The 57,671-nt window shown below is 49.6% G+C and carries 47 protein-coding genes (1 of these 47 only partly in view); 21 read left to right on the forward strand and 26 right to left on the reverse strand.

The annotated features are described in order from the left end of the window. Nucleotides 1–18 precede the first annotated feature (18 nt). Nucleotides 19–2,217, forward strand: coding sequence for a S9 family peptidase (locus AC5FXQ_RS02020; RefSeq protein ID WP_493600831.1), 2,199 nt, complete (start codon nt 19–21; stop codon nt 2,215–2,217). Nucleotides 2,218–2,437: 220 nt separating this feature from the next. Here the strand turns inward: AC5FXQ_RS02020 and AC5FXQ_RS02025 are convergent, their stop codons facing one another. Continuing rightward, a complete protein-coding gene (locus AC5FXQ_RS02025) occupies nt 2,438–3,436 on the reverse strand; it encodes a zinc-binding dehydrogenase (protein ID WP_493600832.1) in 999 nt (332 codons plus the stop codon). A gap of 129 nt (nt 3,437–3,565) precedes the next feature. Here AC5FXQ_RS02025 and AC5FXQ_RS02030 point away from each other — a divergent pair, with 129 nt between their 5' ends. Next, nucleotides 3,566–4,069, forward strand: a complete 504-nt coding sequence (locus AC5FXQ_RS02030) for a GNAT family N-acetyltransferase (protein WP_493600833.1) — start codon at nt 3,566–3,568, stop codon at nt 4,067–4,069. A gap of 51 nt (nt 4,070–4,120) precedes the next feature. Here AC5FXQ_RS02030 and AC5FXQ_RS02035 read toward each other — a convergent pair whose 3' ends face one another. Then, complete coding sequence (locus AC5FXQ_RS02035; protein WP_493600834.1) at nt 4,121–5,347, reverse strand: S8 family peptidase; 1,227 nt, start codon at nt 5,345–5,347, stop codon at nt 4,121–4,123. A 418-nt stretch (nt 5,348–5,765) separates the two neighbouring features. Between AC5FXQ_RS02035 and AC5FXQ_RS02040 the strand changes: the two genes are divergently transcribed. Continuing rightward, nucleotides 5,766–6,533 carry a peptidylprolyl isomerase gene (locus tag AC5FXQ_RS02040; protein ID WP_493600835.1) on the forward strand — a complete coding sequence of 256 codons (768 nt, stop codon included), beginning with the start codon at nt 5,766–5,768 and terminating at the stop codon, nt 6,531–6,533. 84 nt (nt 6,534–6,617) lie between these two features. Here AC5FXQ_RS02040 and AC5FXQ_RS02045 read toward each other — a convergent pair whose 3' ends face one another. Further along, nucleotides 6,618–9,089, reverse strand: coding sequence for a S9 family peptidase (locus AC5FXQ_RS02045; RefSeq protein WP_493600836.1), 2,472 nt, complete (start codon nt 9,087–9,089; stop codon nt 6,618–6,620). Between the two features lie 281 nt (nt 9,090–9,370). Here AC5FXQ_RS02045 and AC5FXQ_RS02050 point away from each other — a divergent pair, with 281 nt between their 5' ends. Then, complete coding sequence (locus tag AC5FXQ_RS02050; protein WP_493600837.1) at nt 9,371–9,787, forward strand: STAS/SEC14 domain-containing protein; 417 nt, start codon at nt 9,371–9,373, stop codon at nt 9,785–9,787. Between the two features lie 79 nt (nt 9,788–9,866). Continuing rightward, the gene (locus tag AC5FXQ_RS02055) at nt 9,867–10,151 is read left to right on the forward strand and encodes an NAD(P)H-dependent oxidoreductase subunit E (RefSeq protein WP_493600838.1); all 285 of its coding nucleotides are present in this window, start codon (nt 9,867–9,869) and stop codon (nt 10,149–10,151) included. A gap of 69 nt (nt 10,152–10,220) precedes the next feature. Here the strand turns inward: AC5FXQ_RS02055 and AC5FXQ_RS02060 are convergent, their stop codons facing one another. Continuing rightward, nucleotides 10,221–10,757 carry a ferritin gene (locus AC5FXQ_RS02060; protein WP_196118466.1) on the reverse strand — a complete coding sequence of 179 codons (537 nt, stop codon included), beginning with the start codon at nt 10,755–10,757 and terminating at the stop codon, nt 10,221–10,223. Between the two features lie 187 nt (nt 10,758–10,944). After that, entirely contained in the window at nt 10,945–11,328 is a 384-nt protein-coding gene (locus tag AC5FXQ_RS02065; RefSeq protein ID WP_493600839.1) for a hypothetical protein, read from the reverse strand. A 111-nt stretch (nt 11,329–11,439) separates the two neighbouring features. Here AC5FXQ_RS02065 and AC5FXQ_RS02070 point away from each other — a divergent pair, with 111 nt between their 5' ends. After that, nucleotides 11,440–11,814 (forward strand): cupin domain-containing protein, encoded by a 375-nt coding sequence (locus AC5FXQ_RS02070; protein WP_493600840.1) that lies wholly within the window; start codon nt 11,440–11,442, stop codon nt 11,812–11,814. A 15-nt stretch (nt 11,815–11,829) separates the two neighbouring features. Here AC5FXQ_RS02070 and AC5FXQ_RS02075 read toward each other — a convergent pair whose 3' ends face one another. From AC5FXQ_RS02075 to AC5FXQ_RS02085, 3 genes are all read right to left on the reverse strand, one after another. After that, the gene (locus tag AC5FXQ_RS02075) at nt 11,830–12,864 is read right to left on the reverse strand and encodes a hypothetical protein (protein ID WP_493600841.1); all 1,035 of its coding nucleotides are present in this window, start codon (nt 12,862–12,864) and stop codon (nt 11,830–11,832) included. Between the two features lie 227 nt (nt 12,865–13,091). Beyond that, nucleotides 13,092–13,829 carry a LytR/AlgR family response regulator transcription factor gene (locus AC5FXQ_RS02080; protein WP_493600842.1) on the reverse strand — a complete coding sequence of 246 codons (738 nt, stop codon included), beginning with the start codon at nt 13,827–13,829 and terminating at the stop codon, nt 13,092–13,094. A 72-nt stretch (nt 13,830–13,901) separates the two neighbouring features. Then, entirely contained in the window at nt 13,902–15,011 is a 1,110-nt protein-coding gene (locus tag AC5FXQ_RS02085) for a sensor histidine kinase (protein ID WP_493600843.1), read from the reverse strand. Between the two features lie 494 nt (nt 15,012–15,505). On the opposite strand from AC5FXQ_RS02085, the gene AC5FXQ_RS02090 reads away from it, so the two are divergent. The 4 genes from AC5FXQ_RS02090 (at nt 15,506) to AC5FXQ_RS02105 (ending at nt 18,554) form a co-directional block, all read left to right on the forward strand. Then, on the forward strand, nt 15,506–16,363 hold the full coding sequence (locus AC5FXQ_RS02090; RefSeq protein ID WP_493600844.1) for a DUF5694 domain-containing protein: 858 nt from the start codon (nt 15,506–15,508) through the stop codon (nt 16,361–16,363). Between the two features lie 93 nt (nt 16,364–16,456). After that, a complete protein-coding gene (locus AC5FXQ_RS02095; RefSeq protein ID WP_493600845.1) occupies nt 16,457–17,524 on the forward strand; it encodes a DUF5700 domain-containing putative Zn-dependent protease in 1,068 nt (355 codons plus the stop codon). An 8-nt stretch (nt 17,525–17,532) separates the two neighbouring features. Continuing rightward, a complete protein-coding gene (locus tag AC5FXQ_RS02100) occupies nt 17,533–17,967 on the forward strand; it encodes a hypothetical protein (RefSeq protein WP_493600846.1) in 435 nt (144 codons plus the stop codon). Between the two features lie 17 nt (nt 17,968–17,984). Further along, entirely contained in the window at nt 17,985–18,554 is a 570-nt protein-coding gene (locus AC5FXQ_RS02105; protein ID WP_493600847.1) for a glycosyl-4,4'-diaponeurosporenoate acyltransferase CrtO family protein, read from the forward strand. A 48-nt stretch (nt 18,555–18,602) separates the two neighbouring features. Here the strand turns inward: AC5FXQ_RS02105 and AC5FXQ_RS02110 are convergent, their stop codons facing one another. Beyond that, nucleotides 18,603–18,938: an MGMT family protein gene (locus AC5FXQ_RS02110; RefSeq protein ID WP_493600848.1), complete on the reverse strand. Its 336-nt coding sequence runs from the start codon at nt 18,936–18,938 to the stop codon at nt 18,603–18,605. Nucleotides 18,939–19,152: 214 nt separating this feature from the next. On the opposite strand from AC5FXQ_RS02110, the gene AC5FXQ_RS02115 reads away from it, so the two are divergent. The 4 genes from AC5FXQ_RS02115 to AC5FXQ_RS02130 all read left to right on the forward strand — a co-directional run bounded on the left by AC5FXQ_RS02115 (nt 19,153) and on the right by AC5FXQ_RS02130 (nt 26,200). Continuing rightward, on the forward strand, nt 19,153–20,241 hold the full coding sequence (locus AC5FXQ_RS02115; RefSeq protein WP_493600849.1) for an efflux RND transporter periplasmic adaptor subunit: 1,089 nt from the start codon (nt 19,153–19,155) through the stop codon (nt 20,239–20,241). A gap of 79 nt (nt 20,242–20,320) precedes the next feature. Further along, nucleotides 20,321–23,437 carry an efflux RND transporter permease subunit gene (locus AC5FXQ_RS02120; RefSeq protein ID WP_493600850.1) on the forward strand — a complete coding sequence of 1,039 codons (3,117 nt, stop codon included), beginning with the start codon at nt 20,321–20,323 and terminating at the stop codon, nt 23,435–23,437. 53 nt (nt 23,438–23,490) lie between these two features. Next, nucleotides 23,491–24,825 (forward strand): TolC family protein, encoded by a 1,335-nt coding sequence (locus AC5FXQ_RS02125; protein WP_493600851.1) that lies wholly within the window; start codon nt 23,491–23,493, stop codon nt 24,823–24,825. A 115-nt stretch (nt 24,826–24,940) separates the two neighbouring features. After that, nucleotides 24,941–26,200: an MgtC/SapB family protein gene (locus AC5FXQ_RS02130; protein ID WP_493600852.1), complete on the forward strand. Its 1,260-nt coding sequence runs from the start codon at nt 24,941–24,943 to the stop codon at nt 26,198–26,200. Here the strand turns inward: AC5FXQ_RS02130 and AC5FXQ_RS02135 are convergent. Continuing rightward, nucleotides 26,112–27,257 carry a bifunctional 3-deoxy-7-phosphoheptulonate synthase/chorismate mutase type II gene (locus AC5FXQ_RS02135; protein WP_493600853.1) on the reverse strand — a complete coding sequence of 382 codons (1,146 nt, stop codon included), beginning with the start codon at nt 27,255–27,257 and terminating at the stop codon, nt 26,112–26,114. The genes AC5FXQ_RS02130 and AC5FXQ_RS02135 overlap by 89 nt on opposite strands. Before the next feature lie 94 nt (nt 27,258–27,351). Beyond that, a complete protein-coding gene (locus AC5FXQ_RS02140; RefSeq protein ID WP_493600854.1) occupies nt 27,352–28,170 on the reverse strand; it encodes a prephenate dehydratase in 819 nt (272 codons plus the stop codon). A gap of 588 nt (nt 28,171–28,758) precedes the next feature. Between AC5FXQ_RS02140 and AC5FXQ_RS02145 the strand changes: the two genes are divergently transcribed. The 5 genes from AC5FXQ_RS02145 (at nt 28,759) to AC5FXQ_RS02165 (ending at nt 31,683) form a co-directional block, all read left to right on the forward strand. Continuing rightward, a complete protein-coding gene (locus AC5FXQ_RS02145) occupies nt 28,759–28,950 on the forward strand; it encodes a cold-shock protein (RefSeq protein ID WP_007653373.1) in 192 nt (63 codons plus the stop codon). Nucleotides 28,951–29,086: 136 nt separating this feature from the next. Beyond that, nucleotides 29,087–29,314, forward strand: coding sequence for a hypothetical protein (locus tag AC5FXQ_RS02150; protein ID WP_007653367.1), 228 nt, complete (start codon nt 29,087–29,089; stop codon nt 29,312–29,314). A gap of 51 nt (nt 29,315–29,365) precedes the next feature. Next, a complete protein-coding gene (locus AC5FXQ_RS02155; protein ID WP_493600855.1) occupies nt 29,366–29,821 on the forward strand; it encodes a cold-shock protein in 456 nt (151 codons plus the stop codon). 195 nt (nt 29,822–30,016) lie between these two features. Further along, entirely contained in the window at nt 30,017–30,628 is a 612-nt protein-coding gene (locus AC5FXQ_RS02160; protein ID WP_493600856.1) for a TetR/AcrR family transcriptional regulator, read from the forward strand. 146 nt (nt 30,629–30,774) lie between these two features. Beyond that, nucleotides 30,775–31,683: a hypothetical protein gene (locus AC5FXQ_RS02165; protein ID WP_493600857.1), complete on the forward strand. Its 909-nt coding sequence runs from the start codon at nt 30,775–30,777 to the stop codon at nt 31,681–31,683. A 370-nt stretch (nt 31,684–32,053) separates the two neighbouring features. On the opposite strand, the gene AC5FXQ_RS02170 is transcribed toward AC5FXQ_RS02165, so the two are convergent. The 11 genes from AC5FXQ_RS02170 to AC5FXQ_RS02220 form a co-directional block, all read right to left on the reverse strand. Further along, complete coding sequence (locus AC5FXQ_RS02170; protein WP_493600858.1) at nt 32,054–32,650, reverse strand: mobile mystery protein B; 597 nt, start codon at nt 32,648–32,650, stop codon at nt 32,054–32,056. Continuing rightward, a complete protein-coding gene (locus AC5FXQ_RS02175; protein WP_493600859.1) occupies nt 32,641–33,108 on the reverse strand; it encodes a mobile mystery protein A in 468 nt (155 codons plus the stop codon). The genes AC5FXQ_RS02170 and AC5FXQ_RS02175 overlap by 10 nt, the downstream gene beginning before the upstream one ends. Before the next feature lie 387 nt (nt 33,109–33,495). Then, entirely contained in the window at nt 33,496–33,654 is a 159-nt protein-coding gene (locus AC5FXQ_RS02180) for a hypothetical protein (RefSeq protein ID WP_493600860.1), read from the reverse strand. Nucleotides 33,655–33,689: 35 nt separating this feature from the next. Then, nucleotides 33,690–34,112: a hypothetical protein gene (locus tag AC5FXQ_RS02185; protein WP_493600861.1), complete on the reverse strand. Its 423-nt coding sequence runs from the start codon at nt 34,110–34,112 to the stop codon at nt 33,690–33,692. Between the two features lie 560 nt (nt 34,113–34,672). Continuing rightward, complete coding sequence (locus AC5FXQ_RS02190) at nt 34,673–35,896, reverse strand: OmpA family protein (protein ID WP_493600862.1); 1,224 nt, start codon at nt 35,894–35,896, stop codon at nt 34,673–34,675. A 12-nt stretch (nt 35,897–35,908) separates the two neighbouring features. Beyond that, nucleotides 35,909–36,904 (reverse strand): PorP/SprF family type IX secretion system membrane protein, encoded by a 996-nt coding sequence (locus AC5FXQ_RS02195; protein ID WP_493600863.1) that lies wholly within the window; start codon nt 36,902–36,904, stop codon nt 35,909–35,911. Nucleotides 36,905–36,931: 27 nt separating this feature from the next. Next, entirely contained in the window at nt 36,932–44,836 is a 7,905-nt protein-coding gene (locus AC5FXQ_RS02200; protein WP_493600864.1) for an HYR domain-containing protein, read from the reverse strand. Nucleotides 44,837–44,933: 97 nt separating this feature from the next. Next, nucleotides 44,934–46,412 (reverse strand): apolipoprotein N-acyltransferase, encoded by a 1,479-nt coding sequence (gene lnt / locus AC5FXQ_RS02205; RefSeq protein WP_493600865.1) that lies wholly within the window; start codon nt 46,410–46,412, stop codon nt 44,934–44,936. Between the two features lie 945 nt (nt 46,413–47,357). Beyond that, nucleotides 47,358–48,335, reverse strand: coding sequence for a helix-turn-helix domain-containing protein (locus AC5FXQ_RS02210; RefSeq protein WP_493600866.1), 978 nt, complete (start codon nt 48,333–48,335; stop codon nt 47,358–47,360). A gap of 119 nt (nt 48,336–48,454) precedes the next feature. Further along, on the reverse strand, nt 48,455–48,667 hold the full coding sequence (locus AC5FXQ_RS02215) for a hypothetical protein (RefSeq protein ID WP_493600867.1): 213 nt from the start codon (nt 48,665–48,667) through the stop codon (nt 48,455–48,457). Between the two features lie 117 nt (nt 48,668–48,784). Continuing rightward, nucleotides 48,785–49,057, reverse strand: a complete 273-nt coding sequence (locus tag AC5FXQ_RS02220; protein WP_493600868.1) for a hypothetical protein — start codon at nt 49,055–49,057, stop codon at nt 48,785–48,787. Nucleotides 49,058–49,609: 552 nt separating this feature from the next. On the opposite strand from AC5FXQ_RS02220, the gene AC5FXQ_RS02225 reads away from it, so the two are divergent. After that, a complete protein-coding gene (locus AC5FXQ_RS02225; RefSeq protein WP_493600869.1) occupies nt 49,610–52,018 on the forward strand; it encodes an SGBP N-terminal domain-containing protein in 2,409 nt (802 codons plus the stop codon). Then, nucleotides 51,975–53,600: a Kelch repeat-containing protein gene (locus tag AC5FXQ_RS02230; protein ID WP_493600870.1), complete on the forward strand. Its 1,626-nt coding sequence runs from the start codon at nt 51,975–51,977 to the stop codon at nt 53,598–53,600. The genes AC5FXQ_RS02225 and AC5FXQ_RS02230 overlap by 44 nt, the downstream gene beginning before the upstream one ends. 556 nt (nt 53,601–54,156) lie before the next feature. Here the strand turns inward: AC5FXQ_RS02230 and AC5FXQ_RS02235 are convergent. The 4 genes in view from AC5FXQ_RS02235 to pafA are tightly spaced (at most 59 nt apart) and all read right to left on the reverse strand, a layout consistent with a single transcriptional unit that may run on beyond the window. Next, nucleotides 54,157–54,849 (reverse strand): GDSL-type esterase/lipase family protein, encoded by a 693-nt coding sequence (locus tag AC5FXQ_RS02235; RefSeq protein ID WP_493600871.1) that lies wholly within the window; start codon nt 54,847–54,849, stop codon nt 54,157–54,159. Nucleotides 54,850–54,908: 59 nt separating this feature from the next. Then, complete coding sequence (locus AC5FXQ_RS02240) at nt 54,909–56,171, reverse strand: sugar MFS transporter (RefSeq protein ID WP_493600872.1); 1,263 nt, start codon at nt 56,169–56,171, stop codon at nt 54,909–54,911. Nucleotides 56,172–56,174: 3 nt separating this feature from the next. After that, entirely contained in the window at nt 56,175–57,362 is a 1,188-nt protein-coding gene (locus AC5FXQ_RS02245; protein ID WP_493600873.1) for a n-acyl-d-glucosamine 2-epimerase, read from the reverse strand. Between the two features lies 1 nt (nt 57,363). Continuing rightward, nucleotides 57,364–57,671, reverse strand: the end of a protein-coding gene (pafA, locus tag AC5FXQ_RS02250) for an alkaline phosphatase PafA (RefSeq protein ID WP_493600874.1). 1,321 nt of this gene lie beyond the right edge of the window; only the last 308 of its 1,629 coding nucleotides appear in the window; the start codon falls outside the window, past its right edge; it ends in the stop codon at nt 57,364–57,366.

Raw genomic sequence — 57,671 nt, forward strand, 5'->3', positions numbered from 1 at the left:
GTACAACAGATACTCACTATGAAAAAAGCACAGCACAACACAGCAGCTCCGGCCCTCCTGCTATCGGCCTGTCTGCTGGCGGGCACTGCCTGCAGCACGACACAACAAAGCACTGCGACAGAGACAGCTACGACCGAGCAAACGACTGAGAGCACGGTAAACGCCAATCAGCCGCAACCGCCTGTCGCTGCCAAAAAGCCGAAAGAGCTCACAGCACATGGCCACACCCGCATCGACAATTACTACTGGCTGAACGAGCGCGAAAACCCGGAAGTGATCGCCTACCTGAACGCCGAAAATGAATACACCAAACAGATGATGGCCGACACGGAGGAGTTGCAAGAAAAACTCTTCAATGAGATTGTGGGGCGAATCAAGCAAACTGACGAGTCGGTGCCTTACAAAAAGAACGGCTACTTCTACTATACCCGCTTCGAGGCAGGCAAAGAATACCCGATCTATGCTCGAAAGAAGGGCACACTCGACGCCAAAGAGGAGATCATGGTGAACGCCAACGAGCGTGCCGAAGGTAAGAGTTACTATGCAGCGGCCGGCATGAACGTGAGCCCCGACAATCGCCTGCTGGCTTTTGGCGAGGACACTGTGAGTCGCCGCCAGTATACCATCCGCTTCAAAGATTTGCAGACAGGCGAGATACTGCCCGACCGTATACCTAATACAACCGGCGGCGCTGTATGGGCCAACGATAACAAGACCGTGTTCTATACCATGAAAGATCCGGCGCTCCGTTCTTTCAAAATCTTCCGCCATACCCTGGGCACACCTACCTCGCAGGACAAAGAGGTATACCACGAAGCCGACGAGACCTTCAGCACCTTTGTGTATAAAACCAAATCCGAGAAATACATCATCATCGGCTCGGGCAGCACCCTCTCGCAGGAGTACCGTTTTGTGGACGCCGCCAACCCAACTGCCAGTTTCAAGATCATTCAGCCACGGGAGCGCGGACTCGAGTACAGCGTAGACCACTTCGGCGACAGCTTCTACATCCGCACTAACAAGGATGGCGCAACCAACTTTAAACTGATGAAGACACCAGTTGGCAAAACGACCAAGCAGAACTGGACAGAGGTGATCCCGCATCGCGCTGACACATACCTGGAAGGCACCGAGATCTTCAAGGACTACCTGGTGCTGCAGGAGCGCAAGAATGGCCTGACCCAACTGCGCATCAAGAAATGGAATGACCCCAAAACAGACTACTATGTGGACTTCGGGGAAGAAGCCTATACTGCTGGTATCAGCATCAACCCTGATTTCGACAGCAAGGTACTGCGCTACGGCTATAGCTCCCTCACCACGCCAAGCTCTACCTTCGATTACAACATGGAGACGAAGCAGAAGACACTGCTGAAAGAACAGGAAGTGGTGGGTGATTTTGATAAGAACAACTACGAGGCCAAGCGCATCTACGCCACTGCTAAAGACGGCACTAAAATCCCTGTCTCGCTGGTGTACCGCAAGGGCCTGCAACTCGACGGCAACAACCCAACTCTGCAGTACGCTTACGGCTCCTATGGCATCAGCATGAACCCCGGTTTTAGCTCCGTGCGCCTCAGCCTGCTTGACCGTGGCTTTGTATATGCCATTGCGCACATACGGGGTGGTCAGGAAATGGGCCGCCAGTGGTATGAAGACGGCAAGCTGATGAAAAAGAAAAACACTTTCACAGACTTTATTGATGTGTCAGAATACCTGATCGAACAAGGCTATACCAACCCGGATAAGCTGTTTGCGCAAGGTGGTAGTGCCGGTGGTCTGCTGATGGGTGCTGTCGTGAACATGCGTCCGGATCTGTACAAAGGTGTGCACGCAGCTGTACCTTTTGTGGATGTAGTTACCACCATGCTCGACACCAGCATCCCGCTCACTACCGGTGAGTTTGACGAATGGGGAAATCCCGCCAATAAAGATGCCTATGACTACATGCTCTCTTACTCGCCTTATGACAATGTGGAGGCGAAGGAGTATCCGAACATGCTTGTAACTACTGGTCTCCACGACTCTCAGGTACAGTACTTTGAGCCGGCCAAGTGGGTTGCCAAGCTCCGCGAAATGAAGACAGATGATAACCTGCTGCTGCTCCAGACAAATATGGAGGCTGGCCACGGCGGCGCATCCGGTCGCTTCCAGCCATATCGCGAAACAGCCCTGCAATACGCTTTCTTCCTGAAGCTGGCGGGGATTAATGAGTAATGAATAGTGAGGAATGATTAATGAGAAATAAGTAAAGAATTCAAATTTAAATAGAAAAGCCCGTTGCATTTAGTCTTGCAGCGGGCTTCTTGTTTTGTAGCTGTTATTTCGAACCTAAGTGAGAAATCTGAATCTGAAACAGCACGTCAGATCTCTCCTATCGTCGAGATGACAAAATAAAAAATCGATATGACTGGGGGGGTTCTCTTACGTGATCAATTTAACTCACCTTCACCACGATCTTGCCGAACTGCTTGCCGGCTTCCATGTAGCGCATGGCCTGTTCGGTTTCTTCCAGCGGGAACACGATATCCACTATTGGCTTTACTCTCGTTTCCTCTACAAAGGCGATCATTTCAGCGAAGTCCTGGTTGGTGCCCATGGTACTGCCGTGTATGGCGAGCTGCTTCCAGAATATCTCAGCCGGGTTGATCTGCCCGATCATACCGGTCGTGCCGCCATAAATCCCGATGCGCCCACCTGGCTTGGCCAGCTTCACAAGCTGCACAAAGCCCTCGCCTGCAGCCCCGTCGATGCTCACATCAAACCCGCCTACTTCGGCTTTCAGCTCTTTGCCCCAGTTTTCTTTTTTGTAGTTGATGCCGCCAGTCGCACCCAGCTCTTTGGCCTTTTCTATTTTCTCGTCTGATCCGGATGTCACCCATACCTCTGCTCCCGCCGCTACAGCAAACTGCACGGCAAACAGCGCCACACCGCCACCCGCACCTGTGATCAGTACCCGCTCACCGGCTTTGAGTCCGCACTTGGTAAACATCGCACGATAGGCCGTTACACCTGCCAGTGGCAGCGCTGCCGCTTCCTCAAAACTCAAATGTGCTGGCTTGCGGTGCAGGTTTGAAGCTTTCACTTTCACGTAATCAGCAAAAGTGCCATCCTGTGGCATACCCAGCACCTTGTACTCCTTGCTGTGGGCATGCGGGTTGTCACCCCAGTCTGTTGAAGGATCGATCACAACCTCCTGCCCTATCCAGCTTTGGTCCACACCCTCCCCTACTTCCGTCACGATACCAGCACCGTCCGACCCTAAGATGGCCGGGTAGTCTTTGGTGAAATAACGGCCGTACTGTATCCAGACGTCGCGGTGGTTCAGGGCGGCGGTTTTCACCCGCACGATGGCTTCACCGGGACCGGCAGTAGGTGTTTCTTTCTCTATCAGCACAAATGGACTGTTGATAGCTTCGAGGTAGATGGCTCTCATAGTATTTGGTTTAAGGTATATGTACAAAGTTAAAACTTCTGCTTTAAGCTGAAAACCTGCCGGGGCAGGCATTGGCTTTTTATACGGGAGCGCCTATCTTCGTTGCCCATACAAGCAACATCACAGTATATGAAAAGCCAGTTTAGCATACAGGAAGCAACCACTGCCGACATACCTACCATTCACTGTTTAGCCGAATCCATTTGGGAGCCCACTTACCGGTCTATACTTTCGCGGGAGCAGATTGACTATATGTTTGAGGTGATCTACACCAATGAAGCCCTCGAACGACAAATGGAGGAGAACCAGACCTTTATTTTACTGTATGACGGAGCTGAACCCATAGGCTTTGCGGCCTATTCTCTTAAGGAGCCGGACGGACCGGTTTACAAGCTCAACAAGATATACCTGCTTCCGTCCCGGCAGGGTGAGGGACTGGGTAAGCAATTGCTTGATGCAGTGGAAGAACGTGTCAGTAAGGCCGGTGCCCGCTACCTGGACCTGAATGTGAACAAATACAACAAGGCGAAAGCTTTTTACGAGCGTTGCGGCTACCGGGTACACCTCGAAGAAGACATTCCGATCGGTCCTTACTGGATGAACGATTATGTGATGCGTAAACAGTTGACATAAAAAAAGGGCAGCCTTTCGGCTGCCCTGATTCTCTATCCTTATTGAGCTAGGTTATTTGATCGCAATTGGATCCGGGTTGCCATCCGGATCGTTTTTCACAGTGCCACTTGTCTTAAGTGGGCCATGCAGCAACAGACCAGCTACGTGTGGAGACGCCATAGACGTACCGCTGATCGTGTTATAGCCACCACCTTTCCAGGTAGAGTTGATGCTCACACCAGGTGCGCAAACATCTACTGGCGGGTTGCCATAGTTAGAGAAGCTAGCCCATGAGTCAGAAGAGTTCATGGCAGACACGGTGTAGATGTTGGCATGGTTAGCACGTGCTGGAGACGAGTTGTTGGCATGCGTAGACTCGTTACCGGCAGCCAGGGCAAACTTAATGCCTTTGCTAGCAGCAGCGATCACAGCATCATCCAGCGCCTGAGAAACCGGACCTCCCAAGCTCATGTTCGCTACGTCGCCAGACTGAGCTGCTGAAGCTACGTAGTCAACACCGGCTATTACACCAGAGTAAGATCCACTACCGCGTGAGTCAAGTACTTTTACGGCAACTACTGTAGCGTCATGGGCTACACCAATTACACCTACTGAGTTATTTTTAGCAGCAATAGTACCTGCTACGTGAGTGCCGTGGCCATTGCCATCGTTTGCATCATTGGCATCTCTACCTGAAGTAAAGAAAGTTCTGCTGCGGTTTACATCCACATTGAGGTCCGGGTGCGTTAGGTCGATACCGGAGTCGATTACCCAAGCAGTTTTACCAGTACCGTCACCATAGCCAACGCGGGCAATGCCGTATGGTACAGTCTGGCCTGTAGAGCCGCCACCGCCTGGCTTACCACCGCCTGGCGCCAACATCACAACTCTGTCTGGCTCGATGTAAGCCACACGGCTATCGCGACGAAGCGCATCCACTTGGCCATCCGTTAGTTTTGCTGCCACACCCAAAATAGCCTGGCCATAAGCCTGCTCGATCGTAGCGTTGGCAATGCCATTGGAAGCAAGTAGCTCCTGGCCCATTTCGCGCACCGCGCCTACCCGCTCAGCATAGGTAGCAGTACCATCCAGGCGCAGGTTGGCATCTTTCTTAAATACAACAATATACTGCCCCTTGATAATAGCTCCATTCTGGGTAGAGGTCTGTAAATTCTCTGCTACTTCAGTGGCTTCCGGAGCCTCAGAGTCGCAAGAAGTGAATGAAACTGCGGCAGTAGAGAGAGCTGCCCCAAATAGTACAGAACGCAGTACGTTCTTAACGCGTAAGGTGTTTTTCATACGTGTAAAATAGTTAGGTTAGTTAAAGTTTTAAGGTTTATTATAAGGATAGTGAAAGCCAAACTATTAAATAGGATTTTTATATCCAAATAAAAGTATAATTTTTTTTAATGTTTTTTTATAAAATGCACTTGACACTATCTCCAGGCTGCACGTTGTTGCAACATCCAAATTGCACTGAAATCAGGGGATAATTTCCTGTATAGACAGCAATTTGAACGCTTTTCAACAGATATAAGCGATTTGCTATTTTTGGAGGCGGCTTTATACGCAACTCTAAATACAAGGTTTACATTCACAAAGCACTATCTTTAAAAAGTTTAATTTTAATAGATTTTTAACAACAATACAGTACAATTTTATTTGCACTTTATAACAGCATTTCGCTATATTAACAGAAGCACTAACCCTATCCCTTATGAAATACTCAGAAAAAGCATTCATCTCTTCACCTCTCCTGTGGGTGATCGCATTTTTTATGGGAATGGCAGCTTGCCAACCCAAAACAGAAGAGCAGGCTACTGCTGAAGAACGTGAAACCACCACAGAGTCTAAGCTCGAACCGCTCACATCAGAAAATGTGGTGGAGGTACTGACAGCTTATGAAAAAGAGCACCCTGACAGCCTGATTCTCATCAGCACCCGCCACGGTGATATTAAGCTGCGCCTCTACCCTGAGACGCCGCTGCACCGCGCCAACTTTGTGCGCCTCACAAAAGCGGGCTTCTATGACCAGGGAGAGTTCTACCGTGTCGTAAAAGGCTTTGCTGTGCAGGGTGGCGACTCCGATAACCGCACCATGAAACAGGGCGCCTACAAGATTCCGCAGGAGTTTAACCCGAAGTACATCCACAAGCGTGGCGCCTTAGCCATGGCACGTTATGGCGACGAACGCAACCCGGATAAGGAGTCTTCCTCACACAACTTTTATATCACATTGGGAGAGCCCAGAACGCTACAGGAGTTACGAGCCTATGAAGCACAGCATAATATGAAGTATACACCGCAGCAGGTGGAACTCTACACCACCATCGGCGGTGAGCCGGCGCTGGACCAGGAGTATACAGTGTTCGGAGAAGTGATAGAGGGTATGGATGTGATTGACAAAATAGCCGAAGAGCCGGTAGACGGACAAAAGTGGCCGCTTACCATTGTTCCACATAAGATCAAGACAATAAACCAATAGGCTATACCTGCCCCAGGTATAAAGAAAATGCCCCGACCTGTATGGCCGGGGCATTTTCTTTTATAATACAGGTATGGCTATACCTTACTGTATCTGACGGTTCTTCACGTAAGTATTCAGCCAGGTATTCATTTCCCACAGCATGTGCAGGATAGACTCGCGGGCTGCGTAACCATGGCTTTCGTGCGGAAGGAACACCAGACGGGTCGTGGCACCATGTCCTTTGAGGGCATTGTAGAAACGCTCACTCTGGATCGGGAAGGTACCAGAGTTGTTGTCAGCCTCCCCGTGGATCAGCAGGATAGGCGTTTTTACTTTGTGCGCGGCGGAGAATGGCGACATACGGTTGTATACCTCCGGGGCCTGCCAGTAAGTACGTTCTTCCTGCTGGAAACCAAACGGTGTCAGCGTACGGTTGTAGGCGCCGCTTCGGGCTATACCTGCAGCAAACAGATCAGAGTGCGCTAGCAGGTTGCCGGTCATGAAGGCACCGTACGAGTGACCACCTACGGCAATGCGCTTCGGATCGGCCACACCCATGCTCACGGTTTTATCGATAGCGGCTTTGGCGCTGGCTATCAGCTGCTCCACGTAAGTGTCGTTAGGCTGGGCATCTCCTTCGCCTACTATCGGGAAGTCCGTACGGTCGAGTACGGCGTAGCCTTGCGTTACCCAGAACAGTGGCGAACCGGAGCTGATACGGGTAAATTCGTAAGGCGAGCTTTTCACCTGACCGGCAGCCGCTGCGTTCTTAAACTCACGCGGGTAAGCCCACATCAGCATCGGCAGTGGGCCGCTTCCTTTCTTGTAATCCTTCGGCAGGTATAGCACGGCTGTCAGTTTCACGCCGTCGTTGCGCTCGTACTGCAGCAATTCTTTCTGCACACCTTCCAGCTGCGGGTATGGGTGCGGGAATTTGGTCACCTGCGTCAGCTGCTTCTTGTTCAGGTCACGCACAAAGTAGTTCGGCACTTCCTGCTCCGACTCACGACGGGTGATGATGCGCTTGCTGTTCAGGTCGATGATGTCCACCGGACGCTCATAATAAGGAGCCTCGGAGCGGAACAGAATCTTAGCCTTCTTCGACTTCAGGTTAAATTCGCTCAGGAACGGACGGTTGCCCTCAGGTGAGCCGCCTTCGCTGATCATGTAGATGTTGTCGCCTTTCTTGTCAGTCAGCAGCACGCTCCGGCCATACTGGTTTTTGGTATACACCGGGCTGCCTGGGTCGCTGTAGCCATCTTCGTATGAACGCTCGATCAGCACGGTGCCAGCCTGTGCAGGCTTGGCAGGATTCACGCGCACGACACGCTCGGTACGGGTCTTCCACAGACGCTCGTTCACCAGGGCCAGGTCATTGTTGCCCCACTGCACACCACGGTAGCGGTATTTCGTACCGGCCAGTTTAGCAGGCTTCCTAGAGAAAGGTGCATCCAGCATAAACACGATGTCACGCTCTGCCACTTCCTTAGTAGCATCGCCACCGTCCTGCGCTTCTACCCAGTATAAAGTAGCTGCCTTATCAGGGCGCCAGTTGTAGCTGCGCGGGCCTTTGGCTACGTTATCAAAACCAATCGGAATGTCTTCGGCCAGTGGCAGCTGGGCAAGTTGCTTCACCACCTTGCCGTCGCGGCCCCATACTTCCACATGGTAAGGGAAGTAGTAGTGCGGCACCAGGTATGAGTAAGGCTTCTGGATGGTTTCCACGAGCAGGTACTGCCCGTCTGGCGACACATCGGCGCTCTTGATGATGCCCGACTGTCCCACGTTTTGCTGCTTGCCGTCAAGTGACACCAGCTTCAGTTGGGTCTGCATGTAGTAGTCGAACAGCTGCTCGTCGTACTTATTTTTGAGCAGATCCTGGTAGGTACGCGAAGGATTCGCCTTGCCAATATTCTCCTGGATGTTCGGTCCGCTTGGCACCAGGTTGGCTTTCGGCATTTCGCCACGCTTCTCGTCCACAAACTTCACGAGCAACGACTTGCTATCCGGCATCCACGAAAACGGACGGCCACTGTACGCATCGTTCAAAGTCGCCTCAGTCAGTTTGCGGGCCTGCCGGTCAGCTATACCTGCCACCCACAGCTCGATGCCGTTGGCCTTGGTAATAGTGAAGGCAATCTGCTTTTCGTCCGGCGACCAGGTCACGTAGGAGATCTGCGCGTTTTGCGGAATACCTGCCAATTCAAACTCCTGCCCGCCATTTACCTGCTTTAGCTTGATGTTGTTGATGAACGAGGCGCGGCTCTGGCCGTTTGTTGCAGGATTTATGCGGAGACCAGCCAGTCGGCTTTCGGGCTGTGCCAGTTCTTCGATGCTAGGGTAGCCGGCCCGCTCGAGCAGCAGCATCCAGTCGCCTTTTGAGTTTATACTCACACCCGGCGTGGATGGTGCGTCGATGATAGAGGCGATGGCCTCAGGTGGTCGCTGATAGCCGGTGGTGGCCTGGTTGCCGCCCTGCGCCAAAGCGACAGGAGCCGGGGAGCCCGCCAATAGCAACAGGCTCAGCAGCGAAGCAGCCAGTCGCTTCGAGGTTCTCAGAGTCTTGATGTGCATGTTTCTTTTAAGGTTAAGATAGGTTAGATGTGCGATTAGACAATAAGTGTATCCGAAGGTTTAACTTACTACTGTTATCAGTAAAACACTACTGTTTGATTCTTTTTTTGCTCACGCTCAAAAACATACTTTTCCTTCATCCATATCATAGCCCGAAGTATTGCCGTATGAAAATAACTGCCATTCTGTATGATTTCGCGATTTCATACTCCAGGAAAACTGCTCCTTGAGTTGTATTGGTTATATTGCATCTGGCTATACCTGGACAAAGCTAACTACCCATGAAATTACAGGAGCTTAAATCTTCTACGGGCAAGACTTATCTGACCATCCACTACGATGAGCAGAACAAGTGGGTCTACAATGACTGGAGCGGCTATGTGACTCCTGAAAACGTGAAGCAGGGCAGTCTCGCCGTACTGGAAGCTATTGAGCAGCATAGCGCCACCTGCGGACTGAATGATAACCGGAGCCTGGTAGGTCGCTGGGATGAATCTGTAGAATGGATCGAGCAGGAGTGGATACCTGCCGCCGCGGAAGCAGGACTGCAGTACTATGCGCACGTGGCGAATGAAGATGCTTTTGCAGCCGCCTCTTCGTCGGATATGCTGAGCCGGGTGCGGGGCCGGTTTGAGATGCGTATATTTGAGGATATTAACGAGGCACGCGATTGGCTTACAGCCTGTCAGCAAAAATGAACGGAAGGTATACAGCTTCACGTACATGAACTATTTCACAGCTATTCCTCTTTAAGAGGAAGACAATTCACACGTATACATGAGCAAAGGATTCAACGTACCAGACAAGGTGATTTACGTCTGCACGGGTAGTAAATGCAAGAAAAAGGGCGGCAAAGATATAGGCAAGACGCTCCGCACCATGATCAAGGAGATGGGGCTGAAAGGCCAGGTGGAAGTGGTAAAGACCGAATGCACTGACCGCTGCGACTTTGCCCCTGTCATGAGCTTTCAGCCTGACAACGTGTGGCTGCACCACACCACGGAAGAGCAGGCTATTCATACGTTCAAGGAGCATACTCTGAAGTCAGATAAACAGGTATAAACACCTACAACCCATAAAAAAAGCCTTTGGAGCGAATCCAAAGGCTTTTACTTTTTATAGCGGGGTTAATTAATCCTCATAAGTGTCTTCGTACGTGATCTTGGGCACACGCTTGTCGATTTCGTACTGGCCTGTTCCTTCCTCGCCTATCACATCGAAAAGCTCGAGCGCACGACGGGCCACATACTCTTCCTCGATCTGCTCTTTCAGGAACCACTGCAGGAACGTGAAAGTCACAAAGTCCTTTGATTTCATGCACTTATCAGCCATGCGATTGAATGACTGCGTCACGGCGATCTCCTGCTGCAGGGCCTGCTCAAACACACTTCTGAAAGAATCGAACTCGATCTGTATACCGGAAATGTCCGGAGACACGGCACGACCGCCCATATCAGACACATACTTGAAGAGGCGCAGCATATGCTCACGCTCTTCGTCAGACTGCTTCTTGAAATAGCCAGCACTGAAATCGAAGCCGTTGCGGTCGCACCAGGCCGACATGGCCAGGTACATGGACGAAGCCTCAGCCTCCATTTTGATCTGTTCATTGAGTACTCTCTCTATTTCTTCGGTCAGCGAAGTTCTTAGCCTTAGTAAATCCTTCATAGGTATAGGGGTGTTTTTCGTTCTAAATCCGGGGCAAACTCTATACAGAGCATGCGTCCTTTATTTCTACCATTAAGGTAAGTATAATGTTCTGAAAATGGGTGCACGGAATGAAATATGGAAGAAGTCTAAATAAAAAAAGCACAGCTTAGGGGCTGTGCTTGCAGGTATAGCTCATGTTGTATGGCTAAGCTTCGAGCGGCGTAAGGCACTCGTGCAGCATACGGTTCAGCTCCAGGCTAAACTTGGCGCCTTCCAGCAGGTCGCGCAGGGCATACAGCTCGGTCAGCGACAGGATAAAGCAGCGCTCACAGCCACACACCGCTACGATCTCGTAATCTGAGGAGCGGGATGGATTGGCGGCCATCTGCTCCAGGTCAATGCTGGCAACAGCTTGCTTCAAACGCAGAAAAGTGTCTACTTTGAGCACGTTTAGCGAACCGGCGAAGTACAGCATCAGGCGGTTTCTGCGATCGCACTGGAATACGGCTCCGGCTTCGTTTGCATAGATTTCGACCATTTCAGTGGCTGCTGTCATCATCTCCCCGGGCTTTGCTGTAGCTGCTATCATGGTGGTGGCGCTTGTTGTCTTATTTTGAATGACACAAAGGTAAGCTCTATTTAGAATCAGTCCAAATAAATTTAAATGATATTCATCACCTCTATCTAAAACAGGTATAGCATGAACCAGAAAATAGAAAAAGTAAACCTGGCAGAGAAGTTCGCCCTGATATCCGACCATTGGAATCCGCGCATTGCCGGAGAGCTAAACGGACAGCAGGTGAAACTGGCCAAATTTAAAGGAGCTTTCGACTGGCACCACCACGAGCACGAAGACGAGCTGTTTCTGGTCGTGAAAGGAAGTTTCGACATGGAGTTCCGGGACAGGACGATCACGGTGCAGCCCGGCGAGTTTCTGATCGTGCCCCGGGGTGTGGAACACCGGCCGGTCGCGCATGAAGAGGCCGAGGTACTGCTGTTTGAGCCGGCCTCCACTGTCAACACCGGTAACCTGACTGACAGCGAGCGCACCCGCACCAACCTGGAGCGACTGTAGCGCCAGGTATAGGCGCTACCTGATCTTCGCCTTCTTCATGATGGTTTTGAGGTTGAGCCGCACCAGGTCGCCCATGCCCTCGCATTTGAGAAACTCGTCTGAATTATGATGCTGGGCCAGCTCCTGCTTTAGCTGTGCTATCTTTTCGGGGTTAGAGATGGTGTCGCCGCGCATGCAGTCGATCAGGTCTTTGAGGCGGTAGCGGGCTGTGCGCAGACGCCGGAAAATAAGCGTACGTTCTTCGTTCTGGTATTGCTTGATCACATCCGGTTTCAGCAGCGTCAGCACAAGGTCCACGATTACATTATTGTCTTTAAAGAACTGTGGCAGGTACATCGACTTGCGCCCCTCGTAGGATTGCTGGTCAAAGTCGATGGGGCGCACGCGGTACTGCTCGTCCTCAAAGTCAGGCGTGATATCCACGACATAGTTATAAGAGCGCATATCGCCGAGCAGACGCACGAAGCAGCGTTCGTTAAACTTTACAAATTCCTTGGCGATACGCACCTTATTTGTGCCCGGCCTGTTGAGGTACTCCTTTATAAAAAGGTCGCCCGGTATACCTGCAATGTGCTCTTCAATCAGCGTGTCACCATCCACGAGGTAGTTGATGCGGTTAGGTGACAGAATATACTCCAGCTCCAGGCCATAAATGCGGGAGGCATCGGCACGCTTCACATAAAAGTAGTCGTAGTTGTCGTTGAGTTGGTTCATGATCTGCACCCGAAAGGGATTAGAGTTGCCAAAGGTGCAGTAATCGACCCGCGACACGTACAGGTGCTCCATCACCGACATATCGCCATCGGTTTTGAGCAGGGCGTAGATCTGTGTGAGCCCCTTGCTTAACTCCACCTGCTCCTGCTGGTCAAACATGATCGTCTCCCAGAGCGTATCGTGCCCCTTCTTGTCATAGTAAGGGAAAGAGTCGGTATAGTGGATCAGATCTTCGTAACGCACCGGCAGCTTGGTCTCCCGGTCGTACGCATGCAGGTAGTTGCGCAGGCAAGCAGCAATCGGGTAAAACTGCTTCTTTTTGGAAATGGAGTTCAAGGAGTTTAGGAGTTAGAGAGTTTAAGACTTAACTTTTGGGAGTTAATAGCATAGCCCCTGCCGAGCCTTTACGGGAAAGAATGAAAATATGCTACGGGTTAAGGTATAGAAGTTTTATAACATTCGCTATACCTGGCTTTGCGGTACAGGCAGTAAAATGGAATAAACAGACTCCTCTTCTGTCAATCTTACTCCTTCCTTCTTAAACTCCCAAACTCTCTAACTTTTCAACTCTCCAACAGGTTGTTCTGCCCGAGCACTTGCAGCACTTCGTTTTTGTAGAGGCGGCCGATCGGGATTTCGGCTTTACCGACGTCGACGGCGGTGGCGGAGAAGGCCTGTACCTTGTCGAGAGAGATGATGAAGGAGCGGTGGATGCGCAGGAACTTGTCAGTCGGCAGTTTCTCTTCCAGAAAGGAAATTTTCTGGTAAGAGATGATCTCTTTCGTATCAGTCTTCACCCGGATGTAGTCTTTCAGGCTCTCGATATAGAGAATATCCGCCAGCATCACCTTCACCATCTTCTTGTCGGCCTTTAGATAGATAAAAACTTCCCTGAAATCCGGCTCTGCATGATTTGCCGCTGCGGGCGGGCCTGCTATACCTTTGGGCTCCGCGGGCGTTACCTTGGCCACGGCTTTCAGGAAGCGATCGAAGGCAATTGGTTTGAGCAGGTAGTCCACAGCGTTGAGTTCGTAGCTGTCGAGGGCGTAGTCGCGGTAGGCGGTCGTAAAGATCACCTTGGGCGGGTTAGGTATAGACTTCAGGAAATCTATACCTGTGAGTTTCGGCATCTGGATATCAAGGAATATCAGGTCGATGTGCTCGGTCTGCAGGCAGTTGTATGCCTCCACGGCATTGCTGCAGCGGCACACCAGCTCCAGGTTGTCGAGGCGTTCCACAAAAGTCTCCAGCACATCCAGCGCCAGGGGCTCGTCGTCTACTATCAGGCAGCGTAGTTTCATGTTCGTTTTATTTGCGAATCAGGTATAAACGATACGCTATACCTGGTAATTGCATCAACTTATGCAATACTGTTATTCCTGTCTCAGGTCCAGTTCGAGGCGCACGGCGTAGCTCTCCGGCTCGTCCTCCACTTCCAGGCTATACCTGTTCTCGTAAAGCAGCTCCAGGCGGCGGCGCACGTTTTTCAGGCCGATGCCTGACGCAAAGTCACGGTGACTGTCGCTGGCTTTCTCACCGCATTTGCAGTTCTCGACCAGTACAGCCAGTGTACTACCCTGCACCTTCACATCTATCCGTATCCAGGCGTTTTCGGTTTCGGTGCTCACGCCATGCTTAAAGGCATTCTCCACAAAGGGCAACAGCATCATAGGTGCAATCTGCTTGCCTGCAATACCTCCCGATTCGGTATAGGCGATATCCACACGGTCGCCGTAACGGATGCGCTCCAGGGCAATGTAGTTCTGTATGTAGCTCAGTTCCTTCTCCAACGGCACCTTGGCAGCTGCGGCGTCATAGAGCATGTAGTCCATCAAGCCTGACAGCTTCAGCACCACCTCCGGTGCGTTATCGGATTTGCGGAGCGTGAGCGAGTACAGACTATTGAGGGTGTTGAACAGGAAGTGTGGGTGGATCTGCCCCTTCAGGAATTTAAGTTCGGCCTCGAGCTTGTCCTGCGCCAGCGTCTGCGTAGCCTGCTGGTCGCGGTACCAGTTTTTGAGCAGGTAGATCGTCGCTGTAATCGACACCAGGTAGCCCAGGTTCACGATGTTGCGCACAAAGCGATAGAGCGTCAGGTTGTCGTTGGTGCAGGTGGTGGGGCAGATGAGGGGGTGAATGAGCAGCGGCATCAGCACAAACTGCATCAGGATGCCAATGGCCCCCATCATCAGGAGCAGGTATACGGCAAACTCCATGTAGCGCTGCTGCAACAGGTATTGTGGCATCAGGAAGTACATGTTGAAGTAAACCAGCAGCATCTTGAACGGCAGCTCAATGAGCTCGATCATGAAAGCATTATAGTAGTCATCGATGTAGCTGCCGTATAGCAAGCCGAAAAAACAGACGTATACCGCCCAGAAAAGCAGGTGCAGCAGCAGCCTGTTCTGGGTAATGTTGCGCACATCCGGCAGACTCCACCCCTTTACCTCCAGTTCACGTGCTGCGTTCAATTTTACTTCCATGCTGCAAAGTTACGTTTTCTGCGCATCAAGTCCCTAACCGACAGGTGCTTTTAGACGAGCGGCTATACCTACCATCCGAAGTGCAGCCAAGATGCCGTGTACAGCCTGCGGGGTGCTATACCTGCTGTAAGGGTATCCGAAACGGTCGCTTGTCTAAAATTCAATTTTGCTGCTGGTGTGGTGCTTATACTTGCATCACTATCGGGGAAGACAGAGCCCTGAAGTGCTGCATAGAGATTTCTGTAGGCTATGAAAATAGCCGCTGTCGGGAAGGTAGTTTCCCAGCCTCCACCGGCAGCAATTTTTGTTAGAGTGGTAAAAGGCGCTGCCGTTAGGTGGTGCCTTTTTCTTTTTCAGGGCATAAGCTATGTCAAAATTATCCATATATTAGTGCAATAATATACTATCTGGACCGGTAACGCTGTAAATTTCTCTGAAATACACCACACATAGTGCAGATAGTTATGCGCAATTCCAATAAATAAGTAGAAAAGATGAAACTTAGACTTAAGCTTACATTATTCATAGTGGGATTGTGCTTCAATGCGGTAGCTCAGGGCAATAAAACTGAGATATTGATAATAGGCTCTGACCATTTGAGTCAGGTTTACAAGAAAGATAACCCTAATACGGATGTCCTGACTCCCAAAAGGCAGAAGGAAGTAGAAGAATTCACTTCTCTTATACATAAGTATAAGCCTGACATGGTAATGGTTGAAAAGCTGCCTGAGCAACAGGCAGAAATTGATAGCTTATATTTCCTCTACTCGCAGGGTAAGCTGAATCTGGAGAAAGTGGACTACGGGAGAAGTGAAGTTTTCCAATTGGCTTTTCGAATAGGAAAGCAGCTTGGCTTGCCTAAGGTTTATTGTGTAAACGCACCAGGCGGCACTTCGCAGAGCATTCTGGATAATGGAGAGAACATAGAGCTTTACAAGAACGAAACCCTTGAGCTGAGAAAGGTTGTAGGCGAGAAGTATACAGCATTGCAAAATGGCACTCTCTCATTCAAAGACTATCTGATTTTCCTCAATCAGCCTGGAAGCTTCAACATGATTTACCATTTGAAATACATTACACCTGCCAGAGTCACAAACGGAACTTTCAAAAACCCAGATGAAATGGTGGACACCGCCTTTGTCAATCCCCAATATATAGGAGCTGAACTTATCTCAGTCTTCAAAAACAGGGACTATAAGATTTACTCCAACATCGTCACTAATCAGATGCGGGAACAGCCAAAAAGAATTCTGTTAATAATTGGAGTGGCGCATGTTGGGTCGCTTAAGAACATACTCAATGATGACCCTGCTTATGCGGTCATTAATGCCAACAAATACCTGAAAAATTAAAGCACATAACCAAGTTCAGCCTTTATGCTCGGCTTTGCCTCACTCATCGGCTGCACCAATCCGTTACCTAATATATTCACCTAACCCTTTCACATGAAAACACTCTTTACCCTACTAATCTTACTCGCCTGCAGCTATTGCCTAAAGGCCCAGAAGATAGACGCCGTAGCGGCAACCCGCTATTTCGAACTGACCGATAGCCTCCGTCAGGGCAGAGCTGTAAGCGATGAGCTTTGGAAAAACTTCCTCAGTTTAGAGGGGAATAACCAGTACATCCGCAACCAGGGCTACAACGAGAAGTACCTCAACCGCTTCCGCAAGGACATGGAGGTGGTGTACATGCCGCAGCACGACAGTCTGTTGCATGAGCGACTGAAAGATCCGCAGCAACACTACAACACGTACCTGATTCATTTTAACAAAGCCAACGAGCCGCAGTTGCGCGAGTTTCTGCAAAAGATTCTCAATGACCAGGAGGCGTACCTTGCTTCGCTTTATGCAGAGACCTATTCTATGCTGCCAAAACGCATGCACCACACAAAACCAGAGCTTACGTTATACTTTAACGCCCTGGGCAACGATGCAGTGGCCAATCATGGGAACGTAGTCCTGACCCTGTGGGGAACCTATGTGTATGATCGGGAGAAATACGGTATTCTGGGCGGCCATGAACTCCACCACGCAGTCAGAAGTCAGAAGAAATATGTAGTGGCGGAGAAAGACGAAAGCCTGCTCCTGATGCTGCAATTGCTGCTGAACGAAGGCGCGCCCGACCTGATTGACAAGCACTTTACCAAGTCTGATAACATGCCAGAAGACATGAGATGGGGCAATTATCTGTTGCAGCTCGGCGAGAAACAACTGCCAAAAGTAGACGAAGCGATTCGTGAGATGGCAGCAGGCAGCAAAGCCTATACCAGCCAGCAAATAAAACAACAGGTGATCGGCATGAGCGGCCATATACCTGGCTTCTACATGGCTGATATCATTGAACGAAACGGCCTGAAGAAAAAACTGATCGCCAACATCGACAATCCTTTCCAGTTCGTTTACCTGTACAACAAGGCTGCTAAAAAAGACAAGGCAAAGCCCATGCTGTTCTCAAAAGAGGCAATTGCGTATCTGAAGCAAGTGGAATCAAGCGCAAAACAGCTTAACTAACGCTATCTATGAAACAGCTTAACCTTTTTCTCATCCTGCTCCTCCTCCCCTTCCTATTTGCCTGTAAAGATGAATGCGAAGGGATAGACTGCCAGTCTGAAGACGCTTTTGCCTTCACAATCAAGTCTGAAGAAAGTGGAGAGGATCTGCTGTTTGGCAGCAACGCACAGCTAGACCAGGATGACGTGGAAGTGTACTACATGCAGAACGGCGGCAGGCAAGCTGCTCAGTTTAAATTTGAGGCTAACTACGTAGTAATTGCGTTGACTCCGGAAGTGACAGCCTATTATATTACCGCTTTAGACCAAACAGACACGATCAGGCTTGCCGTTTCCAGCACTGGCCCTACCGAGTGCTGCCCACGAACACAAAAAGTAGAGGACATCACCGTAAACAACCAGCCCCCTAATGAAGACAGTTGGGTAATCTCGCTGTTAAGGTAAGTTCTCCAATTACACTCATGTCTAACTACCTGAGCACTTTTTTCATCTCCCTGTTTTCGTTCGGTATGATACTAGCCGTAGCTTATCTGCTGGGCGTTACTTCCTTTTCATTTGCATGGGCCCTTAACTTTATGCTGATGATGAGCGTGTCATCGCTTATGCAAACGCTCAAACCAAAGCTGACAGCTACTTATTTTGATAGCAGAAACTGGGAAAGGAATGGCAAGGTATACCGTTGGTTAGGCGTCAACGCCTTTCGGAAGGTGCTGGTATGGGTCGGTTGGGAAAAGCTTCACAAGGCCGCCAGCCCCGTCAAAAAGGACCTGCAGGCATTAAAGAAGCTCGAATACAATACCCGACAATCCGAATACGGGCACCTGATCATCTTCCTCGTCGTCCTGGGGTGCTCTGTTTGGGTAGCTTTCTACTACGGATTAAAGCAGTCGCTCTGGTTGATTTGCCTGAATGTGGTGCTGAACGTATACCCCATCCTGGTGCAGCGCTACAACCGCCCCCGACTGCATGGGGCAATTAGAGTACATAAAGATCGATTGAGAGCCTCTTCAAATGCGGATGTCACGCAATAGCTTGAACCGACGAAACTTCTCTCCTGGCAAAGTTTAAATCCTAAACTCTCAAAGCAGCTCCTTCGCCGGATCCCAGAACAGCTTCTCGAACTCCACTACCTGGTCATTCTCCACCTTTACCCCCTCCTGCTCCAGGCGCTCCTGCATGGCATTGGAAGCTTCGAAGTGCTGCTTACCCGTAAGCATACCTACCCGGTTGACTACCCTGTGCGCAGGTATGGCGGTAAAGGGTTGCGAGGCGATCAGCGCCCAGCCGACCATGCGGGCCGATCCTTTGGAGCCCAGGTAGCTGGCAATGGCTCCATATGACGTCACCCGACCCTTGGGAATCAGCTTAACTACCTCATAGACATCCTCAAAAAAGTTTTTCTTGCTGTCGCTCATACCTTTGTACAATTTCTTTTGTTCGTTTTTAAACCTCTGAAGCTGCCGTTTGTCTTACAATAGTGTCTGTTGGTAGAGTTCATCCGCCACATGCTTTATTATACCATGATAAGCATGTAAATTTAGTCGTTTTTCGTTATTGTCTATACGTTAAATACAAACCGTAATTTTATACCTTTGAGGTAAGATCACCTTAATCGAAGTTTAAACTTAAATGAACAAAACTGTCAAAACAATCCTACTCCTGGTAGTTGCCGCTGTTGTTGGTTACCTGCTGTACAATAAAGTGTTTTCTGGTAACGAAGCAGCAACAGCAAGCGGGCCTACGGGTGGTCCTATGGCCCAAAAAGTGGCCGTGGACGTATTCGTCGTGTCGCATACCGCTTTCCAGAACAAGATTACCTCTACCGGCTCCGTTATACCTAACGAGGATGTGGAGCTGCGCAGCGAAATATCTGGCCGGGTAACCAATATTAACTTCAAAGAGGGCAGCCAGGTAAAAAAAGGACAGTTGCTTATGACAGTGAACGATGCAGACCTGCGTGCTCAATTGGCCAAGCTACAGTCTAACCAGAAGCTGTACCAGGACATGGAAGAGCGCCAGCGCACCCTGCTCGAAAAAGAATATATCAGCCGCCAGGAGTACGACCAGGTAAGCAACCAGTTAGCTACTGCCACAGCCGATATTCAGGCACTGAAGGCAACACTGGACAAAGCCTATGTACGCGCTCCCTTTGATGGTGTGATCGGCCTGCGCCAGGTTAGTGAGGGCAGCTATGTGACCCCAACCTCCCCTGTTGCCCGCATTGTGGATATCAGCCCTGTTAAAATCGACTTTTCTATACCTGGCCGCTACAGCCAGTCTGTAAAAGTAGGCGATAAAATCACTTTCACCTCCGAAGGCAGTGCAGAACAGTACGAGGCCAGCATTTATGCCATACAACCTAATATCGATCCGGCTACACGCACTCTGCAACTGCGCGCCCTCTACGAAAACAAGAACCAGGAAATCAAGCCTGGTGCTTTCGTGAAGGTGAGCCTTAGTCTTGAAGATATGGACGAGGCCATCCTTATCCCAACAGAGTCTATCATACCGGAGGCAACGGGCCACAAGATATTCCTGGCTAAAAACGGGAAGGCACAGCCTAAAATGGTAAAGATTGGCCAACGCTCCGAAACGCTGATTCAGATCATCGAAGGAGTAGAGCCCGGCGACACCATCATCAGCTCGGGTATATTGCAGACACGCCCCGGTTCTGATTTGAATATCAGAAGAGTAGTAACATCTGGAGATGCACAATAACGCCTTTCGCAGCGTTAGCATGAGTGAGGAGCGCATGAACCTTTGTTCTGTCTCCCGGTCTGTTTAGTAAAAGAAATTTATGGCAAGTTTATCAAATATAAGTATTAAGCGCCCGGTGCTCGCCATCGTGATGAGCATCACGATCATCGTATTCGGTATCATCGGTATTACGTACCTGGGTGTGCGCGAGTATCCAAGCGTAGACCCGCCGATCGTGAACGTATCGACCAGTTATGCCGGAGCCAATGCCGAGACAATTGAGTCGGAGATCACGGAGCCGCTCGAGGAGTCTATCAACGGTATTGCAGGTATACGCACGCTTACATCATCGAGCAGCGAGGGCAACAGTAACATTACCGTAGAGTTTGATCTGGGAGTTGACCTGGAGGCCGCCGCCAATGACGTGCGCGACCGCGTATCGAGAGCGCAGCGCCGTCTACCGGAGGATGCTGAGCCGCCGACCGTGTCTAAAGCCGACGCGGATGCCAACCCGATCATCTTCCTGGGTATACGCAGCGAAACCCGCTCCCTGCTGGACCTGTCTGACATAGGTCAGAACGTATTTAAAGAGCAGTTGCAGACAATACCGGGTGTGAGTGCCATCAACATCTGGGGTGACAAGCGCTACTCCATGCGTCTGTGGATGGACCCTGATAAGCTTTCTGCCCTGCAGGTTACCCCGCTGGAAGTACGCGATGCACTGGCCCGCCAGAACGTGGAATTGCCATCGGGCAGCATCGAGGGTGCTACCACGGAGCTCTCTGTGAGAACCATGGGCCGTATTTCTACGCCGGAAGAGTTTAACAACCTGGTGGTACGCGAAGACGCCAACCGCCTGATCCGCTTCCGCGACATCGGCTACGCACAGCTATCCCCTGAAAACGAAAAAACAGTATTGCGCTACAACGGCGTACCGATGATCGGTGTGGTGATCATTCCTCAGCCGGGTACAAACCAGGTAGAGATCGCTGATGAGTTTTACCGCCGACTGGAGTTCATCAAAAAAGACATTCCGGAAGACCTGGAACTGACCATTGGCTTTGACAACTCGAAATATGTAAGAGCTTCCATTGCGGAGGTGAAGGAGACCATCTTCATCGCCTTCGGTCTGGTAGTAGTCATCATCTTCCTGTTCCTGCGTGACTGGCGTTCTACCATCATTCCGGTGGTGGCTATACCTGTTTCGCTCATAGGTGCCTTCTTCATCATGTACCTGATGAACTTCTCCATCAACGTGCTCACCCTGCTGGGTATCGTACTGGCCATTGGTCTGGTGGTGGATGATGCCATCGTAATGCTCGAGAACATCTACTCCCGTATAGAGGACGGGCAGGAACCGATGAAGGCCGCCAAGAAAGGGGCTGGGGAGATTTACTTTGCCATTATCTCTACTACCATTGCGCTGGCGGCGGTATTTATGCCGGTGGCCTTCCTCGAAGACACAACTGGTCGCCTCTTCCGCGAGTTTGGTATTGTGGTGGCAGGTTCTGTTATCATCTCTTCCTTCGTCTCACTCACGCTCACGCCGATGATGTCATCGCGCATGCTGAAGCGCCGCGATAAGCCGAACTGGTTCTACCGCAAAACGGAGCCTTTCTTTGCAGGTTTGACTAACGCCTACAGAAGCAGCCTGAACAGCTTCCTATCTTACCGCTGGGTAGCCTTTGTGCTGGTTATCTTATCGGCTGGCATTATCTGGTGGCAGTTCTCAACTATGCGTTCTGAATTGACGCCGGATGAAGACAGAAGTGGTCTCCGTATTCAAACCACTGGTCCTGAAGGAGCTTCCTTTGAATTCATGGACAGGTATATGAACGAGCTTTCGGCTTTGGTGAACGACTCGGTGCAGGGCATCAGCAGCATGACCACCATGACGCGTAACTCCAACTCCGGCTTCATACGCCTCCGCCTGGTAGACCCGCAAGACCGTGAGAAATCGCAGCAGCAGATCGTGGAGGAGCTTCCTGCCCTGCTCAACCAGATACCGGGTGCCCGTGCTTTCGCCGCCGGTGATAAAGGCCTGGGTGGCGGACGTGGTGCTGGCCAGCCAGTATCTTATGTAGTGCAGGCACAGAGCATGGCCAAGCTACGCGAGATCATCCCACCGTTCCTCGAGGCAGCTCGCCAGAGTCCTGAGTTCAACTTCGTGGACGTAAACCTGAAGTTCAACAAGCCGGAACTACGCGTGGAGATCGACCGCGAGAAAGCCCTGTCGATGGGTGTGAGTGTACGTGACGTTGCCCAGACCATGCAGCTTGGCCTGAGTGGACAGCGCTTCGGCTACTTTGTGCGTGGCGGCAAGCAGTACCAGATTCTGGGACAGGTAGCCCGTGAGAATCGCAGTGAGCCGCTTGACCTGCGCAGCTTGTATGTGAAAAACAATGCAGGTGAACTGATACAGCTTGACAACCTGATCGAGCTGAAAGAAGAAAGCTCTTCGCCTCAGATCTACCGCTTCAACCGTTTTGCCGCAGCTACTTTCAGTGCTACGCTTAATAAGGGCTATACCATCGGTGATGGCATCGAGGCCATGGACGTCATCGCAAAAGATGTGCTGGACGAAACATTCCAGACCTCCCTGACCGGTCAGTCCAGAGACTTCCAGGAGAGCTCAGGCAGTTTGATGTTTGCCTTCTTGTTGGCACTCGGCCTGATATACCTGGCCCTGGCAGCACAGTTCGAAAGCTTCCGCGACCCGATTATCATCATGTTCACGGTGCCGCTTGCGCTGGCAGGTGCCTTGCTGAGCTTGTGGTACTTCGATCAGACGCTCAACATCTTCAGCCAGATTGGTATGATCATGCTGGTGGGTCTGGTAACTAAAAACGGTATCCTGCTGGTGGAATTTGCCAACCAGAAAAAAGAACAGGGACTGACCAAGCTGGAAGCAGCCAGAGAAGCCGCCGTATCACGCTTCCGCCCTATCCTGATGACGAGTTTGTCCACGATCCTGGGTACTTTGCCAATTGCACTGGCCCTGGGTGCCGGTTCTGAAAGCCGTGTATCGATGGGTATAGCCGTGGTGGGTGGTCTTATCTTCGCCACTGGTCTGACGCTGTACATCATTCCTGCTATCTACTCGTTCTTCTCGTCTGCTGAGGCAAACCTTGCCCTGATGTCAGACAAAGACGAGGAGGAGGAACTGGAGCGCAGAAGAGAGCGCAAGCAGGAAAGAGAGCCTGTACTGAGCAAATAATATCTGAAATCTAATCTTTGACGCTAAGATTTAAACTTTTGCATTCTAATATAATGTCCCCACTTAGAGTTGCAGCACTGTTCCTACTTGGAGTAGTGCTGCTCTTCCCTAACAAACTTGCCGCGCAGGAGCAGCTTTCGCTGCAGGATGCCATTCGCATTGGGCTTCAAAACAACTACGACATCCAGATTGCCACCCGTCAGGAGGCCATTGCCGAAAACAACGTAACCCGTGGCAATGCTGGCTTTCTTCCGAATGTGGATGCTCGTGGAGGCCGTACTTTTAGTGAGAACAACTCCCGCCAGACCTTTCAGACAGGACCGGACCGTACCCGTAACGGTGCCAGCTCCAACAACATCAACGGAAGCATCAACCTGAACTGGACCATATTCGATGGCATGGGCATGTTCATCAACTACGAGCGGCTGAAAGCACTGGAGAAATCCGGCATCTTATTTACCCGCGAGACAGTTCAAAACACGCTTGCCGCTATTTTTGACAACTATTTTGAGGTGGTGCGCCAGTCACAGAAGATGCAGGCCATTGAAGATGCTATTGCTATCTCGCAGGCACGGGTGGACATAGCCCAGGCGCAGTACGAGGTGGGCGTGAGCGCCAAGGTAGAGATTTTGCGTGCGCAGGTAGACTTTAACACAGACCGCTCAGAACTGCTTGTACAGCAGGAAGCGCTGCAGAATGCAAAGATCAACCTGAACCAGCTGCTCAGCCGCGACCCGGACATCGACTTTGTGGTGACAGACTCGATCGTAGTGGACCCTAACCTGAGCTATAAAAATACGGACGCAGGCATGCTGGCCAATAACCCGCTTCTGGAGCGCCTGAAAATTAACCGGGAGATTGCCAACCTGGACATCAAGGCCGTTCGCGCAAGTCGCTTCCCTGTGATCGGTGTGGTAGGTGCTTATAACTTCAACCGCTCAGAGAACGAGCCGCTGAATGAATTCTCGCCTCTGTTTAACCAGAACCGTGGCTATAACTATGGTCTGAGTGTGAGCCTGCCTATCTTCAACGGGCTTAACATTAACCGGATGGCACAGAACGCCCGCATCAACCTGGAGTCCGCCAACCTGGAGTATCAGCGTCAGCAAAACCTGCTGGATGCCTCATTGGCCAGAGCGTATAGCCAGTACAGCAACAGACTACAGCTGCTGCAACTGGAAGAAACTAACCTGACACTGGCACAGGAGAATGCCGCCATTGCCCTGGAGCGCTATCGTCTGGGCCTTTTAACGGCTATTGAGCTACGGGAAGCGCAGCGTAACCAGCTTGTAGCAGAAAACCGACTGATCGATATCCAGTTCCAGGCAAAGGCAGCTGAAACAGAACTGAAACGCATTAGCAGCACACTACTGCAGGAGAGTAATTAACAATCATACCTTTAGGTAAATATTGTGAACATCAGATAAAAGTATAGCCCAGGCTATACTTTTATCATTTAGGGCAGTATCTTAGCACTACACCCATCGTCACCACACCACCTGTATGGAACAGGAACTCTTCCAAGTACTTGCCATTTCACTGGGATTAGGCCTGTTGGTAGGCCTTCAACGCCAGCATGATAACGCACAGATTGCCGGTATACGCACCTTCCCCCTCATCACGCTTTTTGGTAGCCTTACAGCCTTGATGGCCCAGGAACTTGGGGGCTGGATCGTGGGGGCCGGACTATTGGCAACTGCGGCCATTGTGGTGGCGGCTAATCTGCTGAAAAAACGAGAGCCTGTACCTGATATTGGCCAGACAACAGAGGCCGCCCTTTTGCTGATGTATGTGGTAGGCGCATACCTGGTGTTCGGCAGCAAAACAGTAGCCGTGGCCCTGGGTGCCACCGTGGCGGTATTACTACACCTGAAAGCCACCCTGCACGGAATCGTGGCCCGCATCGGCCAGCAGGACCTGACAGCCATCATGCAGTTTGTCGTGATCTCCCTTGTCATCCTGCCGATACTCCCAAATACAGAATATGGACCTTACCAGGTACTGAACCCGCACAACATCTGGCTGATGGTAGTACTGATTGTTGGCATCGGTCTGCTGGGCTATTTTGTCTATAAGATATTCGGTAACAGAGCAGGCACCTTTCTGGGTGGTGTGCTCGGTGGACTTATTTCCAGCACAGCTACCACTGTGAGCTACGCCCGCCGAACCAAAAATGCGAAGGGCAGTGGGCAAATGGCTGCGATCGTTATTTTCATTGCCTCTACAGTTTCCTTCATTCGTATTCTGACGGAGATAGTCATTGTAGCGCCCACTACCCTGCCTGCGGTAGCTCCCCCCCTGCTGGCGGTGATTGCGCTTATGGTCGTCACTGGTCTGGTAGCTTACTTTGCTAACAAGGAGGAAAGTGACCAGATGCCTGAGCAGGAAAATCCTGCTCAGCTCAAGGCGGCCCTGGTCTTCGGCGCTATCTACGGGCTCGTGATCCTGGCAACTGCGGCTGCAAAAGACTACCTGGGCGACAGCGGTCTATATATTGTCGCCATCATTTCGGGCCTGACCGATGTGGATGCCATCACCCTCTCCACATCCCGACTGATGAACCTGGGTAATCTCTCACCTGAAAATGGCTGGCGCGTGATCCTGGTGGCCGGACTGTCCAACGTTGCCTTCAAAGGTGCTCTGGTCGGCTTTTTAGGAAACAAAGGATTGCTCGCTAAAATATCGCTCTTGTTTGGCATTGTGCTGCTGGGCGGACTTCTGGTGCTGTGGTGGTGGCCTGAAGGCTATACCCTGCAGGTATAAGCGGCAACACCCCATGCTGCCTCCTTACAGATTCCTGGTGGATCCTGTCAAACAGCTGCGTCACGAATTCCTCGTTGAGATTCTTGCGCGAGGCAAGGCTGGCGTGCTTTTCCAGGAGCTCTGCCCACCTTTCTTCCTGGATCACAGCCAGGCCATGCTGCATTTTATACTGGCCTATTTCAGCAGCAACCTGCATGCGGTAGCTCAACAGGTCAATCAGTTGCTCATCAATGTAATCGATGGAGTGGCGCATGTTGCTAAGATCAGCAGCCGACTTTGTGTCGGTGGCCAATGGACGGCCGCTCAGCTTCGCCAGTAGCTCTTTGAGTGCCTGCGGCGTTATCTGCTGAGCGGCATCACTCCAGGCAGCTTCCGGCTGTATGTGCGTTTCAATCATCAGGCCGTCCATGTGCAGTGCCAGTGCCGTTTCGGCTATACCTGCCAGCAGATGACGGTTACCGGCAATGTGGCTCGGATCGTTGATCAGCATCAGGTCGGGGCGCAGCTCCTTCAGGGTCATGGGCATGCTCCATTCTGGGTTGTTGCGGTACACCGACTTCCCCAGCGGCGAGATGCCCCGGTGTATGGCACCTGTCTGACTTATACCTGCTTTCTCCAATCGTTCTATGGCTCCCAGCCACAGTTGCACATCAGGGTTAACAGGATTTTTGACCAGCACTGGTATATCGACCCCTTTCAGGGCATCTGCAATTTCCTGGACGGCGAATGGATTGGCCGTAGTGCGTGCACCGATCCACAGCACATCAATGCCATGCTGCAGACACTGCTCTACATGCACGGTATTGGCAACTTCTGTTGCTACACGCAAACCCGTTTCCTGTTGCACCCGCTGCAGCCAGGCAAGCCCCGGCTGGCCCACCCCCTCGAAAGAGCCCGGACGTGTTCTTGGTTTCCAGATGCCAGCCCTGAAAATACTTACCCCCGCGTCCTTTAGCTGGTGGGCCGTAGTCAGCACCTGCTCTTCTGTTTCAGCGCTGCAAGGTCCCGCTATGATGAGCGGCTGTTCGTGGGTGTTTAGATTACTTACAGATTTCATATTCATATTAGTTTGAGCGATTGTGATTTTATTTTTTATAGTTATCCTCTCGGAGCTTTGGGTGCGTGATGAAGAATTGTTCATAATGATTAGATTATAATATATGCGTAGTGTATTTCCCCAGCAGTTGAATGGATGCAGCAAGTGCTTCCATATCAGATAGCAGTTCATCCAGTTGCCCTTCTGCTTCGAAGCGCAGGTCCAGATAGTAGCGATAATGCCATGGCTGACCGGGTATAGTCACCGACTCGATTTTGGACAGTTGCACATGCCGCCTGTACAGTAGCCCCATGGCCTGTGTAAAAGCCTCCGGATCTGATTTCAATACCAGACAGATAGAAGCCTTATTGCAGGCAGTGGCCGGCTGTGGCAGCCTGTCGAGCAGCAGAAAGCGGGTATAGTTTTGCTTGCTCGACTCGATCTCCTTGCCGAGCACGATCAGGCCGTTTTGGGCGATGGCCAGCGCGCTGCCGATGGCGGCCATTTCCGTAGAGCCTGCTATGGCCACCTCCCGGATGCTGAGCGCCGTGTCTTCCGACTCAATCAGTTCTACATCGGGGTAAGCCTCAAAGAAGGGCCGGCATTGGTTTAGGGCCATGTAGTGGGAGTATACCTTGCGGATGCTCTGAAGCGACGATCCGGGCACACCGCCCAAATGCTGGCGAATGCGCATGATCACCTCGCCGCTTATCCACAGTTGCTGCTCCCTGATCAGTTCCAGGTTAGGTTGTATGGTGCCTGAGATGGTATTCTCTATTGCCATGATGCCTTTGTCAGCCAACCCGGAGGCAACTGCTACTGCCAGTTCCCTGAACGTGAGGCACGGCACTATCTCAATGTGGTCGTCGCTGAACCGGAGCCTGGCAGCCTCTTCATGAAATGCTCCCGCTATACCTTGAATTGCAATTTTCATATGGATCAAAAAAAAGCGCCCCGAAGAAAGACTCCGGGGCGCTGGTGATAACTTATTCATAAAGTATAATCAATACAGCCCCGGGCGTTTACCAAAAAAGTAAAAGCTAAAACCAAAGCCGCTATAGAAATTTTGTTTTGTAAGATGCATCTCTCGTGCTAGTTTAAAATAAAAAAGGCCCCGCTTGCTGCGGGGCCTCTATATGGTGACATATACCTTTTCCCGCTTTAGTCCTTTGGAGGAAAAAAGTAAAAAAAGAAGGTATAAGATTTCTGTTGCTTGTTCATTTCAACCGCCAATATAGAGACTTTTCATAGAACGCCAACTTAATTTCGCTTTTTTCTGGCGAACGTAGCTCTTGTTAAGTAATTATATTTCAGAATATTTCTTCAGCCATCGCTTCATATATCTGCTTTTAAAGCTCGCAGACGCACTTTATTCGACTCACAGGGATCAGCAGTGTCTACAGACCCGGTGACAAAACGGTCATGGCCTCGCAATTGTAAGATTTTTATCGTACATTGTAAAAAAATAAATGAACCTATATGCCTTCCACTATGTAGTAGGTATATAATTAAACAACACAGAATGAATAACGGAACAGTAAAATTCTTTAATGACCTGAAAGGTTTTGGTTTTATTAAGGAAGACAACACAGATCAGGAGTACTTTGTACACGTGACTGGCCTGGTACATGAAATCCAGGAAAACGACAAAGTGACTTTTGACCTGCAAGAAGGAAGAAAAGGACTAAACGCGATTAACGTTAAGCGTGCTTAGTTTTCAGATATAAGTCATTTCGAAAAAAGCCTTACCTGCGGGTGAGGCTTTTTTTCATTTCGATGTGCATGTTTTGCACCACTCCCCCGTTATTATAATGCCGCCCTGGCAATGTTTCACCTAACCCCTCCTTACGATGAATAGAAGATACCTGGTAGACACTACCACTCGCGAGTACATCTGCGTAGCCCTCCAAAAAGGACAGGACTGGACCCCAAACAATCAGGATTCCCTCCCAAAGTTCATGAACTCTCGTACAAACAAAGACCAACCCGACTTCGAGCTTGTAACCGGCGAATATAACGACAATTCATTTTTTGAAAAGTGGATTCGCAACGGCACAAACTTCCTGTTCAGGTACTAAAAAGCCTGCATACCAGCATACCATCATTTTATAGATCATTTAACAGCATATATGGGTAGATCACAAGAAACCTTCAGTAAAAAAGAAAAAGAGAAGAAGAGACTTAAGAAAAGACAAGACAAAGAGCAGAAGCGCGAGGAGCGCAAGGCCAATTCTGACAAGGGCAAAGACGTAGAGGAAATGTTCGCCTACGTGGATGAGTTCGGTAATATCACTGATACGCCTCCAGACCCGACAAAGAAGAAAAAAGACTTCAAGCAGGAAGACATCCAGATCGGTGTGGCCAAGCAGGCCGAGATCGACCCGGCTGACCTGATCCGTAAAGGCACGGTTTCTTTTTTCAACGAGTCGAAAGGCTACGGCTTTATACAGGACCACGTTACGCAAGAGCGTGTCTTTGTGCACCAAAATGGATTGGTGAATACGATCAAGGAAAATGATCGTGTAACTTTTGAGGTTGAGAAAGGCCCGAAAGGATTAAATGCTGTTAACGTTAAACTGGCGTAATCCCCTCTGGCTCAAAAGCTTCTAAACATAGCTTAGGCCATCCGGTTTAACTTAGGTGATTATAATCTGAAAATCTCCTGCTATTGTCAGCCATTATGCTGACTGCAGGAGATTTTTTTGTCGTATACAGTTTCCCGGCCTCTGCTGTTTATACCTTTGCAGCAAGACCGGCGAAAATAAAGCACACCCTACTAAATGGATACGATTAACACCCCGAAGGCCTTAATTTTGCATGAGGCTCAGCAACAGTTTTTCAACCAAGGTTACAGTAAAGTATTGATGGCTGACCTGGCAAAACAGCTAGGCATGAGCAAGAAAACGCTTTACCAATATTTCAGAGGAAAAGAAGAGTTGCTCCATGCCGTCATCAAAAACTTTTTGGAAGAACTGCAGCGTGATGTAGAAAACCTGCTTCAACAGGAAGCTTCCAACTTTGTCAGTAAGGCTGAGCAGGTGTTTCGCACGGTCGGGCAGCGCTTCGCCCGTATCAACGGACAGTTACTCACCGACATCCGGAAGCACACCCCAAAAACCTGGCAACTACTGCAGCAGTACCGCGCCGAAGCAGCTTTTAAAAGATTCAAAACTTTGCTGGATGAGGGCAACCAAAAAGGCTTTATCCGGAAGGACGCAAACATTTCACTAGCCGTGCTGCTCTATGCCAGTGCACTGGAGAAAATCCTGGACCCTGAGTTTATCAGCCAGGTGCCGCCAGATCTGATGCAGGATATCAACTACACACCTTCTGCCGTGTACGAGGGATTAGCAAACCTCATTTTCCATGGTTTACTGGAGAAAAACCAATGATAGTTTACACTTGTCAATAGCAGTTGTACTTACAGCTATACCTAAACAGATTGCTAACCGACTAAAAAACAGCCTGTTCCCTTGCCATTAATTAAAATATAATTATATTTAGTAAAGTTTTTTTCATTTCTCTAAAACTGCAAATTATGAGAATTAAAGCTTTACTCCTGCTCCCCCTCCTGGCCATGCTGGCCTCCTGCTCCAATGGCGAGGAAGAAATCAAAACGTTATACCCGCAAAAAGTGGTGATCGGCAGCACGACCCACGACTTCTACTATGACCAGGGTAGGGTCTACAGCGTTACGACTAATCGTCCTAACTTTTACGAGGAGGTGACCTATACTTATTACGATGAATATTTCAAGAAACCGGACCATCGTTTTAAAGACGAGATAGTGCAGGTTACTACTCTGCCTGATGTTGGCCCCATTGGCTGGGACAGAAGTGATTCCATTGTAAGGAGGCAAGAGTCAATCTGGACCAGGTCAGAGGATGGCCTCATACCTAGAGAAGGACAGCATGTATACCTCCGTGGGCGTGTGTTGAGGGATCATATTAAGCATCAGTACAACTCAGAAAAGAAGTTGACTTCCTCAATTTACCACTACAACAGTACGAATTTAGATCATACCTCTATTGTTGGTGATGACCCAAAGTATAGCCATAAAAAAATAGACTATACCTATAATAAGCAGGGCAAGCTCCAAAAAGCGGCTTTCTTCGCACCAAGTTCGGAGACTCCCTATCTGACTATTGAACTAGAGTTTGATGACAATCCAGGCTATCTGCAAAGCTTGCCCCTCGAAGCCAGGTTTATGCCGCTAGAGCTGCCTTACCGCAGCCACAACATCACCAGGTATACTGTAAAAGACCGGGAGGGCAACATCCGGAAAGACCTCTCCTATACCTGTAGCTATAAATATAATCGGGACGGCTACCCTACTAAGCTCAAAAGAACAATGCTGGATGGGCAGGAGTTGGAAGGATATATTGTGTACAAGGCTTCCGCAGGAAAATCAGAAATAGCAGAAGCCGCTTTGAACGCAGAGAAATAAACGTACCTCAAGCAAAACATCCTGAAGCAAGTTAAAAGTCTTGAACAGGACCTAAAACAAAAAGCCCATCAATCGATGATTGATGGGCTTTGCTCTTTGGTATCGCTACCAGCAGAGAGTGAGGGATTCGAACCCACTCTGCAATACGTTTATTATCAATTACTTATCACCCTAAAATATAGCGGTCACCCGAATTTACCTCCTCCTGAGGATTCTAGTGTTTTCTTTAATCAAATCTACTGCTTTATTTCACAAACATCAAGCCGAGAAAGTAAAAGTTAATTATCTTACTTCCGGTATACAATCTTAGGGAAGAAAGAACCTATGCCCAGTTACTATTTCCTGCTTCCAATACTTTCCAGCATAAGGCTCAGCTTTTCGCAAACTGAAGTAGCGGCGCTATATCGCCTTTATCGCCAGCTCGAATGGCGGCAATGTAAGCCTTGCGCGTAGCATCCGCCTTCACCATGTTGGATCTGTTCCATGTGAAGGCGTCTTTCCCAAAGATGGACTCCATGATGATGTCTGCCATGATGCGTGAATGCCGCCCGTTCCCGTTTGGGAAACAGTGGATGTTGACCAGCCGGTGCTTGAAGCGGATCGCTATCTCATCAGGCGGATAGGTGCCATGCTCTACCCAGAAAGCCGTGTCATCCAGCAGGTACTTGAGCTCCATGCCGATTCTGACCCAAGCCACCCCAATGTTTTTCTCGGATCTCCTGAACTCACCTGCCCACTTCCAGACCTCGCCAAACATACGCTTGTGCAGCGTTTTGATAAACTTCTCCGTCAGTATGGCATCCTTCTTAAACCTGGTGTTCATGGTCCAGGCGATTGCCTTTTCAATGTTTAGCTGTTCGAACTCGTCCAGTTCCCCGTGTGAGGTGATCGTTTTGAGTAGCAGCCCTTCTTTCTCTTCTTCATCCAAAGGAGTCTGGCCATCCAGGTAGGCATATTCTAATCCCATAGCGTGCCCTTCATTTCACGTTTAAGTTCTTCAGCTAGCTCTTCGATTGCCTGCCGGATCCGGTCATCGCTATTTCCCTGGTTCTCCAGCTTCATGTGCTGACTTGTTCTTAAGACGATCTTTCTAGCTAGCTGCTGTGCTCGTTGATCGACCAACTTCTCCATTGACCCTTGCTTCGGCACAAAGCCGTACACGAGCTGCATGTCAAGCGCCTCAGCTACCTGCTTCAACACGTTTAGGGAGACGGTACCTGTAGCTTCTCTTTCCTCTGTCTTTTTGATGCCTTGCTTTGTCTTGCCCAGCTTATTACCTAACTGCTCTAAAGTCATGTTAAGTGCGACCCGAATAGCGTGGATCCAACCTTTTTCCGGGACTGGAGTCTTAGCCAAAACCTTTAAAGGAGCAATTTTCCGGTCCAATTGCTCCAGCAGTAGTTTCTTTTTATTTCGCATAAACATCTTAATTAATCAACATATTTGTTTACTACTACTTGATAAAGGTAAATATATTAGTTTACTTTTATCGAATAAAGTAAATATATTAGTTAACAAGCGTATTGTTATAGTAAACATAAAAGTATACTATAATTTTTAATAAGTAAACATATTAGTTGATTTATTGACTATTTCAGTCAACCTACACGTTGATTATACAGAATAACGCTGCGAGATTGTGTGCAAATAAATATCAAGCATACGTGAAGACATATAGAGCTTGAGATTACTGCATGGTTAATGGTATAACATTATGAAAATTCCGCTTCTCACGGCTTAGAATTAAAAAAGTCAGGCATTTTCAATAATAGAGGGCTGCATCAAAGCCTATCCCGTTGTCTGAGAATGAGACTACATGACTTCCATCTGTACCCAGCCAGTGTCGGATCTCAATGTTAAGGGGCTTTCAGGGGAGCGAAACTTAATGGCGTTGGTCAGCAGGTTATAGAAGACACTGAACAGGTATGCCCTGCTGGCGTTCAGGATACGCTGTCGTAGCAAGTATGGCATCCTGTAGTAGTTCCTTGTTGCTGTGTAAGATCAAGTTAATATAAATCCCATTTCGGTGCAGTTGGCAAAATTACTTCTTTGATTCCGAGTTTATAGAAGGTAAGCGGGTTCAGGTTATTTTTCAAAATCTCGGCGCTGTTCCTTTCCCCGGAAAACTCAAGTATAGCACCCAGCCTTGGCGGATATTGTAGCGCACACCTGACTGTCCCTGAGCGTCCACTATCCGTAAGCTTGCTGACTTCATTCTTTAGTAAAATGACAGCCGATTTTTTGTCCAGATCAGGTATAGTTTGAAAATCCTTGAGTGCATCTGATATTTCAAACAGGTAGTAGTTCCCGTTGGTAACATACACATAACTTTTGACCGGCTTTACCCGAATTTTTCCAATTTTGGTTGTTACCCGTTTTACTTTGCCGGCCACCTTGCTGGTTTGGGGAACCTGCGTGGTCAGCCCCATACGATTGTATAATGAATGTAGGCAATGCGTTTCTCACCCTGGAATAGGTATGGTTTCAGTAATTCTTCCTCTCTTGGTCTCAGCAAAAAAACAGATTGCTTAAGCTTGTAGAACACTCCGGTAGAGAGTCTCTTGATACCCCCTTTCTTGATACACCTCTCGATGGCTTTGGCAGCGGCACTCTATATTGCCCGGTCAATACTCTGCTGCTGGTACTTAAATGTTGTACCTTCCTGTATCCTATTGATCTTGTATCCTGCTTTCGCTGTTACATTCACTGATTACTAATACAGCCCAGCCATTTGTCAAGTATTTTGCGCAAGATACTTGACATTACCACTTTTACAGAATCTTCCATAGGGAGGTGTGCTGTGCTTTTCTGACTGCCGGCCGTATTTAAAAGTTGAACCGACAAACGATCCATACGCGCATATTCTGCCTTACCCAAAGGCTAATCAGATGCTGCCTCTGCCGCAACAAATGCGGGTCTGGTTCCCCACAACGCACACGAGCCACTCCTGGCGAAGTGGCTCGTGTCATTGGCTGAGGATCTTCCGTTGCTATTGTACCAGGTACAGTTCAGTTTTGCGGTGCGCCTTGCCTTTGTCAGGCAGCACCTCGCTCTCTACCTCCACTTTGAAACTTTTGGCGCCAAAGTAACGCTGGATGTAGGCCTTCACGCTCTGAGCGCGCTGCTCACTCACCCGCCGCTTTGCCGCGGGCTCCCCGTAGCCGTCTGAATAGCCTTTGATCACAAAGGTCGTTCCGTCTGGCTGCTGGCGCAGGAAGCGTGACAAGCCGGCGAGTTCATTCAGGTTCAGGTGTACCCGGTTAAACTCGTTGAACAGCACCAGGGATGGGGAAACAGCCCGCTTAGGTGCTGTTTCCACTGGGCTGGTGTCGGCAACCTCATTCAGCCCGATTTGCTCCGGCGCCTTCTCCGCTACAGGTGGTTCTGAAACAGCACCGGCAAGTGGCGCAGCGGCAGCTGGTTCAGGTAATCGCCCTAGCATGTAGGCGATATAGCGCGGCTGCTCTTGCGAGGTGCCGCTCACCCACACCGTCCGGTCGCTGCTCTTTCTGAAATAGGCATTGTAAGCCTCTTTCTTGTTCACCACACTTTGAAGCCGCACGGCTTCCCCCATCTCTCCGTTTTTCAGGGATGCCCCATAAATGTAGGCTGTCACTCCCTGCTGACGCGAGAAAAACAGGGAATCGTTGCTGACAAAAGGGGCAAACTCAGCACCTTTGGAATTTACCTGCTTGCCCAGGTTTCGCGGCCTTGACCAGCTCTTGCCATTCCACTCGCTCCGATACAGGTCATCATAGCCTTCAGAGCCTGCCAGCTCAGCGGCGATGAACAGCTGCCGCTTGTCCTCCGTCAGGAACATGCCCAGGTTATGGGAATGGTTGCGCATGCGCGGCACAGGCAGCTCCTCCCCCTTCACAAACTCCCCGTTCGTCCACTTGTAGATGCTGATCTTCCCTGTTCTTCTGCCCGACTTATGGTAGACAAACACTTCGCCCGCCGCCAGGTTGCCACCGACGATGGCGTTGATCTGCCCCGCGTTCAGGGTAACGGCCCTCGCTGCCGCTTCCGGCTCGTCAAGGCTGGCAGTATACAGGTACTGGCCGCCTTCTGCTTTTTTGGTGATGAGCAGCATGTCCTCCCCCACCAGGGCCACACCGGCCATTTCATCATTGGTCTCCAGGAGTTTCGTCTGGGCCTCGCCTACTGTCAGGGCCCCTAGCATCAATCCGATGGTGTATACGATCTTCTTCATTGTCTCTTCGCTTTACCAGATGGTCACTTGTTTTCCGTACTTGGGATACTTCACCGGGATCAGGTTATAGGTGAGGGAGATCTCGTTGGTGCTCCGGCTCACGTGTCTGGCGTTCTGCACCGGGATCTCATAGGCATAGCCGATGCGGAACTGATCGAGGCGGATGCCGGCGGTCGCGCTCCAGGCCAGGTCCTGGCGGTAGCTGCCCCCCAGCCAGAGCATGTTCTGGTACACCGCTTTGAGCTGCACTTCGGTGCTCTCTTTCAGCTGATCGTCATACTGCAGCATGCCGTTTGCCACCAGCCCGAACTCTTCGGTCAGGGCGGTGCGGTAGCCCGCCTGCACCAGGTGCTTACGGGTATAGAGGTCCTGCAGAAACTCGTCTCCGCCCGACACGATGCCGCCCTTGGTCACGTCCTGCATGGCATAGCCGATATAGAACTGATCGGCGGTCAGCGTCCAGCCCAGGTTCAGGTCCAGCTTGCCCTGGCGCAGGCGCTGGCCCAGCACCCCCTGGAACTCGGGATCGCTCTCATTGTCCACCGTGAGCCTGTTGCCGTCCAGGCGCTGGGCGCTGTACGTAAGCGCTCCGCCCCAACGCAGGCTCAGGCTTTCCGATAACCGCACCCGGGAGGCGTAGCCAAAGTGCACCTGGCTTTCAGAGAAAGGACCGAATGCATCCTGCAGCACCGTCAATCCAAAGGCATGGCGGGCACCGGCCTGGCGGTCAAAGAAATCGTGCTGCTTGGTGCGCAGCACATCATGCTGCTGCCAGGCCGACAGGTCTGCCAGATCCAGCTCCGCCGAGGCGAAGTAGGTACGGGGAGCCCCCTCAAAGCCAGTCCACTGGTTGCGGTGGAAGCCCTTGAGCATGGAGCCCTCGTAGCCTGTGAGGGATGGGTTGTAGTATTGCTGAAACAGCTGAAAGTTGGCGATGTGTTTCCTGTTCTGGGCCTTTGCGCCCAGAACAGCACCAACTAGTAATATGGATAGGATTAACTTTTTCATTTTAAAGATTTTCTAAGCGTTGCCGACTTATTTCCCCAGGATGGTGACCACCCCGCGCTTCACCCAGTTGATGTCCTTCACCTCCACGGTGAAAAGGAAAGGGCCTTTTAGGATTTGTCCATTCGGGCCGCGTCCGTCCCAGCCCTTCTCCGGGTCCGTCGTCTCAAAGACGCGCACGCCGGAGCGGTCGAACACCTGAATGTAGACCTCGTTGTAGAACCTTAGCTCAGGGATGGTCCAGTTGTCGTTGACACCGTCGCCGTTCGGAGAGAAGGCGTTGACGATCTTGAGCTGGTCCACCGTGCGGTCATAGGCCTGCTTGGTGAGCGTAAAGGTGCGCTCGATGCTGTTCAGGTACGGATCCGTGCTGCGCACGCGGATCGTGAAGCTGGTCATGCCCGACAGGCCGTTGTTCGACTTCAGGTATACCTTATCGCCGCGGATCTCAAAGAGCGCATTATGCGCGTCGCCCTCGCCGCTTGCCAGGGTATAGACAAACTCGGTGTCATCCGGATCGGTGGTGGTCAGCGTTCCGATCACCTCCTCTGCTGTGGCTTCTGGCTTGAAGCTCGTGGCGCTGAAGGCAAGGGCAGTTGGCGCAATGTTCGGCTCTACCTCCACGATCACCTGGGCGGTCAGGCCTCTCAGGTTTGTGGTACCGTCAGCAAGTGTTAACTGGCCGGTTAATGGATAGATGCCTGCGATAAGGCCGTTGTAGGTCCCCTGCGCCCAAACCACACCGATCGCCTCGGTTGCACCGTCCGAGTAGGTGACCATGACGGTACCCGGAAGCGGTACGCCTGGGTAGGTAGTTCGGATCGGCACGTTGATCTGAGCCGGGCTTGCCACTGACACGATATCGCGTCTCACGGTTACCGTCTGGGTGGCAGTCGTTGAGTTGCCCGATCCGTCCGTCACTGTCCAGGTCACAGTAGTGGTGCCGGTTGGGAATTCGACTGGCGCATCGTTGGTAACAGAAGCTACCGTACAGTTGTCCGAAGTCGTGGGCTCACCCAGCGCCACGTTGGAGGCGCTCGTCTTGCCTGCGTCTACGTTCACGACAACAGCTGCGGGAGCCGTGATCATCGGTGCTACTTTGTCTTCCACTGTCACCGTGACTACTGCAGTGGCTTGGTTGCCGCTGGCGTCCGTCACCGTCAGGGTCACCGTGTTCTCTCCCAGGTCTTCACAGCTGAAATTGCTCTTGTCAAGCGACAGAGATACGATGCCGCAGTTGTCCGCAGAGCCGTTGTCCAGCTCAGCCGCTGTGATCGTGGCGCTGCCTGCAGCGTCCAGCTGCACCGTGATGCCTTTTACTAATACAATAGGAGCGGATTTATCTTCTACCGTCACGATGGCTGTGCCTGTAGCGACATTGCCGCTATCGTCAGTTACTGTCAGTACCACCTCGTTGGTACCCAGGTCGCTGCAATCGAACGCAGTCCTGGACAGGGACATGGAGGCAATGCCGCAGTTGTCACTGGAGCCCTTGTTGATGTCAGCTGCCGTAATGGTTGCTGCACCCGAGGCATCCAGTTGGATGGTGATGTGCTGCACAATGACCACCGGCGCTACTTTATCTTCTATTGTCACGGTAGCGGTTGCCGTTGACTGGTTGCCGCTCTTGTCCGTCACGGTCAAGGTCACCGTATTCTCTCCCAGGTCCTCACAGCTGAAGCTGGACTTATCCAGGCTTAGTGTTTCAATGCCGCAGTTATCAGACGAGCCATCGTTGAGCTGAGCCGCCGTGATGCCGGCCCTGCCGCTCGCATCCAGCTGCACGACCAGGTTACGGGCCATGGCTATTGGGGCAGTAGTGTCCTCAACTGTTATAGTTGCAGTGGCACTTGCCTTGTTTCCGCTCTTGTCCGTCACAGTCAGGGTTACTGTGTTCTCACCCAGGTTCTGGCAACCAAAGTCCGTTTTAGACAGCGCTATTGCAGCGATACCACAGTTGTCGGAAGAGCCCTTGTTGATCTGGTCGGCTGTGACAGTAGCTTTGCCATCGGCATCCAGGGCAACGGTGATGTTGCGTGTCAGCACTGTCGGAGCAATGTTTTCCAGTACCGTGACAGTGGCAGGGGCGGAAGCCGAGTTACCATACTTGTCGGTTACAGTCAGGGTCACCGTGTTGGCTCCCGTCTGGCTGCAGTCAAAAGCAGTTTTATCGAGTGCAACCGTTGCGATACCGCAATTGTCAGAGGAGTTGTTGTTGATCTGCGCAGCAGTGATTGTCGCCTTTCCTTCGGCATCGAGCTGCACGGAGATATCACGGGTACGCACTACTGGCGCCAGATTATCCAGCACGGTCACCGTAGCCGTCGCGGTGGACTGGTTGCCACTGGCATCCGTCACAGTCAGTGTAACTGTATTCTCCCCGATGCTGGTGCAGTCAAACGTCGCTTTGTCCAGAGCCAGTGTAACCTCGCCGCATACATCCTGGCTACCACCGTCTATGTCTGCCGCCGTGATAGAGGCAGCGCCTGAAGCGTTCAGGTATACGGTGATGTTCTTGGCTACAGCGTTTGGTTTAACCTTGTCTTCCACCGTTACTTGAGCCGTCGCGGTAGCTGCGTTGCCGTTCACGTCTGTCACGGTCAGCACCACTTCGTTAGTACCTACATGGCTGCAGTCGAACGTTGTGTTCGAAAGCGTCATAAAGGCAATGCCGCAGTTATCGGTAGAGCCGTTGTTGATATCAGCTGGTACAATCTCAGCGTTACCATTGGCGTCCAGTTGAACCGTAATGTTTTTAGTCACCACGACAGGCGCCGCATTGTCTACTACGGTCACGACCGCTGTTGCTGTCGACACATTGTCGTTCACATCCGTCACGGTGAGCGTAACAGTGTTTTCGCCAACGTTAGAGCAGTCAAAGCTTGTCTTGTCAAGCGACAGTGATTTGATGCCACAGGTACCCGTGCTGCCGTTGCTTACGTCTGCTGCCGAAATGGTAGCCTTGCCAGCAGCATCCAGCGTCACGGTAATGTTTTGTGCGATGGCTACTGGCGCCACATTACCCACCACGGTCACAACTGCTGTTGCAGTGGAGCTGTTGCCGCTTGCGTCGGTTACGGTCAGGGTCACTGCATTTTCTCCCACATTGGAGCAACTGAATTCTGCTATGTCTACTTTATAGGAAGCAACGCCGCAGTTATCCGTAGAACCATCGTTTACATCAGATGCTACTATACTTGCTTTACCGTTTGCATCTAACTCAACGGTGATATTCCTGGTCCTGACAACGGGTGCGGTGTCATCTTTTACGATCACCTGCTGGGTCTGCGAACTAGTGTTTCCCGCCGCATCCGTATAGGTCCAGGTAATGGTATAAGTGCCCTGTTCTGTATAAGAAAGGAGATCAGTGGTTTTGCCCGGAACAGTACCTGACATATTATCATAAGCGCTTGGCACTGCTGTAACAGTTGCCGCACACTGGCCGGTTATAATTGGCAGCATGGCTACAGTTGGCACCGGCGCTTCTTTATCTGCCACCGTTATCACCTGCGTTGCAGTGGCTGTATTACCCGCCGCATCTGTCACTGTCCAGGTGACAGTGGTGTTCCCCATTGGGAAAACTGCCGGTGCATTGTTTGATAAGGCAAGTCCACTACAGTTGTCGGCTGTTGCTGGTGTACCCAACACTACGCCTGAAGCTGTATTTTTACCAGGGTCCGTATTTACCGTAACAGCTGCCGGCGCGGTGATGGTAGGCCTGATCGGGTCAACGACTGTTACCGTGGCTGTTGCGGTTTCACTGTTGCCTTTCGCATCGGTCACCGTAAGTGTTACGGTATTAACACCAAGGTCGGCACATGTAAATTCAGTCTGGCTTAAGCTATAACCATCAGCCGGAATGGAGCAGTTGTCAGTAGACCCGTCATCGATCATAGCTGGTGTTATCCTTGCTTTACCGGTAGCATCCAACTCCACCGTAATGTTTTGCGTGATCACCTGTGGTTTTTGTGTGTCTGTTACAACAACCTGCTGCGTCGAAGTGGAAATATTGCCATTCCCATCATCAAAGCTCCATCTAATGGAGTAGGTACCAAGTTCAGTATAGGACAGTGGATCAGTGGTTGTTCCAGCTATAGTTCCGCCACAGTTATCATTTGCTACAGGAATAGTAGTAACCGTAACCGAGCATTCCCCGGTTATGGCTGGTAATGTGGCAGCATGCGTTTTAACTTCGTAATGGATATTTAAAGTGCCGCCCTCAAAATTAGCTTCCCAACCTGGCCACGTATCGAAGTCCACCTGCATAAAGTTATTCCCACCATATACATAACCGGGAACATCACCGGTAAAATTGATGGTGAAATTCTGACTGTAGGCCAAGAATTGGTTAGAACCTATATGTGTATCAGATACAATTATTCTGGCCGAAGCTCCGGTTCCTCCCCAGCCCTGGTCCCTGCCGGAATAAGTAAGCGTTATACCTGTCACAACGGCACCAGCCGGCAGTGGATCTGTAAAATTAAACCTGTACATGTTCCAGTTAGCTGACTGACCTGCAGGTATGGCAATCGTCTTCGAGGCAATAGTTCCCACTCCCGGTGCCGTCACATCATCTACAACCACCTGCTGTGTTTGGGTAGAGCTGTTACCGTTGCCATCGGTATAGGTCCAGGTAATGGTATAGGTGCCCTGCTCGGTGTAAGTAGTCGGATCTGTCGTGGAGCCTGTAACAGGGCCTGCCACGTTATCGGTTGCTGTTGGTGCAGATACAGTAGCTGAACACTCGCCGGTTACGGTTGGCAGCATGGCTATAGCTGGAACAGGCGCTTCTTTGTCCTCAACTTTTACCACTTGTGTAGCCGTTGCTGTATTTCCTGCCGCATCTGTTACTGTCCAAATGACAGTGGTATTACCGAGCGGGAAAAGGGTCGGTGCATTATTTGATACGCCGACACCCGAACAGTTATCGGCTATGGTTGGTGCTCCCAGGGCTACATTCGATGCCGTGTTCTTGCCTGCATCCGTATTCACTGTCACAGCTGCCGGAGCGGCGATAGTAGGTTTAGTCGCGTCAACAACAGTTACTGTAGCCGTTGCACTCTCGCTATTGCCGTTCCCATCAGTTACGGTAAGCGTGACGGTGTTAGGGCCAACATCCTCACAAGTAAAGTTGGTAAGGTCTACACTGTACCCATCAGCCGGAATGGAGCAGTTGTCTGTTGACCCATTGTTCACTTGGCTTGGGGCTATAGTTGCTTTACCGGAAGCATCTAACTCCACAGTAATGTTTTTGGTAAGTAGAGTTGGCTTCTGCGTATCTGAAATTGTTACATCAAAACTGATAGTCGACGTATTGCCAGCCGCATCTGTAGCTGTAAAAGTATTCGTAGTTTTACCCACCGGGAACAATACACCTGAAGGAAGGCCGGCTGTCTGCGTGATGGTAAGTCTACCATTACTCTGACTGAAATTTACGGCATTTATATAAAGCTCCTGGGCATTTGCGTCTGAAAGGATTGCTGAGCCTCCATAGTTTCCCGTATGTTGGAAGCCAACAGCCTTGCCCCCATTTGGGAACTCCCTCACCGCCACGGCGGCACCATAGGGCGAAGTCATCAACACGATCGGCTGATTGGAATTGTAAGTTCTCACACCTCCAGAATTAGCGGCTCCGGGAGGAAGGGTAAACGTAGCCGGCATATTTTTTAAAATTGGATGTGCGGCTTGAGCGGCCACTACAGAGTAAGCAACCTGCTCACTACTGCCTGTTGCTGATTTCCTCTCAAGAACAACAATGTCTGCCATGGCAGCCATCGTCTTTGAGGCATCTACTTCATAAGCTGACCACTCGTTCGTAATGTAAGTTCCGCCCTTGTCCACCACAAAATCAACCAAGGCATTTTGACCGGCAGCAGGCATTGCTGTTGAATATGTTGATCCATTCAGGTGTATAACTGCATCAAAACCGGTTAGTAATGGATTTGTACCATCATATCTTGTTTCGCTGGTAGCACTTAAAACAACATCAAGACCTGCAGCTGTCAAAGCATTTTTAAGATTAGTCGTATTCGTATTTATTTCATCCCAAATCAACAATACTTTCTTGCCTTCACTACTACAATTATCAGTAGCCGCTGGCATCGGATAGGTCACCACTGCACCGCATTTATCCGGGTCGTTGTTCTTAGCGATTGATGCAACAGCTGCAAATACAGGCTTTGTAGTATCTTTTATAATCACCTGCTGCGTCTGTGTGGAAGTCAGGCCCTCGCTATCGCTGTAGGTCCAGGTGACGGTATGAGAGCCTTGGGTGGTATAGTGTACAGGATCTGTCGTAACGCCCGTAATCACACCGTCGTTATCATCTTGGGCTGTCGGAGCAGTTACCGTAACAGCGCATTCCGCAGTGATAGTTGGCAATTCAGCTACTGCTGGGACCGGTGCTTTGTTAACGGCCACGATCGTTACATTGACAGTAGCGGTGTTGGAGACGTCGGTTCCGTTGCTTACCCTGTAGGAGAACACATCTGTGCCAACTACATCAGCCGCAGGGGTATAGGTAAAGTTACCATTGGAATTGAGAACGATCGTACCTGTAGCCGGCGCGGTAACCAGGCTATAGCTTAAAGGCTTACCATCAGGGTCGCTACCAGCCAGTTTGCCAGAATACGCAACATTCTCGTATGTCTTTACATCGCCGGCTGTTGACGGAACCCTGGCAGTTGCCAGGTCCATATTCTTGAGCGTACCATGGTTTGCATGGCTTGTGGCGTCATAGGCGATTGTGCCGGTCGTTTCATCAAAGCGCCAATAACCTGCCAAACCGGCTTCTTTGCCATTCAGAGTTGTAGCTCCAAGGGTTTTGATTTCTGCTGCGGTTAGGGCTCTTTTCCAGAGCGACACATTATCAATCTGACCATTGGCAAAACCACCATCCGCACCCATATAGGTACCAATGCGAATAGGGGCGTTTGAGGCCGAAGAATTAAAATTCACAGTGCCAGATCCAACCAAAACCCCATCTGCATAGATTTCCATCTTGCGCTGGCCATTTACATTGCGCCGTACAGTGGTCACCTGTACCCACTCTCCTACTTTGTAGGCTTCTGGTGTACCAACCCAGGTCCAGCCATAACCATGTTTGTCAATTCCGTAAGTAAATTTTCCGTCTTCAGCCGTTAGCCAGAACTGCATATCCCCGCCACCTGAAGGCCGGTTGAAAAGACCGGCAATTGCCATACTATTTGCCTTAAACCACAACGAGACAGTAAACTCCGTTTCAGAATTGAACTGGTTCGAAGGCTGGGACGGAATTTCTACATAATCGTTTACGCCATCGAACTGCAGCCCATTCAGGTATCCTGCTATTGGTTTATTTTGCGGTGAAGTAGTGTAAAGCACAGAAGGCAACGTGCTTGGCTGCCCGATGGATTCATCACTTAGCTTAAAAAAATATCTTCCTTCCTGAGCAGATGCTGTCGGCTGAAGCACCCACTCAAATTCCTTCATAATGGATTCATTCTGGAAGACTAATGCACCCTGTGGAGTAGAACTAGCTAGCACCTGTCCGGTCCTGAAGTTCCCGCCAGCGCCTGGCGTTAGTTGTTCGGTTGTTGCTTCCCCTCCCTGCACATGACCACTTGAAGCTAGTACAAAATGCTCGGCGTGATCGTTTGTAGCCAGTATCCTGGTAAAAGGGCCGTCAGCACTTCTGGAATACCCGATTTGATTCTCTATCTGACTAGTATAAGTGTAGTCAAAGCCACTTGCTTGTGAGGCGATCTTGATTCGTAGCCGGAGCATTTCATCCGAAGAGGTGATTTTAACCTCTTGGTTCTCTGCCCCCTTCCAGGTGGCGTTGGTTTCGGAACCATCATCGTTCCTCCAACGCCAGTTGCCATGGCTTAACGAGGGCCCGGCAACTGCTTCGAAGAACAGGCAACTGAAGAAAAAAAACAGTAAAAGTTTTTTCATACTAACGTGAATTATATTGGTTGGAATTATAACCCCTCGCATACAGCATTTTACAGATCAATCCTGTAGATACGTTTGCTCCGGTTTGATTTAAAACTTAAGCTGAAAGGATCTCTGTCCTCCTGTAAAACCTGACAAGAAGCAGCAGTACCGTTGCTGAAAAAATGGTGTATAAAAAATAGTGATAATCAATCGGGTCGATCTGGTTAGGATAAATATCTACCCGCTGCACACTGCTCCGTTCAGCGTGATACCGGGCTCCAATATCACCACTTGCCCGTATCAATCCGGATACTCCCCTGTTGTTGTTAATTACCAGGTCTTTTCTTGCTTCTATTGCTCTGAGTCTGCCGTTGTAAAAATGCTGCTTTGTAATAAAGAAGTCTGAAAACCAACCATCATTGCCCAGATTGATAAGGAAGGAAACCTGATCAGAAGCTAGCCTGTTTGTTAAAGCAGGTACAGCCGATTCGTTACAGAGCAATACACCAGCCTGACCCCATGGCGTTTTTATAGCCTGCAGCCTGGCCCCTTGCTGCACCACCAGCCCGTTGCCTGATAAGAAAGGAAGGATGATATTTCCATTATCGTTAAAAAGTGGCCTTTCGATAAGCGTGAGCAGTTCCTGCTTATCATGTCGGTCCAGTACCTCGCCTGTCGGGTTGAAGAAATAAGCGGAATTGAAGACTGCATTACTATTCTGAGCGACAGCTGTGCTCATCCCAAGCAAAAAATGAGCATTTTTGCCAGAAGTGGCTTTGGAGACTTCCTTTAGAAAGTCATCGTCCGCACTAAAAGTCCAGGGGATGACGGTTTCAGACCATAGGATAAGGTCTGGGTTATCCACCACAGCCTCCCTGTTGAGCGAGAGCAGACGCTCTACCAATGCATTCCCATTACGGGCATTCCACACAGTTTCTGGTGGCAAAGAAGCCAGGACTAGCGCTGTACTTATTTTAGGATGGCCAGTCGTATCCGCCTGTTGTGAGATATTATAATAAAGCCATACGCCGGCTATAAACTGAGTCACCAGTATTAAGACTGGCAACAGTAGCCACCTCCACGCTTCGGCATGAATGGCGTGACTGAAAGTATAGTTTACCAGAACCAGCAGAAAGGAGAGCATGTAAACACTACCTGCAGCTGCAGACTGCGCCATGAATAAGCTCCCGGCCTGAGAGATGCCGATACTATAGCTCAACCACGGCATACCGGCGAAGAGTGCAGCACGCATCCACTCAAAAATTACCCAAACAGCAGCCATTAAAAAGGCATTGCAGCATACAGCAACGAAAGAAGTGTTTGCAAACCTGGCTTTGGCAAATGCGGCAAACTGCAAAGCATACAAGCTACTGATAACTAACACCGAAAGCAGCCAGCAACCTATACCTAGTGTTAAGCTGCTTTGCGCATACCGGGCAATGGCAGGTATCATCCAGTAGTTTAGTATACCTGCGGACACAGCACCAAAAATAGCCCCTATATAAACTGCCTGGCGAACCTGAACTACGTTGCATAGTGACAGAAATAGAAAGATGAGTGCAAACCAGGCAATGACATAGTTTACAAGTATCAAAGAGATGCTTGTCAGAATTGCAGAAATAATTACAGCGGTGTAACTATAATTAACAGAAAAGATGCGCAGCTGTTGTATGAGCATTGGCTTATATTGAAGAGCACAACATGCAGGAGCCCTGCCTCACATTTCTAACAAGGAGTAAGCTCCATAGGGGCATTGCTTCTGCAGGCAGCTTGTTCGTGTATTCCGCTTTGGAACCTGGTCTTATCAGGCAAAATGAATTAATATCCATAAATGCCAGAGACTGAACTAGTAGATGCTCCCCAGCAAAAAATGCAGCAAATCGTTTCACAAAATGGGTGTAAAGGTTCGGCTATAAGTTCTGTTTCTAGAAAATGTAGTTGAGTAAGTATAATTAGTTTTCTATAGCCAAGCAGGTGGTACCAGGTCGTAAATTCAGGTAACTACAGGTGGCATCGTTCTAACCGTGCTTCACTGTGCTCTCCTTCCGCATTGCATCACTTAGCTAAAATCCCTTAAAGATCGGCTTAGCAAATGAATAGCAGAGGCTTATAATTTGGTGCAAAAATACAAGCTGTTATAACAACGATTCAACTATGCTGCCTACTCATTTGTCCTGTATTAAAAACGGAGACAAAATAGACAGTAATGTCCCTTAATTGAAACATCGCTATTCTAACTCAAATCATGGTATAGTTTTATCCTGTATTCGACCTGAGCTACAGAAGACAATTTGGTCGTCAAAAAATCAAAAACTACCCATAAAGCAGCTGTCTATTATTATTTAAGTATTCCAGAGACGTTGAAGAAGGGGACTAACCGATAGTATGCAGGATGAAAGGCGTATCTATGCCTTGTTATGTTGCACAGTGTTTGCAAGTGAGAAGTGCAAAACTAATAGTGGGATGCAATCAAAATAATACATGCTTCTTTATACTATAGCGAATATAAATGCAGCATTTAAGGGATTCCTATTTGACACTAAACACCTTTGAAAGCGGCTAAATAGGCCTTCGGACTAAGGCCTTCCATTTTATTAAATGCTTTATAGAACGCACTCCTGGAGGCAAATCCTGCATTAAAAGCCAAAGATTCTATGGTGAAATTCTGCAGGGATTCCTCCTTCTCTAATTGAGTCTTCAGGTAAGTAATGCGGTAATGATTTAAAAATTCTGTAAAGCTTTTCTTATGATACATGTTTAATGCCATAGAAAGCTTGTAGGAGGGAATACCTAAACGTTTGGCCAGGCCCTGCACTTTCAATGTCTTTTCCCGAAAGCATTCCGTTTCCAGTAGAAACTGCTCTAATCTCTCCAGAATGCCTGCTGCCTCCTGCACCTGCATTTGTTTATTAGTCTGCTTGATAACGCGGGATAATGTTTCCGGCTTTATATCCAGAAAGGAGGCTACAATTTCGAGCGGAAGGCGGTCGATGTAGCCGGGCTTTGATTTGATGAAATGCAGGTAACGCTCTTCTGCGTTGCCAATACGAACGACATGTGACCGTTCCTGGGCTTCTCGGTAATAGTTTTCATATACCTGGCGAATGATAAAGTTCATCTCAAAATAGCGGGCATACCAGCCTTGGAGAATATCCGTGTGCACGCCCACCAGCAGGGTCGGCCCCACGGCCACAATGGCTTCCCGGGAGGGTTCTTGACCATAAAGCCCGGATAAAGAGCTGACAAACTCGTTTTCAACAGAAATATAGGTGGTTATTTTCTTATGCTTGTGCTTAGAATAAGCCATCAGGGCGCCTTCCCGGATGAAATACATGTGAAGGCATCTCTCCCCCTGGTAAAGCAGATGTTCCCCCTCTTGAAGCCGCAAGGTGACGGTGTGCTTGTAAAACTCTTCCCGCAGGTTGTCGGAAATCGGATGCGAGGCCTCGAGCAGCTTCAGAACATGGGCAATGTCATCGGCTTTGGCGGGCAGGTATTCAGTGTAACTTTGACTCATAGGGTGACACCTCTGAATAGACTTTGGGAAAACATAAACAGTAAATGTACTGTCAAAAGTTATTTCCGGTCAGTAAAGTTAGCCTAAATTCCCACTTGCTATATAGAAAATTTGCACTATTAATCCATCCCTGCTGTGCCTCCCGCCATGCGGTGCCGGTGCATAAAGCGGATCCGCCGCTCACTTGGCTTGTTTTGGCCACCTGCCGAGACGGGGATACGGTCGGTGATCAAGCCAGAATCAGCCTCCAACAAATTATTTGTGCTGCTCTGAATGATGACATGCTGGCTATTGAGATTATCTCCGAAGCAGGTGAAAAAATATGCAATCATGAACCTGTTCAATCCTAAATTAATTGTTTTGGGAGGATCATGGGCAGCAACAGATGCCTATATTAGACTTCCACCTATATTAGACTTCCAATCAATGTCGCCATTAATAAGTATTCCTTAAGCCTTGTCAGCACCGACACGGAACTTCGGATGTCCAGTCCCGGTAGAAAAGCAGGCGTCATGGGGGCCTGTCTTCTGGCAAGAGATAAAATATTGTCCATACACAGCCTCGTTCTTTCCCTTGTCCAGGAACGTCACGTGGTGGTACCAGGTGATTTGTGCAAGCGTTCCTTGCACAAATCTGTCTTCTATCGTTGCCGGGAGCGCCAAACCGATTTGTGCAGGCGGCTCTTGCACGAAGTCAGGCCATGCATCTGCTAAGGCGTGCATGTACTTGAGTCCAGCACAAGGCCAAGGTATACTTCTTCCACATACTTTCTGATTTTAACATACTTTATCCCGGTTGCTTGTGCAAGCTCCTCCAGGGAGGGCATACGAGCCTCTTCATCATAGAACAGATCCCTTTGCTGTATGTCCTTCAAAAAACATGAGGGGCTCTCCCATTCTCTGTCAGCCGAATTACATCACCCTTCATCTAACTGATATTCAGCAACATACCCTTGGTTTACATACTGTTTTCATTCACGTACCTAAACTTTTACATTTAATTTGTTTTAATGTAGTCCCGAGACTTTAGAGCCTCCTACAGAAATTACAATGACCGTGACACGAGCGCCAGCTGAGTTTTTCCAGTGACTGCGGGCACTGCTCCTTCTATATGCTTTTCAGATCAAATAGTGAAGAATTCCTAGGACAGGGTGACCCTCTTTATAAGTCAATGACTGCAACCGTTGTGAATACCCTCCGTACCAGACAAATATTTCGATATCTTTATATAGGAATTGTAGCAAATTTGCTCTTAATCCCCACTGTTCCTGAGCCATGCGCCTGATTTATACATTTTTAATGCCTCTTCTACTGCTTTCATGCCCAGTCGCCGCCCAAAAGGTGGAATGGGTCAAAGTATTTCCGAAGAACGGCTATGACAGCCAGGTTACCGTAAAGACGGATCTTGACGGAAGCATCTATCTGGTCAATACGCATCCGTCAAACAGAAACTCCGGGTCTATTACCAAAATGAATTCCGATGGGGTCATCCTATGGGATATCAATTTTAGCTATCCTGCCGGGCAAAGTGATCAGGTCATAAATTTCACGCTGGACCCAGCCGGAAATCTTTACGGTACCCTCATTTTTGCGGGCATTAATGGCTTTGATCTAAAAGCAATGAACGGCACTTTCCCCATTGGAAAGAGTCCCGAGGGCACGCCCTCCAACAGTTATGCTACAAATGTACTGACCTTCAAAATAAGTAAGGATGGGGAATACAATTGGTCCACAGTGTATAATACCTATAACTATCACATACACACCGCTGAATTAAGATTCGACCCCCACACCAACACCCTTTACCATGTCGGCGCTTACGCCCTTTTTCTGAATTCTGACAAAACAACGTTGAACACCCTTGCCACCCGCGACAGGGACCTGGTGCCTACTGTTTTCTTCTGTGCTTTGAACGCAGAAACCGGTGAGGAGCAAGTACTAAAAAACTTATACATTGGCGGTGCTGGCACGCTTGTTCCGCTGAGTGACCGTCTTTCCTATTTTCAATCTGCCACCACAACCCCTTATTGGCAGCACCTGAATCACCAGGGAGAACCCCGCCAGCATAAATCCTTTGCGACTGATATGCACGGCAACACGCACCTGAGCGAACCCTTCCTGATCCAGGCGGGGCATTCAAGTTATCGTGATCCTGTCCGGGGATCTTATGACACCCACAATAAAATCAGGATAACGGATCTCTATGGGGATGTTGTTAGAGAGAAAGAATTCTTCTACTGGAATGAGCTGTACCAGCAAAAATACAGGGTGTTTGGAAACTTTGATGTACAGCGCATCCACGAAAATGCCCTATTGGCCCTGATCTCGGGACCACCGGCCAATTTTGACACAGATAAAGCGCCCTTCGATGGGGAAATGCTCACGGCACGTGATTTTCGTTTCCTTTTGCTTGACAGGGAACTGAATATCACCAAAAAGCTTCCAGCCTCTTCAAGTAACAGCTTATCCAATTCCTCCCTGCTCTACAGCCAGAAGGACAAGGCGCTCTACTTATTACTGGAATCACGGGTCAAAAACAGTTTTACGGTCGGCGGTACGATCATTGACATTCCCCCGAATAGGAATTATGTCTTGGTAAAGCTCACCATCGATGAACTGATGGCAGCGCAGGATCACGCCAATGTGCTGAGCTTCCTTGTAGATGGGCAGATTTCATCAGCCGGTATTAATCATGAAGACAAGGTAGTGACTGCTTTTGTTGGCCCTGGATCGAATTTAGCGCATCTCAATCCCAAACTATATTTGTCAGAAGGTGCCAGGCTTAAAGCGCCCTTGAGTCTATCTGCCAATTTTAATCACCCTCAGAGAGTGACAGTGGTCAGTCATTCAGGCAAGGAGCAGCAGTGGACACTACAGGTCAAAAAAACTTCGGGCACCGGAAACGCAATCGAGCTTGTTGAATTCCCGGGGCAGCTCCACGTGTGGATTGACAGCCTCCATAAAAGAGTAGATGTGCTTGTCGCGTATGACGTAGATCCGGGTAATCTAAGGTTATCTGATTTCAAGGCATCAGACTTTGCTACCGTATTGCCTGACCCACTTCAAATGAACGACTTTTCACAGCCCCGGCAATTGCTCATTACAGCGGAGAACGGAAAAAAAAGCAACTGGACCCTTCATGTCAGCAGAAAGCTGCGCGGAGGAAACAGCATTCTGGATATCAGCCTGAAGGACCAGCTCGGCCCCAGCAGGATCAACGATATTGACAGAGTCATTGCGGTGAACTTAGCCCGGTCTGCAGACTGGCACCAAACGATAGAACACCTTGTCCTGTCTCCCGGAGCAAAGATCCTCAGTTCTCCCGGTCAGGCGCACGACTTCTCCGCAGAAGCAAAGCTGACGGTCGAAGCAGAGGACGGCAAGCAGGCCATTTGGACAGTGAAAGCCGAGAAAGTTAACGCTTCCAGCCTGCGTGAAGCAGTACAGGTTTATCCGGTACCAGCAGAGGATGCCTTAACAATCTATTTGCTGTTTTTAGAAAAATCCCCCGCCATCCTAGAGATGATAGCAACTGATGGGCGCATGCTGTTTCGCACATCGATACCCCCTGATAACAGCTCCAGGCATACATTCGACATAAGTTCTGTAAAACCCGGACTCTACATGTTACGAGTAACGCATGCCAATCAGATGCATGCGCAAAAGATCATCATTCAACGCTGATATTCCGATGTACTACATCCGCAGAATTATACCTGTCTTGACTTGCTTGCTCCTGCTGGCTGGCTGCCAAAAGGAGGCAGACATACTCCCCGTCAAAACGCACGTGTCCGTAACACTGGAAAAAGCAGAAATGCTGCACATCGCTGATGTAGCCCTGGAAGCCAAAATGGAGACCACATCGGACCAAGAGGTCAGGTACGGCTTCATCATTTCAGAGTTTGAGACCCCATCACTGGAAAGAGGAAAGGTGATAGAGGTTGGCACTGCCAGAGTGTCCACCTCTTATTCCTATGTCTATTCCAGGACTGATACCGGCAAGACTTACCACATCAGGGCTTTTTCGCAGTTAAAGAACAACACCGTTTACTCCCAAACCCAAGTCTTCAAGCCCGTTGTGCCTGCGATTATGGGGGTATCTCCCAAAAAAATCAGCAACCTCTCCCCCTTAACTATCTCAACAAACCTAAAGGACCTAAACCCGGACCAGCACGTCGCCATTTACCTCGACCAGCACCCCCTTCAGGTAGGTGCTCGCTATAAAAGTCATGCCGGAAGCGTTTTCCAGGCAGAACTGCCCCAAGACCTGCTGGCTGGCAGCTACACGTTATCCATTCAGATTGATGATGTTCTGATAACCTATAAAGAGAAAATCACTGTGTTGTCAGGAAAGTGGGTCAGAGTGCTAGACCTTCCTTTCAATAATTGGCATTCCACTACAACTTTCGCGTATGGTGACTGGGTGTACGCCCTTCAGTTCAAATCCGGTAAAACTGAGTTTTTCAAACAAAACTACAAGACAGGTGACAAGGTTAATCTGACCCCATTCGGTCCCCAGTGGTTCTTGAAAAGCCCTGCTATCGTAGTGAAGCATCCACACGTTCACTTTCTGGGAGGGGAAGAATTCAATGGAAATCTTTCGGGCGAAACGACCGCCAAGCACCTGGTTTATAACATCCTGAATGACAGCTGGAGCCAAGAAGGTGACATTCCTGCTGCGGCGAGAGTCAGTGCAGTGTCAGGGGTCTTTGAAGACAAGCTGTATTTTGGCCTGGGCCACGATCTTCCCCCAAGCTGGTCAATTGGTGCCCTGAAACTTAAGAACGACTTGTGGTCCTATGATCTGCGGACAAAGCAGTGGAAGCAACTTGCTGATTTTCCGCAGTTCGGCAGAAGTGGCTGTGCAAGCTTTATGGTGGGACCACAGCTGCACATTGTCGGGGGAAATGAGCGGAGCCGCACCAACAAAGAGAACTGGGCCTACGATGTCCGCTCAAACAGCTGGACAAGAAAAGCAGACTATCCCGGCAATGGCTACACCGGCTTCACAGGTTTTTCAGTAGATGGCGCAGGATACGTAGGACTCGGAGAAATAGGGGTTTTTGCGACGATAGATACCCGTGAGTTGTACAGAACTTTTTTCAGGTATGACCGACTGGCAGATAGCTGGAGCAGCGTGTCAGAGTTCAACGGGAATGTGCCTATCAATAAATACACAACCGCTGACAGAAACCTGGGCCTGCTGATAGGTACTGATGGATTATACTCGAGTAAGTCGCTCCCTGTTTACACATTTATACCCTAGAACAGGAGCGCCTGACTCTGCAACCAGTTGAAGCTATAAGGGCATAAACTTGCTGATCTCCCTGGAAAACACCCTTACAACTTTTAGCAGCTGCTCCGATCAGAACTGAACTGCGGGGAACTCTCCTCCACCTACCAGAACTATGAGGATGTAAATGAGCAGCTGGTGGCCAAGCTGCGGCAGACGACACGGCTATTGCAAGGACTTGGCGCTTGGAAAGAGGCTAAGAAGAAGAAACTTTAAGAACAGGGAGCAGGTTTATGTTTTTGATATGCAGGAACTCAAACCCATCACATAACTATTTATCCATTAATTACTTAACACTCCTTAATTCAGCAAACACCCGATTTCCCCCTTTCAAGGCCTGTAGGTGCTTTAAATATTCAAATTTACTACTTTGTCCCATAAATATAAAGTTGAAGGAGTAAAAGCCTACCCTCCTACCTCCCAGCAGTTTTATAACTGAGCAGCTGAGACGTTGTACAGTGTCCCTCCTAAGCTACTTAAAGGCCATGCTGCTCAAATTAAAACGCCTCTAATAGTACACAAAGTATTATTAATCCGCTAAGTGAGGCTCAATAATGCTCCGCCAAATGTTGTAGCCCGTCGCTGTCATATGGAGCTTATCGGATAAAAAAAGCTCTGCCTTAGGCATCCCGTCTGTCCCGATCATAGGGCTGCTTACATCCAGAAACTTTACCTTTCGGTGCCATAAAGCATACCGCTTGATTTTCTGATTGACCACCTGCATCGTCGGATACCGGTCCCATCGGGAAATGCTTGGCTTTATAGACAGATACACCAGTTCTGCTTTGGGGAGTTCTTTTTTCATCTTCCTTGCAAAGGCCTTAAACTCCTTAAAGGTCATTTCTGGAGTACTACCAGCTGCAATGTCATTTTCCCCGGAGTACAGGAAAACTTGCCTGGGCTGATATTTCTTCACTATACGTCCGAAATAAAAGGTCGCATCACCCAGCCGGGATCCGCCAAAACCACGCATAATTATTGGATAGTCCGGATACTCCTGGGGGAGCGAAGACCACCTCTTGATAGAGGAGCTACCCGTAAAAACGATACCTCCCTTAGCGGGCATATCCAGGCTGTCTTTCCGCTCAAAGGCGCGAATTTCTTTCTCCCACTTGGCTGGATGTAGAGGATCCTGAGCCAGCAGAGTGGAAGTTGCAAAACCCAGCAGCCCGAGCAAGGCAACAAGGAAGTAAGATAGCCGTGACCTTTGTCCTGTCTTCATCAAATATCGAAGTCAAATGTTATTGAAATGCCCGCCCAGCGTTAAAATCAGGTTCAAGCTTACAAAGAATGCCTTTTGAAAGTATTAGATGGCTTGTATCCATTCAGACCATAAAATATAAGGTAGAAGTAGCAGCACAATGGAATGATGAAGGCTATTCCCCAGGAAAAATGATCTATCAACAAGCCTTGGGCATAAGTCACAAATGCTCCTCCTACTATCGCGGTAGAAAGTAGACCGGAAGCCCTGGTTGTGAATCCTCCCAGACCATTTACTGATAAAGAAAAAATAACGGCGAACATAATGGAATTGCAAAAACCAACCAACACCATCGCCCAAACTGCCAGATAGCCTGTTGAAAGAATGGAGGTCATTATCAACGCTACAGACAAGGACGCCACGATAACCAGTACTCTTGAAGGCTGTAACAGCTTTAACACATAGGCACCTATGAACCGGCCCACCAGCATGCCACCCCAGTAAAAAGACAAGTACAGATTGGCCGCATGCTCCTCGATCGAAAGTGTATCTGCAATGTAGTTCGTCAGGAAGGAGCCGATGGCCACTTCCGCACCTACATACATGAACAGGGCGATGATGCCGTAATTCAGATGGCGGAAACTGAAAATGGATCGCTGTCCTGTCCCTTCTGCTTCTTCATTGCCTTCGGAGGCGGAAATCTGAGGCAAAGCCAAACGAAACACAATAATTCCAATCAACAGCAACCCGAGGCTGATCATCAGATAAGGTTTCACCAGGGCATCGCTTGATGCGTTTGATTCACTTAACCGCGAGAGGATGAACTGGGCTCCAAAAATAGGCGCCACTGTCGTACCAATGGATCCAACCCCCTGTATAAGCGTCAAGCGGGAGGCAGCAGTCTTTGGTGAACCCAATACGGTTATGTAAGGATTAGCAGCAACCTGCAACAAAACGATTCCCGAGGCAACAATAAACAGGGCTGCCAGGAACAACTCATACTGGTGGAACCAGGAAGCGGGCAGAAACAGAAAAGCGCCCAATCCGGCTATCAGGAAACCGGCTACCATTCCATTCTTATACCCTATCCTTTCCACTATTTTCCCTGAGGGGATGGAGAGTAAGCCATAGGTAAGGAAGAAATAGAACTGCACCAACGAGGATTGGGAATAAGTAAGCGTGAAGCCCTCCTTAAAAAATGGGACCAGGGTATCGTTTAATACGGTAATGAACCCCATCATAAAATACAGTACCGCCAAAGCTATGAGCGCAGGCAGGTAATTCTTGCTAGGTGTGGTTTCCTGGGATACCTCCAGCTGGTTTTTAACCGGCAACATGGCCATATTCTACGATTTTGCTAATGAATACTTACTTTCCTCTACCCTTTCCATCGTCTTCCACAGCTGATATAAGCCTCTGGGCACGTGAAAACAACCTTTCCACTTCCCGCCCTTCAGGGGAAGCAACACCTTGCCCTGCCTGTTCAGGTAACCGAACCATTCCCCGTGTTCCTGATCCACAAAGTGCTCCCAGGTGTATTGATGGAGCTTCTCAAACCACTCCCAGCACTGCTCGTTCCCTGTGTGCAGGTACCCTTTGAGCGCTGCGATCATGGCTTCGATATGCACCCACCACAGCTTCTGATCCCACTCCAATTGCTGAGGCGGATTGCCTTTGATGTCCATGAAATAAAACAGTCCCCCATGCTCCTTGTCCCAGCCAAACTCCAGGGTAGAAAGCACAATCTCCACACACTGCTTTATCAGGGCCGTGTCATTTGTCCGCTCGGCTATATCCATGATAAACCACATGGCTTCCAAGCCGTGGCCCGGATTTACCAGTCTGCCCTCAAAAGAATCAGAAATCTTCCCCTCCATGTCCACATTCTCCAGGATAATTCCCAGCTCCGGCTGATAGAAAGTCTTCATCACGGTATCTACCCCTTCGGCAATGGTCTGCTCCACCAGCTGCGGATCAAGCAAATGCTCCACTTCCAACACCAGGTTACACATAATCATGGGGAGCGAGAACCCCTGCAGGTCCCTGGTCCCGGGGAAGGCCTTCGAGAATTTCCCTTTTGGATGCTGTTTCCGCTCCAGGATCTTATGAAAGCTATCAATGGCAACTTTGGCATACACGGCATTGTCGGTTGCTTTGCTAAGCTGAGCAAATGCCATCGTGGCAAAGCAATCGGAGAATATATTGTAAGCCTGTGTGAGCGGTTTTCCCTCCCTCGTCAGGGAAAAGTACCAGTCCTGCTGTTCATCCCGTCCGTTTTTCTTCAAAAACTCAGCCCCCTGCCGGGCTGCATCTAACCAGGACTGCTCCCCCATCGCGTTGTAAAGCATCGAGAACGTCCATACCTGCCTGCATTGCAGCCACATGAACTTATCCGTGTCATAGACACGTCCATCTCTGTCAAGACATGTAAAAAAGCCGCCATTGACCGTATCAACAGAATGCTTCATCCAGAAGGGCACCACGTTCTCTAAAAGATTGGACTTGTATAAGGCTGCGTAATCAATTTTAGTCATTTCAGTTTGATTTAAGTTCTACATGTAGGGCTTTTCCAATGCTTCCACTGGGCGCTTGAAGATTTAAGAGCGAAGAAAGGGTTGGGGCGATATCCGTTATTTCAACGCGCTCGTTCGAACGCCCCGCTTTTATTTTCCATCCCATAAAAATCAGGGGGATTTGTGTATCAGCCGGATTCCAGGTGCCGTGGGTGGTTCCTTTCAAGGGACCATCAAACCAGCCAGGCTCTTGTATAATCATCAACTGACCACTTCTTTTAAAATGATAGCCATTGACCATCATCGTTCGGATAGGTTCAGGTATGGCAA

Source organism: Pontibacter sp. LHS1 (assembly GCF_058932855.1).

Bases quoted from the DNA above. Each gene is read 5' to 3' on its own strand.
- AC5FXQ_RS02020 (WP_493600831.1), top strand. From the start codon at position 19: ATGAAAAAAGCACAGCACAACACAGCAGCTCCGGCCCTCCTGCTATCG.
- AC5FXQ_RS02025 (WP_493600832.1), bottom strand. From the start codon at position 3,436: ATGAGAGCCATCTACCTCGAAGCTATCAACAGTCCATTTGTGCTGATA.
- AC5FXQ_RS02030 (WP_493600833.1), top strand. From the start codon at position 3,566: ATGAAAAGCCAGTTTAGCATACAGGAAGCAACCACTGCCGACATACCT.
- AC5FXQ_RS02035 (WP_493600834.1), bottom strand. From the start codon at position 5,347: ATGAAAAACACCTTACGCGTTAAGAACGTACTGCGTTCTGTACTATTT.
- AC5FXQ_RS02040 (WP_493600835.1), top strand. From the start codon at position 5,766: ATGAAATACTCAGAAAAAGCATTCATCTCTTCACCTCTCCTGTGGGTG.
- AC5FXQ_RS02045 (WP_493600836.1), bottom strand. From the start codon at position 9,089: ATGCACATCAAGACTCTGAGAACCTCGAAGCGACTGGCTGCTTCGCTG.
- AC5FXQ_RS02050 (WP_493600837.1), top strand. From the start codon at position 9,371: ATGAAATTACAGGAGCTTAAATCTTCTACGGGCAAGACTTATCTGACC.
- AC5FXQ_RS02055 (WP_493600838.1), top strand. From the start codon at position 9,867: ATGAGCAAAGGATTCAACGTACCAGACAAGGTGATTTACGTCTGCACG.
- AC5FXQ_RS02060 (WP_196118466.1), bottom strand. From the start codon at position 10,757: ATGAAGGATTTACTAAGGCTAAGAACTTCGCTGACCGAAGAAATAGAG.
- AC5FXQ_RS02065 (WP_493600839.1), bottom strand. From the start codon at position 11,328: ATGATAGCAGCTACAGCAAAGCCCGGGGAGATGATGACAGCAGCCACT.
- AC5FXQ_RS02070 (WP_493600840.1), top strand. From the start codon at position 11,440: ATGAACCAGAAAATAGAAAAAGTAAACCTGGCAGAGAAGTTCGCCCTG.
- AC5FXQ_RS02080 (WP_493600842.1), bottom strand. From the start codon at position 13,829: ATGAAACTACGCTGCCTGATAGTAGACGACGAGCCCCTGGCGCTGGAT.
- AC5FXQ_RS02085 (WP_493600843.1), bottom strand. From the start codon at position 15,011: ATGGAAGTAAAATTGAACGCAGCACGTGAACTGGAGGTAAAGGGGTGG.
- AC5FXQ_RS02090 (WP_493600844.1), top strand. From the start codon at position 15,506: ATGAAACTTAGACTTAAGCTTACATTATTCATAGTGGGATTGTGCTTC.
- AC5FXQ_RS02095 (WP_493600845.1), top strand. From the start codon at position 16,457: ATGAAAACACTCTTTACCCTACTAATCTTACTCGCCTGCAGCTATTGC.
- AC5FXQ_RS02100 (WP_493600846.1), top strand. From the start codon at position 17,533: ATGAAACAGCTTAACCTTTTTCTCATCCTGCTCCTCCTCCCCTTCCTA.
- AC5FXQ_RS02105 (WP_493600847.1), top strand. From the start codon at position 17,985: ATGTCTAACTACCTGAGCACTTTTTTCATCTCCCTGTTTTCGTTCGGT.
- AC5FXQ_RS02110 (WP_493600848.1), bottom strand. From the start codon at position 18,938: ATGAGCGACAGCAAGAAAAACTTTTTTGAGGATGTCTATGAGGTAGTT.
- AC5FXQ_RS02115 (WP_493600849.1), top strand. From the start codon at position 19,153: ATGAACAAAACTGTCAAAACAATCCTACTCCTGGTAGTTGCCGCTGTT.
- AC5FXQ_RS02120 (WP_493600850.1), top strand. From the start codon at position 20,321: ATGGCAAGTTTATCAAATATAAGTATTAAGCGCCCGGTGCTCGCCATC.
- AC5FXQ_RS02125 (WP_493600851.1), top strand. From the start codon at position 23,491: ATGTCCCCACTTAGAGTTGCAGCACTGTTCCTACTTGGAGTAGTGCTG.
- AC5FXQ_RS02130 (WP_493600852.1), top strand. From the start codon at position 24,941: ATGGAACAGGAACTCTTCCAAGTACTTGCCATTTCACTGGGATTAGGC.
- AC5FXQ_RS02135 (WP_493600853.1), bottom strand. From the start codon at position 27,257: ATGAAATCTGTAAGTAATCTAAACACCCACGAACAGCCGCTCATCATA.
- AC5FXQ_RS02140 (WP_493600854.1), bottom strand. From the start codon at position 28,170: ATGAAAATTGCAATTCAAGGTATAGCGGGAGCATTTCATGAAGAGGCT.
- AC5FXQ_RS02145 (WP_007653373.1), top strand. From the start codon at position 28,759: ATGAATAACGGAACAGTAAAATTCTTTAATGACCTGAAAGGTTTTGGT.
- AC5FXQ_RS02150 (WP_007653367.1), top strand. From the start codon at position 29,087: ATGAATAGAAGATACCTGGTAGACACTACCACTCGCGAGTACATCTGC.
- AC5FXQ_RS02155 (WP_493600855.1), top strand. From the start codon at position 29,366: ATGGGTAGATCACAAGAAACCTTCAGTAAAAAAGAAAAAGAGAAGAAG.
- AC5FXQ_RS02160 (WP_493600856.1), top strand. From the start codon at position 30,017: ATGGATACGATTAACACCCCGAAGGCCTTAATTTTGCATGAGGCTCAG.
- AC5FXQ_RS02165 (WP_493600857.1), top strand. From the start codon at position 30,775: ATGAGAATTAAAGCTTTACTCCTGCTCCCCCTCCTGGCCATGCTGGCC.
- AC5FXQ_RS02170 (WP_493600858.1), bottom strand. From the start codon at position 32,650: ATGGGATTAGAATATGCCTACCTGGATGGCCAGACTCCTTTGGATGAA.
- AC5FXQ_RS02175 (WP_493600859.1), bottom strand. From the start codon at position 33,108: ATGTTTATGCGAAATAAAAAGAAACTACTGCTGGAGCAATTGGACCGG.
- AC5FXQ_RS02180 (WP_493600860.1), bottom strand. From the start codon at position 33,654: ATGCCATACTTGCTACGACAGCGTATCCTGAACGCCAGCAGGGCATAC.
- AC5FXQ_RS02185 (WP_493600861.1), bottom strand. From the start codon at position 34,112: ATGGGGCTGACCACGCAGGTTCCCCAAACCAGCAAGGTGGCCGGCAAA.
- AC5FXQ_RS02190 (WP_493600862.1), bottom strand. From the start codon at position 35,896: ATGAAGAAGATCGTATACACCATCGGATTGATGCTAGGGGCCCTGACA.
- AC5FXQ_RS02195 (WP_493600863.1), bottom strand. From the start codon at position 36,904: ATGAAAAAGTTAATCCTATCCATATTACTAGTTGGTGCTGTTCTGGGC.
- AC5FXQ_RS02200 (WP_493600864.1), bottom strand. From the start codon at position 44,836: ATGAAAAAACTTTTACTGTTTTTTTTCTTCAGTTGCCTGTTCTTCGAA.
- AC5FXQ_RS02210 (WP_493600866.1), bottom strand. From the start codon at position 48,335: ATGAGTCAAAGTTACACTGAATACCTGCCCGCCAAAGCCGATGACATT.
- AC5FXQ_RS02215 (WP_493600867.1), bottom strand. From the start codon at position 48,667: ATGATTGCATATTTTTTCACCTGCTTCGGAGATAATCTCAATAGCCAG.
- AC5FXQ_RS02220 (WP_493600868.1), bottom strand. From the start codon at position 49,057: ATGCACGCCTTAGCAGATGCATGGCCTGACTTCGTGCAAGAGCCGCCT.
- AC5FXQ_RS02225 (WP_493600869.1), top strand. From the start codon at position 49,610: ATGCGCCTGATTTATACATTTTTAATGCCTCTTCTACTGCTTTCATGC.
- AC5FXQ_RS02230 (WP_493600870.1), top strand. From the start codon at position 51,975: ATGCCAATCAGATGCATGCGCAAAAGATCATCATTCAACGCTGATATT.
- AC5FXQ_RS02235 (WP_493600871.1), bottom strand. From the start codon at position 54,849: ATGAAGACAGGACAAAGGTCACGGCTATCTTACTTCCTTGTTGCCTTG.
- AC5FXQ_RS02240 (WP_493600872.1), bottom strand. From the start codon at position 56,171: ATGGCCATGTTGCCGGTTAAAAACCAGCTGGAGGTATCCCAGGAAACC.
- AC5FXQ_RS02245 (WP_493600873.1), bottom strand. From the start codon at position 57,362: ATGACTAAAATTGATTACGCAGCCTTATACAAGTCCAATCTTTTAGAG.